The sequence below is a fragment of the Limnohabitans sp. genome (assembly GCF_034680285.1).
Lineage (GTDB): Bacteria > Pseudomonadota > Gammaproteobacteria > Burkholderiales > Burkholderiaceae_C > Limnohabitans_A.
Map to the genome: position 1 here is coordinate 1 of NZ_JAXITC010000007.1, position 56,133 is coordinate 56,133.

A 56,133-nucleotide genomic window follows, 5' to 3' on the forward strand; every position below is an offset into this window, starting at 1 on the left:
CATCAACCAAATCGGCGCATCCCTCACAGACCTGACCGCTCGTACCCACGAGTTACGGGGGTATCTTTGACTACGATGCCAAATCTGAACGGCTGAGAACCGTCAACGCATCGCTCGAAGATCCCTCGGTCTGGAACGACCCCAAAAAAGCCCAGGAACTGGGCAAAGAGAAAAAAGCCCTGGACGGCGTGGTGGTGACCATCACCAACCTGACCAGCGAGTTGGCCGACAACCTTGAACTCTTCGAGATGAGCAAGGAAGAAGGCGACGATGCCGGCTTGCAAACCATCGAAGCTGAAGCCGCCAAACTGGCCAAGCTGGTGGAAGACCTCGAATTCCGCCGCATGTTCCGCCACGAGGCCGACCCACTGAACTGCTTTGTCGACATTCAGGCCGGCGCAGGTGGCACCGAAGCTTGTGACTGGGCCAGCATGCTGCTGCGCCAGTACATCAAGTACGCCGAGCGCAAAGGCTTCAAGGCCACGGTGGAAGACGAAACCCCGGGCGACACCGCAGGCATCAAGGGCGCGACCATCAAGATCGAGGGCGAATACGCCTTTGGCCTGCTGCGCACCGAAACTGGCGTGCACCGTTTGGTGCGCAAGAGCCCGTTTGACTCGTCGGGCGGCCGCCACACCTCGTTCGCTTCGCTGTTTGTCTACCCCGAGATCGACGACTCGATCGAGATCAACATCAACCCGTCGGATGTGCGCACCGACACCTTCCGTGCCAGCGGCGCGGGCGGTCAGCACATCAACAAAACCGACTCGGCGGTGCGTCTGACGCACATCCCCACCGGCATCGTGGTCCAGTGCCAAGACGGCCGCAGCCAACACAGCAACCGCGATGTGGCATGGCAACGCCTGCGCTCGCGCCTGTATGACTTCGAGATGCGCAAGCGCTTGGAAGAGCAGCAAAAGCTCGAAGACACCAAGACCGATGTGGGTTGGGGTCACCAGATCCGCAGCTATGTGCTGGACAACAGCCGCATCAAGGATTTGCGCACCAACGTCGAAATCTCGGCCACCCAAAAGGTGCTCGATGGCGACCTCGATGCGTTCATCGAAGCCTCACTGAAACAAGGCCTCTGAGCTGCTCAGACCTCAACAAAAACGGAGTTAGTGATGCGTGAAGGACAACCCACCGCGATTCACCGGGAGGCTTATGCCGCCCCGGCGTTCTGGATCGACACGGTCGATCTGACCTTTGATCTGGACCCGACCAAAACCCGCGTGCTGAACAAGATGCGACTGCGCCGCAACCCCGATGTGGCGGCACAGCCGCTGCGTCTGGATGGCGAAGACCTCAATTTGGCCCGCGTTTTGGTCAACGGCGGTGGCACCTCATTCAAGATGGACGGCAACCAGCTGGTGCTGGAAAACCTGCCCGAAGGCACGGATGCCTTCGATCTGGAAATCTTCACCACCTGCAACCCCGAGAAGAATACTCAGCTGATGGGCCTGTACGTCAGCCAGGGCACCTTCTTCACGCAATGCGAGGCCGAGGGCTTCCGACGCATCACCTACTTCCTGGACCGCCCGGATGTGATGGCCAGCTACACCGTCACGTTGCGAGCCGACAAGGCCAAGTACCCTGTGCTGCTGAGCAACGGCAACCTGGTCGAGCAAGGCGCCTTGGACGACGGACGTCACTTTGCCAAGTGGGTCGATCCGCACAAAAAGCCCTGCTACCTTTTTGCCCTGGTAGCCGGTCAGCTGGTCGCTCGCGAGCAACGCATCGTCAGCCGCAGCGGCAAAGAGCACTTGCTGCAAGTGTTTGTGCGCCCCGGCGATCTGGACAAAACCGAACACGCGATGAACTCTCTGATGGCCAGCGTGGCCTGGGACGAAGCGCGCTTTGGCCTGCCGCTGGACCTGGAGCGCTTCATGATCGTCGCCACCAGCGACTTCAATATGGGCGCCATGGAAAACAAGGGCCTGAACATCTTCAACACGAAATTTGTCTTGGCTAACCCCAACACGGCCACCGACTTGGATTTCGGCAACATCGAATCGGTCGTCGGCCACGAATACTTCCACAACTGGACTGGCAACCGCATCACCTGCCGTGACTGGTTTCAACTCTCCCTCAAGGAAGGTCTCACGGTTTTCCGTGACCAAGAGTTCAGCCAGGACATGGCAGGTGTGGCCAGTGCCCGTGCCGTCAAACGCATCGAGGACGTTCGCGTGCTTCGCACCGTGCAGTTTGCCGAAGACGCAGGCCCGATGGCCCACCCGGTGCGGCCCGACAGCTATGTCGAGATCAACAACTTCTACACCGTCACCATCTACGAAAAAGGCTCTGAAGTCGTTCGCATGATGCAAACGCTGGTGGCAACGCCCAACGACCTGCAGGGTCGCGAAGGCTTTGCCAAAGGCATGAAGCTTTACTTTGAACGCCATGACGGTCAGGCGGTGACTTGCGACGACTTTGCGCAAGCAATCGCCGACGCCAACCCCGGCTCGGCCTTGGCGCACCACCTGCTCACCTTCAAGCACTGGTACAGCCAAGCCGGTACACCCCGACTGCAAGCGGCTGGCAGCTACAACGCCGCCGAGCGCAAGTACACCCTCACCCTCAGCCAAAGCTGTCCAGCCACCCCCGATCAAGACCGCAAAGCACCCTTCGTGGTACCGGTCTCTTTGGGGCTGCTCAGCCGCGATGGCGCAGCTCTGCCTTTGCAGCTCGACGGCAGCAGCGAAGCCGTGGCTCAGCACACCTTGGTGCTGACCGAAGCCAGCGCCAGTTACACCTTTGTTAACATCGACAGCGAACCTGTGCCTTCTCTGTTGCGCGGCTTCAGCGCCCCGGTGGTTCTCGAAGACGGCCTGAACGCCGACGACCTGCTGATCTTGCTGGCCCACGACAGCGACCCCTTCAACCAATGGGAAGCCGGTCAGCGTCTGATGCTGCAAAGCGCGTTGGATGCCATCCAGCAAAACAAGGACCTGACCGGGATTCCCGTGCTGTCCGACGCCCTGGTGGACGCCTTGCGCAATGTGTTGCGCCACCCCGAGTTGGATGCTGCTTTCAAGGACCTGGCGCTCACTCTGCCTTCGGAAAACTACATCGCCGACCAGCTGGATGTGGTGGACCCGCAGCGCGTGCATGCCCTGCGGGAAAACATGCGCCTGCAACTGGCTACGGCTTTGCAGACCGACTGGCAATGGGCATGGGACGCGCACAAGAACAACGGCGCTTACTCGCCCGACGCGAAGTCCAGCGGGCGCCGCGCCTTGGCTGGCTTAGCCATGGGCATGCTGTGTGTAGCGGCTGTGCACAGCGGTGACGCCGTGACACCCGGTCGGGTCTATCAACAATTCAAAGATGCGGGCAACATGACGGACCGCTTCAATGCGCTGTCGGCCTTGGTGGTCAGCGGCCATGCTTTGGCGCAAGACGCGTTGGCACTGTTCCACAAACAGTTTCAACAAGAAGCCTTGGTCATCGACAAATGGTTTGCTCTCCAAGCCAGTGCGCCCGACCGTGCAGGCGACGTGCTGCCGCGCGTGCGCCAGCTCATGCAACATGCCGACTTCAGCCTGCGCAACCCCAACCGCGCCCGCAGCCTGATCTTTAGCTATTGCAGCGCCAACCCAGCAGGTTTTCACCGTGCCGACGCGGCGGGCTACGTGTATTGGAGCGAGCAGGTGCTTGCGCTGGATGCCATCAACCCTCAAGTAGCGGCACGCCTGGCCCGCGCCATGGACCGCTGGAGCCGATTGGCCGAGCCCTACCGCAGTGCTGCCCGCGTGGCCATCGAGCGTGTGGCGGCCAAAGCCGACCTGTCCAACGATGTGCGCGAAGTGATCACCCGTGCCCTGAGTAGCACCTGAATCGAGGAATGAACATGAGCAGCAAAATTTCCCTCTCCCGCTACCTGGTCGAACAGCAACGCGACAAAGGCCATATCCCGGCCGATTTGCGCCTGTTGCTGGAAGTGGTAGCCCGGGCCTGCAAGAGCATCAGTCACGCCGTGAACAAAGGTGCTTTGGGTGGCGTGCTGGGCAGTGCAGACAGCGAGAACGTGCAGGGCGAAGTCCAGAAGAAACTCGACATCATCGCCAACGAAGTGCTGCTCGAAGCCAACGAATGGGGCGGGCATTTGGCGGCCATGGCCAGCGAAGAGATGGACAGCATCTATTTGGTGCCTAACCGCTACCCGCAAGGTGAATACCTGCTGATGTTTGACCCACTGGATGGGTCATCGAACATCGATGTGAACGTCAGCATTGGCACCATCTTCAGTGTGCTGAAAAAAGCGGACGACAGCCAGGGCGTGACCGAGCAAGACTTTTTGCAGCCCGGCAAAAACCAGGTGGCCGCAGGTTATTGCGTGTACGGACCCCAAACCACGTTGGTGCTCACTGTAGGCGATGGCGTGGCCATGTTCACACTCGACCGCGAACAAGGGTCCTTTGTACTGACGCAAGAGAACGTGCAGGTGCCTGTCGACACCAAAGAATTCGCGATCAACATGAGCAATATGCGCCACTGGGATGAACCCGTGCGCCGCTACATTGACGAATGCCTTCAAGGCAAGGAAGGTCCGCGCGGCAAAGACTTCAACATGCGCTGGATCGCCTCCATGGTGGCCGATGTGCACCGCATCCTGACCCGTGGCGGCGTGTTCATGTACCCCTGGGACAAGCGCGAGCCACACAAACCTGGAAAACTGCGCCTGTTGTACGAAGCCAACCCCATGAGCTGGCTGATCGAGCAAGCTGGGGGCGCTGCTACCAACGGCAAAACCCGCATACTCGACCTGCAACCAGGTCAATTGCACGAACGCGTGAGTGTCATCCTCGGCTCCAAAAACGAAGTCGATCGCGTGACCGCATACCATGCGAAAGATTAAGCGCAGGGATCTGCAGCTTGACTGAACCAGGTCACCCATCAAAAGGCCCCTGACACTCGCGTGTCAAGGGCCTTTTGACTTTCATGACCGCAAGGCTTGGGCTTGCGTGCTGAATCACTCTTCGCTGTCTGGCGGGAAGCCGTCGCCAGCAGGTACGGAAGCTGCAGCCACCGCAGGCTCAGAGACGACTGCACGAAGGGTTTCACGCAACATTTTCTTCTCAGGCAAACTCAAGGCACGCGCCAAGCGCTGACGCATGCGCAACAACAGCTGACGGTCCACCTCTTGCGGTATGCCCCGGCTCACTTGCAATGCGTCACGCAAGTCTTCGCGCAAATCCTCGGGCTCATCAGCCCACCAAGCGGTGATGACTTCGTGCATCGATTTGCGCAGTTCTTCCACATCTTCTACAGCCAAGCCCATGCCAGTGGGCAGCTTGCCCTGAAGCATGTCGGCCAGTGCCTGGGAGTTGACCATCACGCGACGGTCTCCCTGTGCCAACAAGCGGGCCCAACCCGGATCGGTGCGCACCATTTGTGGCATGTTGCGGGCGGACTCGTCGGCCAGCAAATGCACGCTCACGCCACTGAGTTGGGCTTCATCTATGGTGGCCAAGAAGCGCTCGTCATCGCTGGCGACCAGTACATGGTCACACGCGTGGTGTTCGGCAAGTTGTTTCAGGTCATGCCCAAGCGAGCGCAGCAATGAGGCGCCGCCGTCTGCATCGTGGGTTTGCACCAAACGAACAATCTGGTCGTCGATGATCAGCCCGTCCGAGCGGTCGCTGTACCAATAAATTCGGCGCAAATCCACATCCAAGCCGGCATGTGCCAGCGCTTGTGAGAGCAAGCTGAGCAATCCCTGGCGATTAACGGACTCGCCCGTGGTCCCCACGGCGCCTTGTTGGGCCATCCAAATCAAAAACCGCCCATCAATGAGCGCCATGCAGGTGCCGGAGCGGTGTTCGCCAAAACGGCGGTCGGAAGAGGTGTTATGCGAAAAATAGTCACGCTTCATGCTGTCAACCTAAATCAATAAAAAATAGCGCTGCTAAAAAATGCAGCAGCGGCCATTCTAAAGCGGGCATCCTCTGTGTCGGTTATAAATACCGACTGTGTCTTCTCCACCGTCTTTTGATCCCCGCAATGTTCCTGTTTGGCGCATCGACCACGATATGCCGGCAGTGCCGTCTGCTCACCTGTCGCCTGATGCTCTGCGAACGCGATTTGCAAAGCCCCCCATCTGGCAGCCTGAGGTCGAAAGGGAAACATCGTTCTCCAGCCGAGCGCCTGCGCAAGCAGCAGTCTTGGTTCCCATCGTGATGCGGGGTGCAGATTTTGCACAGTCCACCGTTTTGCTGACCCAGCGGGCCAACCACATGAGCACGCATTCTGGGCAAATTGCATTTCCTGGCGGCAAGGTGGACCCTGAAGACTCTAACCATCAAGCCACGGCGCTTCGCGAAGCACAAGAAGAGGTCGGGCTGGCCCCTCAGCATGTGCAAGTGATTGGGGAGTTACCGGTATATGTGACCGGCACCGCCTTTTGGGTGACACCCGTTATCGCGCTCGTATCGCCCGATTTTGAATTGACCCCCAATGCGGACGAAGTGCAGGATGTGTTTGAGGTGCCCCTGTCTTTTTTGATGAACCCGGCAAATCACCGTCGCCATCAATTTGACTGGCAGGGACAACAACGGCAATGGTTTTCCATGCCTTACCACGAGGCTCGCTTGAGTCCGAATGGGCAAAGCGAGGCGGTGGAGCGTTTCATTTGGGGAGCGACTGCCGCTATGCTTCGTAACTTCTACCGTTTTCTGGTGGTCAACCCAGTGCAATGAGGAAGCCATGAGTTTTTTTGCCATTCTGCTGGCCTTGGTGCTGGAGCAAGCCCGCCCTCTGAACCCCGTCAATGTGATTTACACCACCATGAACCGGTGGATCGCATGGGTTGCCCGCACATTTGACGCAGGTGTTCAGCACCAAGCCTGGATCACTTGGGGCATCACAGTGATCGGTCCCGCCCTTTTGACCATGCTGACCCACTGGAGCCTTGAGTGGGGATTGGGGTGGTTGTTTGCTGTGGTTTGGAATGTGGCGCTGCTGTATGTGACCTTGGGTTTTCGACAATTCAGCCACCATTTCACGGCCATTCGCGAAGCGCTCGAAAACGGTGATGAAACCAAGGCCCGTGAACTGCTGGCCGAATGGCAACAAGTGCAAGTCGGACAAATTCCTCGCAGCGAAATCGTGCGCCATGTCATTGAATACTCCATGATCGCTGCCCATCGGCATGTGTTTGGGGTCTTTTTTTGGTATGCGGCTTTGTCCATCGTGGGCTTGGGACCCGTGGGCGCCGTGGTGTATCGCCTCACTGAATTGGCGCAACGCCGCTGGCATGAGCCCGCAGCCGATGGCTCGCTGGCAAGCGAGGCGCTTCGTTCAGTGGCTTCGCGGGCCTGGCTGGCCCTGGACTGGCTGCCATCGCGGATGACCGCATTGGGTTTTGCCATTGTGGGCAGTTTTGAGGACGCCATGGATGGCTGGCGCAACCATGCTCAAAACTTTCCGGAAGACAACGATGGGGTCATCTTGGCTGCCACGGCAGGCGCGATCAACATCCGTTTAGGTGGCGCCCCGTTGCAAGCCCCCCTTCAAGACGAAGAAGCTGCGGCACCTTCGGGCGGCAGCAGCACGCCCGGCCGCATGCCAGAAGTGGCTCACTTTGCCCAAGTGGTTGGTTTGGTTTGGCGCACGGTCATCATGTGGCTGGTGCTGGTGGCTTTGCTGACCATGGCCAACCTGTTGGGTTGAAACCCTTTTTTACCAGCGCTGCTGACCCAGCTCTTCAAACAGTTGCGCGTAAATGCGGTGCCGCCGCACGCTGATGGTGCCGGGGTGCTGCTCGGTTTCAACTTGCGCCAGCACGGCGCAGCCAGGCTCATGCAAATGCGTGCAGTTGTAGAACTTGCAGCCGCCCAAGTGCTTGCGCAAATCTGGCATGCAATCGGCCAGGCGAGTGGGTTCAATGTGGTGCAGACCAAACTCCTGAAAACCGGGTGAATCAATCAAGGCAGTCCGTGCAACGCCCGTTTCAGTACCCTTTTGAGCCAGCCCATCGAGCGCGGGCACCCAATACCAGCGGGTGCTGGTGGTGGTGTGTTTGCCAGAGTTGAGCGCCAGCGATATCTCACCCGTTTCCACCTGTGCATCGGGCACCAAGCGATTGATCAGCGTGCTTTTGCCGCTGCCCGAAGGCCCTAGCACCAGCGTCGTCAGTCCTTGTAAGAGATCACACAGGGCCGCCACGCCGTCATCGGTCACCGGACTGCGAGGACTCAGGCTGATGGGCATGACGCTGTAGCCCATGGCGCGATATGGGGCCAGTCGCTCCCAGGCTTGGGCAAAGGGCTGGGCCAGATCGCTTTTATTGAGCGCAATGATGGGCGTGATGCGCTCGGCCTCGGCAGCCACCAAAGCCCGTGAGAGCTGGCTTTCCGAATACTCGGGGTCAGCCGCGATGAGGATCAGCACGCGGTCGAGATTGGCAGCAAAAGATTTGGTGCGGATTTCATCTTGCCGGTAAAACAGGTTGCGTCGGTTTTGCAATTTTTCGATGCTGCCCTCGTCGCCTGCGATTTGCCAGAGCACTTGGTCACCCACCACCACTTGGTTTTTTTTGCCTCGGGGGTGGCAAATCAGGCGTCGGCCTTCGGGAGTCTCGACCAGGCAGTGGCGGCCATAGGTGGCAACCACCAAGCCCGGCTCGAGATCCTGCGCTAGGGGCATGGCTGGGCGCGCTTTGGGTTTATTCATGCCGCATCATGCCTGTAACAAGGCGTCGGTCTGGGTCGCGGCCTCAAAGTCCAAGCGGCTGAGGCCACGCACATCGTGTGTGTTCCAGCGCACCACACAACGCTTGTAGGTCAGCACCAGTTCGGGGTGATGGTTGAGCTTTTCAGACAACCAGCCCACGCTGTTGACGAAGAGCAAAGCATGTGTGTGCTGCTCGAAGTCAAAGCTTTTTTCGATCGACACCTGTTCACCATCACCCGACAGTCCCCAGCCGGGAACCTGTGCCAAAGCCATGATCACCTCGGTGGGCTTGAGGGCCCTGACTTCTGGGGTGCTCATGCGGTTTTCATCCTCAGCAAACGCTCACTGGCCGGGGGGTGCGAATAATAAAACTTCACATACCAAGGGTCGGGCGTGAGGGTCGAGGCGTTGTCTTGGTACAGCTTGAGCAAGGCCGATGACAAGTCTGCGCCCGGGGTTTGCGACACGGCATAGGCATCGGCTTCAAACTCCTGCTGGCGCGAGCGCCATGAAGACAGGGGCGCAAAAAACAAAGTGAACACAGGCGTCACCAACATGAACAACACCAGCGCCAGTGCATCGTTGCTGCCGGACAAATTGGGCATCACGCCCAGGCCCGTGTAAAACCAGACTTGCTGGGCCAGCCAACCCAGCAGCGCCAGACCGGCCAGCGTCATGGCAAAGCTGGTTGCCATCATTTTGACGATGTGTTTGTGTTTGAAGTGACCCAGCTCATGGGCCAGCACCGCTTCCATTTCGGCCGGGCTCAGTTGCTTGAGCAAGGTGTCGAAAAACACCACCCGCTTGCTGGCCCCAAAGCCTGTGAAAAACGCATTGGAATGTGCCGATCGGCGACTGCCGTCCATGACAAAAAAACCTTTGGCGGTGAAGCCTGCGCGTTGCATCAGGCCCTGCACGCGGGCCTTGAGCGACTCGTCTTCCAGGGGCGTGAATTTGTTGAACAGCGGCATGATCACGTTGGGCGCAATGGCCATCAAAAAAAGCTGCCAGCCCACCAGCACGCCCCAAGCCCACAGCCACCACCATTGCCCGCCAGCTTGCATGAGCCACAGCACCACCCACAGCAGCGGCAGGCCCAGCACCAGACCCAGCGCCAAACCCTTGACCATATCGCCCAGCCACAAAGCGGCCGTGATTTTGTTGAAGCCAAAGCGCTGCTCCACGCCAAAGGTTTGCATGAGCGACAGGGGCAATCCGATCAGACCGCCGACGAGCATGAAACCCAGCACCAGCGCGATTTGCTGCCCCATGCCAGGGCCCATCCAGCCCAACAGCAATTGGTTGAGCGCATCCAGTCCACCCAGCAGCGTCCAGCCCATCAGCACCGCCGCATCGAGGGCGATGTCGATTTGTGACAAACGCGCTTTGGCCAGGGTGTAATCGGCCGCTTTTTGGTGGTCGGCCAAGGCCATGGTGTCGGCGTAAGCCTGTGGGACCGCATCGCGGTGGCGGGCCACATGCCGCACCTGGCGGGCGTTCAGCCAAAACTTGAGCGCCACATGGGCCAGCAAGGCCACCACCAGAGTCAGGGTCAAAGTCAGGGATGCATTCATGCCGACATTGTAGGAGCCGCACCCTGCGAGCCCTGGGGTGCGCCTCGATTCAAGCCCAGGGCCGAAGGGTTCATGGCATCGGCGACAATCACAACATGTCTGATGTGAACACCCCTACCCCCGACCCTGAAGCCACAGAGCTGCCCAAATCCGACCAGAACTTGGTCTGGATCGATTGCGAAATGACGGGCCTCGACCCCGAAAAAGAACGCTTGCTGGAGATCGCCGTGATCGTGACCGGCCCACACTTGACGCCGCGCATCGAAGGGCCCGTCCTGGTGATTCACCAAAGTGACGAACTGCTGAACCAAATGGACAACTGGAACAAGGGCACGCACGGCAAAAGTGGGCTGATCGACAAGGTCAAGGCCTCGACCACCAGCGAAGCCGATGCCGAAGAGCAGATACTGGCTTTCTTGAAAAAGTACGTGCCCAAAAGCGCATCCCCTCTGTGCGGCAACACGATCAGCCAGGACCGCCGCTTTCTGGTCAAGTTCATGCCCAAACTGGAATCGTTTTTTCATTACCGCAACTTGGACGTGAGCACGCTCAAGGAACTCTCGCGGCGATGGAAGCCCGATGTGTATGCCAGTTTCAAGAAACAGCAAAAGCACACCGCTTTCGCCGATGTGCACGAATCCATCGATGAACTGGCGCATTACCGCGAGCATTTCATCCGATTGTGATTTTTCAGGGAAAACCCTAGCGTTTTTTCTTTGGCCGTGCCATAATCGTGGGCTTGCTGCACTTCAGGTGTGGCAATTCATACATCTCCCTTCATGCCTTGACCCAACGATAGGGTCACTCACAGCGGCCAGGCTTCATGCCCAGCGCCACTCGCGAGCACCGTTTGATGGTTGATGTTTTTTCAACCTTGCGGTGCTAAGACCTTATGCAACAGTCTTCTGTTGGCGGTCGTTGTCCCGTGCGAGTTTTTTTACATACATGACCGACACTTTGAACACAGTGCAGGACGACTTGTCGCCTGCCGAAATCACATCCATCACCTCCGAGTCGACTGCTCAAGCAGCCCAGAAAAACTTGGCCACTGAGATCATGGTCGCCGCAGCGGCTGAAATCACCGCCGAAACGCCAGCAGAAATCGCGAGCGAAGAATCCGAAAAAGTCGAAGCCATCGCCGATGAGCCCAACGGGTTCGTTGAGCTGGGCTTGGCCCCTGAGCTGGTGCAAGCCGTGGCAGATCTGGGCTACACGCAGCCTACTGCGGTCCAATTGCGCGCCATCCCTCTGGCCTTGCCCACCGCGGGCGGCTCCAAAGACGGCAAGTCCAACGGTTACACCGACCTGATGGTCTCTAGCCAAACCGGCAGCGGCAAAACTGCTGCCTTCTTGTTGCCCGTGTTGCACACACTGATCCAGCAAATGGCTGAACAAGAAGCGGCTGAACGCGCCGAGTTCGATCAAGCCTGCGCCGACGCCGCTGCCAACGGCGAGCCAGCCCCCAAGCGCTCCAAGCGCAAAGACCCCACCAACCCCCGCAACTTCAAGGCCCCGACACCCGGTGCCCTGATCCTGTGCCCCACACGCGAGTTGGCCCAGCAAGTGGCTCAAGACGCCATCGAGTTGGTCAAGCACACCCGTGGCCTGCGCGTGGCCAACGTGGTCGGCGGCATCCCTTACCAGTTGCAAATTGCCAAGCTGCAAAACGCCAACTTGGTCGTGGCCACTCCTGGCCGTTTGCTTGACCTGCAGCGCTCCATGCAAATCAAGCTGGACAAGGTTCAGTTTTTGGTCGTGGACGAAGCCGACCGCATGCTCGACTTGGGCTTCTCGGACGACTTGGCCGACATCAACGACATGACCAGCCAGCGTCGCCAGACCATGATGTTCAGCGCCACCTTCGCGCCGCGCATTCAGCAACTGGCCATGCGCGTGATGCACGATGGCGGTTCTTCGGTCCAAAAAATCCAGATCGACAACCCACAAGAAAAGCACAACAACATCAAGCAGGTGCTGTTCTGGGCCGACAACGCTCAACACAAGCGGCAGATGCTTGACCACTGGTTGCGTGACGCCACGATCGACCAAGCTATCGTGTTCTCCAGCACCCAAATCGAGTGCGACGGCTTGGCTGCTGACCTGCAGCAAGACGGCTTCTCGGCTGTGGCACTGCACGGCGCTTTGAGCCAAGGCATGCGTAACCGCCGTTTGATGGCCCTGCGCAATGGCCAAGTACAAATTTTGGTCGCTACCGACGTCGCCGCTCGCGGCATCGACGTGCCCACCATCACCCACGTCTTCAACTTCGGTTTGCCGATGAAGGCCGAAGACTACACCCACCGCATTGGCCGCACAGGCCGCGCCGGCCGCGATGGCTTGGCCGTGACCTTTGCTGAAATGCGCGACCGCCGCAAGATCGGTGACATCGAGTCCTACACACGCCAGCCTTTCAAGGCCGAAGTGATTCCAGGCCTGGAGCCCAAAGCCCGCATGCCTGAAGCCCGCAAACCCATGGGCCGTGGTGGTGACCGCTTCGGTGGCGAGCGCAATTACGCCAACGCAGGCGGTGGTTTCCGTGGTGGTCGTCCCGCCCCTGGTGGACGCGACTTCGGTGGCAACCGAGACCGCGACAACGGTGGTGGTTTTGACAACCGCGCCCCACGTGGCAACTTCCGCGACGAGCAGCCCCGTTTTGAGCAGCGTAGCGAACCCCGCTTCGATGCCCGCAAAGAGGGTGGCCGTTTTGACGCACCTCGTGGTGAGCACCGCGGTGGTGACCGCTTTGAACAGCGCGGCGCACCAGCCCACCCATGGGACAAAGGCGACAGCCGCCCTGCCCCGCGTCAAGATGCACGCCAAGACGGTCCACGTCAAGGCGGCCGCTGGGAAGACCGTGGCGGAGACAACCGCAACGCAGCTCGTCCAGCCCCTCGTGGCGCTGCTGGCGACAAGTTCGCCCGTGGCCCCAAGCAGTTTGGCGCCAGCAACTTCAAGCCCCACGCCGCAGGCGAAGGCCCTGCAGGTAAGCGTGGCGGTACTCGCGTGCTGAAAATCACGCGCGGTTGATGAATTTCCTGGGTCAGTCCCAGGACTTCAACATCCCCAAAGGTCTTGCCCTCACCGGCAAGGCCTTTTTTTCATGGTTTGACGGATGGCCCACGCGTTGTGAATCGCCCATAAAAAAACCGCCCTGGGCGCAAACCCGGGCGGTTTTTTCGTATGGCCGAAAAGGCTTTACGCTTTGGCAGCAGGAGCTGCTTTGCGCTGTGGCAACTTTTCTTTGATACGTGCCGACTTGCCGCTGCGGTCACGCAGGTAGTACAGCTTGGCGCGGCGAACATCACCACGACGCTTGACTTCGATGCTGGCGATCACAGGGCTGTAGGTTTGGAAAGTACGTTCCACACCTTCGCCACTGGAGACCTTGCGCACAGTGAAGCCGCTGTTCAGGCCACGGTTACGCTTGGCGATCACAACACCTTCGTAGGCTTGGACGCGCTTACGCGCACCTTCCACCACGTTGACGCTGACGATCACGGTGTCGCCGGGGGCAAATTCAGGAATCACTTTACCCAAACGGGCAATTTCTTCCTGCTCAAGAGTTTGAATCAAATTCATTTTTTGAACTCCGTCCGATCATGCCTCGCTACACAAGGGGCGTTCTGTGTTGTAAGGGCCATGCATTCACATGACTGAACCAGATCGCGGCGGGTAGAGGATCGAAAAGCCTTTGATTATAGCTTTTTCGCAGACAGGGCCTAATGCTGTATCGGCAAGCTGTCCGTGGCCTGTTTCAAAAAGGCCTCGTCCTGGCGGTTGAGCCGACCGGCCTGGCGGGCTTGTTCGAGCAACTCAGGGCGGTGCAAAGCCGTCAAACGCAGACTTTGCTCACGCCGCCAACGCTCGATGTGCGCATGGTGGCCCGACATCAATTCGGGCGGTACCGCATGGCCTTGCCAAACTTCGGGGCGGGTGTAGTGCGGGCTGTCCAACAAACCATCGAGCGCCGGATTGAAGCTGTCGAGCTGGTGGCTGCCTTCGTCGTTCAAGACACCGGGCTGCAAACGGGCCACCGCGTCGAGCAAGGCCATGGCGGCGATTTCGCCGCCAGACAGCACAAAGTCGCCCAAGCTGATTTGCTGATCCACATACTGATCGATGAAGCGCTGATCTACGCCTTCATAGCGGCCACACAGCAGAACGGCGCCCGCACTGGCCGACCATTGGGCCACCGCGGTGTGGTTCAGGGCCTGGCCTATCGGCGAAAACAAGACCAAAGGTGCCGGTGTTTCTTCTTGCCGCTCGGTACGAATGGCCGTCAGGCATTTGAACAAGGGCTCGGCCAGCATGACCATGCCGGGGCCACCACCAAAAGACCGGTCGTCCACCCTGCGGTAATTGCCTTCGGCGTGGTCGCGCGGATTCCACAAACGCACATCGACCAAACCGCTTTCGTAGGCTCGGCGAGTGATGCCGCTGGTCAACAGCGGCGCAAACAACTCGGGAAACAGGGTGATGATGTCAAAGCGCATGGGGATGGCCCTCCACGGCCGGGGCGGCTCAGTAGTCTGGCTGCCAGTCGACCGTGATCCGCTTGGCGGGCAAGTCAACGCCGTCGACGAAGGCCGCCACAAACGGGATCATGCGCTCAACAGGTTTGCCGCCTTCAACTTCGGCTGCGGCTTCAATGACCAGCACGGTTTGTGGGCCGGTGGACATGAGGTCGCGCACCTGGCCCAAGTCCACACCTTCCCGGTTGACGACTTGCAAGTCGATCAGGTCGACCCAGTAATACTCGCCATCGGCAGCAGCCGGGAAGCTGGCGCGTGACACAAAAATTCTGCCGCCGCGCAGGGACTCAGACGCGTTGCGGTCGTCAATGCCTTGGGCACGCGCCACGACGGTATCGGAATGGTCTTTGACTTCGAGGATGTTGAGCAGCAAAGGCTCTCGCCAGGCCTGTTGTGCAGAAGCTGCAGCCTCTTGGCCGCGCTGGGGTTTCATGGGCCGATCGGGCGGCAACAAAAACCAGCTTTTGGCAGAAAAAAGCGCCTCGGGCGAGGCGCTGTGGGGCAAGACCTTGAACCAGCCTTTGATGCCCCAAGCATCGGCTATGCGTCCAATTTCGATGGCGTCAGCCGGCAGTGCGGCTTTTTCCAAAGGGGGACGCATGGCCAAGGCGAGCCGATCAGGCGGCGGCTTTGCCAGCTTGGCGGATCAGGCGTTCCACGGTAGGAGAAGCCTGGGCACCAACGCTCTTCCAGTAGGTCAGACGGTCTTGTGCAATGCGCAGACCTTCTTCGCCACCTTTGGCTGTGGGGTTGTAGAAACCGATGCGCTCGAGGAAGCGACCATCGCGACGCACGCGCTTGTCAGCGACGACGATGTTGAAGAAAGGACGTGCTTTAGAGCCGCCGCGGTTCAAACGAATAACAACCATGATTTATCCTTGGGTGGTTGGGTATCTTGGGAACAATTGCCCAGATGCCCGGTATCCTTCAGCGTTTGAGACACGCAACTGGCCACCCGGCCAGTGACACACTGAAAAGCCCACCATTATACAACGGGAGCTCTGCCTTGCCTCTGATTCGACCCAGCCGCGACGAAGATGTCGCCGCCATCACGGCCATTTACCACCACCACGTGCTCACAGGCACCGGCACTTTCGAGATCGAACCACCCACAGAGACTGACATGGCCAGTCGCCGGGCCGATGTGCTGTCCAAAGGACTGCCCTACCTGGTGGTGGAAGACGAGGGCCGTGTGATGGGTTTTGCCTATTGCAATTGGTTCAAACCACGACCCGCCTACCGATTTTCCGCCGAAGACTCCATTTACATGGCCCCCGATGTGCACCGCAAGGGCATGGGGCGAGCCCTGCTGACCGAATTGTGCGCCCAGGCAGAACGCGCAGGCGTGCGCAAATTCTTGGCGGTGATTGGTGATTCAGCCAACGCCGGCTCGATTGGTGTCCACACTTCAGTGGGGTTCAGCCATGTGGGCATCCTGAAGTCATGCGGATGGAAATTTGACCGCTGGCTGGATGTCGTGATGATGGAAAAGCCTTTAGGCGCTGGCGACAGCACCGCTCCGCAATAATCGGCAACATGAAAAATAAAACACTCGCGACCTGGTTGACTTTTTGGGGCGGCCCTTTGGGCTTGCACCGCTTTTATCTACACGGCTTCGCTGACATGCTGGGTTGGTTACTACCGATCCCCACGGCACTTGGCTTTTACGGCTTGGAACGTGTTCAGCAATTGGGGCAAGACGACCAGCTCAGCTGGATGCTGATCCCCTTGTTGGGCTTCACCATCGCAGGCTGCGCCCTGAATGCGATCGTGTATGGCCTGACGTCCATTGAAAAATGGAACGCCAAATTCAACCCGACCGCCGATGAACTGGCACCTGCTGGCAGAACCCAGTGGGGCACCATCATTGGCACCGCCACAGCCTTACTGCTGGGTACCACCGTCTTGATGGCCAGTTTGGTTTTCAGCTTCCAACGTTACTTTGAATACCAGATTGAAGAGGCTCGCCTGATCAGTCAATAAAAAAGCCACCCGATGTTTCCACGCGGATGGCTTGAATTGACCTGACAGCGCCCCAGGCCAACGCTGTCGGTTTGGACGTCAGTCAAAAATCTGAAAACTCACCCAATAGGCCAGCGCTGCGACAAAAGCGCTGGCAGGGATGGTCAATACCCATGCCCAGATGATGTTGCCAGCGACCCCCCAACGCACGGCGCTGGCACGCTGGGTCGAGCCCACGCCCACAATGGCACCTGTGATGGTGTGCGTGGTGGATACGGGTATGCCCAAAGTGGTGGCCAAAAACAAGGTCATGGCCCCACCCGTTTCGGCGCAAAAGCCCCCAACGGGTTTGAGTTTGGTGATTTTTTGCCCCATCGTTTTGACAATGCGCCAGCCGCCAAACATGGTGCCCAAGCCAATCGCCATGTAACAAGAGACGATGACCCAACCCGGAGGCGACGCATCAGCAGTGGTGGCATAACCCGTCGCAATCAACAGCAACCAGATGATGCCGATGGTTTTTTGTGCGTCGTTACCGCCATGGCCCAAGCTGTATGCGCCAGCAGATACAAGCTGCAAGCGACGGAACCATTTATCCACCTTGGAAGGCCTGGAACGTCGGAAAATATGGGCCACAGCCACCATCATCAAAGAGCCCAGCAGGAAGCCAAGCAAAGGTGAAACAAAAATGAAGGCCACCGTTTTCATGATGCCCGTGGACACCAAAGCACCGGCGCCCGCCTTGGCAATGACAGCGCCGACAATGCCGCCGATCAGGGCATGTGAAGAACTGCTGGGAATGCCGTAATACCAGGTGATGACATTCCAAGTGATGGCCCCCAACAAGGCACCAAACACCACATGGGTGTCCACAATGCCTGGCTGAACGATGCCCTTTCCCACCGTGGCAGCCACACTCAAATGGAAAATAAAGATAGCGATGAAGTTGAAAAAAGCGGCGAAGACCACCGCTTGAGCGGGCTTGAGCACCCCCGTGGAGACCACGGTCGCAATCGAGTTGGCCGCATCATGAAACCCATTCATGAAGTCAAAAATCAGCGCCAAGGCGACCAGCAAAATCACCACCCACAAGGCGGCTTGTACGGTTTCCATACGTCAGATTCCCGCGTTAGATCAGGAGTTCTCGAGGACGATGCCCTCGATCTGATTGGCCACGTCCTCACACTTGTCGGTGATGGTTTCCAGCAGTTCGTAAATGGCTTTGAGCTTGATGATCTCGCGAACATCGGGCTCGTCGCGGAACAGCTTGCTCATGGCGCTGCGCATCACGCGGTCAGCATCGGACTCCAGGCGGTCAATCTCTTCACAAGTCTTCAAGGCGGCTTCGGCTACAGAGGGCTCGCCAATTTTGGCCAGTAATTTCACCGCGTCCTGCACGCGCTCACAGCACTTAACCGACAAATCGGTCAAACGGGTAATTTCCTCCGTCATGTGCCGCACGTCATACAGCGCCATGGTTTCCGCTGAGTCCTGGATCAGATCGGCCACGTCGTCCATCAGGTTGATGAGAGCGTGGATTTGCTCACGGTCAATCGGGGTGATGAAGGTGGTGTGGATCAGGCGGTTCACTTCCTGGGTCACGCGGTCGGCGGCGTGCTCAGCGTTGTCCACATCGCGGTTGTATTTTTCACGCAGATGCACATCGTTGTAATTGGCCACCAAGTTGGAGAAGGCCCGTGCCGCTTCGACAATGCGGTCCGCGTGTTGGTTAAAGAGTTCGAAGAAGTTGCCTTCTTTGGGCAGCAATTTGCCAAACAGCATTGAAAAGCTCCTGATAACGGTACAAAGTCAAATGTGACAAAGGTGTGACAGCAATGAGTTTAACCGTACAAAAACCAGGAATTAAGGCCCGATGAATCAGGGGCTTCTGAAAATGAAATAGACCGCCCCGACCATGCACAAGGCGGCCCAAAGGTAATCCAGCTTGAAAGGCTCTTTGAGGTAAAAAATCGCAAAAGGCACAAAAACACTCAAAGTGATGACCTCTTGCATGATCTTGAGCTGAGCCACGCTGAATTGCGTGTAACCGATGCGATTGGCCGGCACCTGAAACATGTATTCGAACAAGGCAATGCCCCAACTCACCAAGGCCGCGGCATACCAAGGGGCTGTGGACATGTTGCGCAGATGGCCATACCAGGCAAAAGTCATGAACACGTTGCTGGCCAGCAACAGCAAAATGGTCTGCAGGGACACTGGCAAACTGATGAAAAAAGTCATGTGTTCGCCGCTCCATCGCGTTCTATAGGCTGACACACCACACGGGCAATGTCTTCAGACAACACACGCTGCGGCCACACATCGGCCAATGGGTAAAGCACAAAAGCCCTCTCACGCCACCGCGGGTGGGGCAGCGTCAGGCGGGTGCTGTGCATGCAGGCATCGCCGTAAAACAGCAGGTCCAGGTCTAGGCTGCGCGGCGCATTCACGTAGGGGCGCAAACGGCCCGCCCCGTGTTCGATGGCTTGCAAAGCGTCCAGCACATCGGGTGCGGTCAACCGCGTGTCGATGCGGGCTACCGCGTTGATGAAATCGGGCCCCTGAGCTTCGTGGGGCGCTGTGCGGTAAAGCGCGGAGCGGCCTGTGACTTCAATGCCGGGCCAACAGGCCAGTGCCTCAAAGGCCTGCAGCACCGCCACACGGGCATCGCCCAAATTGGCTCCTAAGGCCACATAGGCGGTGACTGGGTCTCTCAAGATCACCCCTCGCTTTCAGATCAGAGATTCAAGCGGCGATGCCGCCGTCGCCCGCCTGATCGCCTGAAGCTCCGGGCTTGCGGCGACGGCGGCGGCGTTTTTTGGCCGTACCATCCTCGCTGCCTTCTGCCTCCGCCGCAGGGCGGCTCTCGTCTTGCGCGTGCACGCCTTCGGGCCGGGGTGCTCGGCGCACGCGAGGCTTGGCCGCTTGTGAGGCCTGCTGCTCGGCCTTGGCCGCTTGCACCAGATCTTCGCGCTCTGCATCACTGGCCATGCTGAACTCTTGCCACCAGTCCGCCAAGCGAATATCCACCTCATCAATGTCAGCGCGCAAGCGCAAAAAGTCGAAGCCTGCCCGAAAGCGTGGCTGCTCAACCAAGCCAAACGGCGTGCTGCCCACACGCTTTTCAAAACGCGGCTGCATCATCCAGATTTCGCGCATGTCAGCGGCCAGCTTACCGCGACCAGACACATCCCCGATGCGGGCGTCAAACACCTCGTCGATCGCGTCCTGCAAAGCCGGGTGTGAAGGCTCTTTGCGGGCCAGGCGTTTGGCCCAGCCTTCGCGAACATCGGCCCACAGAACGCAAGCGAGCAAAAAGCTCGGCGCCACGGGCTTGCCCTCGCCCACGCGGCGGTCGGTATCGGCCAAGGCGACTTGCACAAAAGCGCTGTCGGCCCGCTCCACCACCACATCGAGCAAGGGGTAAATGCCAGTGGCCAGCCCCAGGTTTTTCAGCTGCGCAATCGAAGCCAGGGCGTGCCCGGTCTGAAGCAGCTTGAGCATCTCGTCAAACAAGCGGCTTTGCGGCACATCGGCCAGCAAAGTGGCCGACTGCGTCAGGGGTTTGGCGGTTTTGGCTTCCAGCTTGAAACCCAGCGGGCTGAGCTTGGCCGCAAAGCGCACGGCGCGGATGATGCGCACCGGGTCTTCGCGGTAACGCGCGACCGGGTCACCAATCATGCGTAAAACGCGCTTTTTCGAGTCCTGAATGCCGCCGTGGTAATCCACCACGATCTGCGACTCAGGGTCATAGTACATGGCGTTCACGGTGAAGTCGCGGCGCGTGGCGTCTTCGTCTTGCGGACCCCAGACGTTGTCGCGCAGCACACGGCCCGATGAATCTACGGCGTGTTGCATGCCTTCGAGTTGGCGCTTGCTGGTGCGCTCGTTGCCTTTGACCTGCTCCGCAGCCACGTTGTCCAGGTGTGCCCGGAAGGTGGAGACCTCGATCACCTCGTTGTCACGCCCCCGGCCGTACACCACGTGCACGATGCGAAAGCGCCGCCCGATGATGAAAGCACGGCGAAACAGGCCCTTGACCTGCTCGGGTGTGGCGTTGGTGGCCACATCAAAATCTTTGGGGCGCAGGCCCAACAGCAGGTCTCGCACCGCTCCGCCCACCACGTAAGCCTCGAATCCGGCCTGTTGCAGCGTGCGCGTGACGTGGATGGCACGTTCGTCCACCAGGTTCGGGTCGATGCCGTGCACAGACGCAGGCACCTCAGTGCGGCGGCCAAAGTTGGGTTTGCTGCTTTTGGGTGTTTTGCCCATCAGCTTGTCGATGAATTGTTTGATCATTCTTGAAAGAGGTCGAGGATGCGCCAGCCACGTTCAATGGCCAATTGACGCAATCGAGCGTCAGGGTTCGTTGCCACCGGATGGTGGGCTTTTTCCAAAAGCGGCAGGTCGTTCATGGAGTCCGAGTAGAACGTCATCTCCAGATCACCCCAGTCCAGGCCTTTTTGGCCCAACCAATGCGCAACCCGGGTGACTTTACCCTCCCGAAACGACGGGGTGCCCCGGATTTCGCCCGTGATCCAACCGCTTGAATCGCGCTCGAGGTCAACAGCGATCAACTCGCTGACACCAAAGGCCTGGGCAATCGGTCGGGTCACAAACTCATTGGTGGCCGTCACGATCATGACCGTATCGCCTGCATTCTGGTGCGATCGTACCAGTGCCAGCGCCTCGGGCGTGATGCGGGGACGGATCACTTCGTCCATGTATCGGGCATGCGCCTGGGCCGCCTCGGTCGCGCCGCGTTCGCGGGCTGCGCGGGTGGCAAAGCGCACATAGTCGTGAATGTCCAGTGTGCCCGCTTGGTAATGGGCGTAAAACTCGTCGTTGCGCTGGCTGAACACCGCCGGGTCGGTCCAACCCATTTCGGTGGTGAACACACCCCAGGTGTGGTCAGAGTCCAGCGGCAGCAAAGTGTGGTCCAGATCGAACAGGGCAAGTTTCATTCGTTCTCCAGCATCGCCCGCACCAAAGGAATGGTCAGGGCGCGTTGTGTTTGCAGTGCGTAGTGGTCCAGGTGGTCCAGCAGCTGCATCAGGCTGCCCAAATCACGCGAAAAGCGCTTGAGCATGTAAGACATGACTTCGTCGCTCAAAAACAGGCCCCGGGCATCGGCCTCTTGGCGCAGCACGGCGCGGCGCTCGGTCTCGCCCAGCACCTGCAGCGCGTCGATGTGGCCCCAGCCCAGGCGGCTGCGCAAATCATCGCGCAGCTTCAGGTCGGCCGGAGGCACAGCCCCGGCGGCCAAAACCCAGCGCGGCGAACCGCTGCGGGGCGTGAGCGCGTTGACAAACCAGTTGAAGGCGGTGTGCTGCTGCTCGGCGTTGTACAGGTGCACATCGTCCATCAGCACGGCGGCCCACTCGTCTTTGAACTCGGGCGGGTCCATGGTATGAGCATCCAACCAGCCGACTTGAGCACCTTGCTCATTGAGCGCATGGTGAACCGCGTGCAACAAATGGGTTTTGCCCGAACCGCTCTCACCCCACAAATAGCTGGGCACAGGAGACCGACTACTGGAGGATGTCCACAAACGCAGGTGGCTGAGCGCCGCCTCATTGGGACCTGCAAAGAAATTGCCGAGGGTGGGCGTCGATGCCAAGCCAATGTCCAAAGCCAGCTGCTTCATGCCTGATCAGGCCCTTGCTCAGCCATGCCTGAACCGCTTTTTTGATACAAATCGCTGTGCAGGTATTGGTGGCGCAGTCGACGCAAGGCCACCAGCAAAACCGCGCTGGCAGGCAGGGCAATCAAGACACCCACAAAGCCCAGAACTTGACCAAAGGCCATCAAGGCCAAAATGACGGCGAGCGGATGCAGGCCAATTCGCTCACCCACCAGTCTTGGCGTCAGCACAAAACTTTCAATCAATTGACCCAAACCGAACACCACGGCCACCATGACCAGTGCCTGTGCCGAAGCGAACTGCAACAAGCCTGCCAGCAGCGCCAGCACCAAACCCAAGCCAAAACCCAAGTAGGGCACAAACACCGCAAGACCTGTGAACACGCCTATGGGCAGTGCCAAATCGAGGCCAAACAGCTTGAGTCCGATCGAATAAAAAATCGCCAACGCCAGCATCACCAACATCTGTCCACGCAAATACTCGCCCAAAACCCGATCACAGTCATGCATGAAGCCATCAAAGCGCCCGCGCCAAGATGGCGGGACCAATTCGAGCACGCTGTTGACCATGCGCGTCCAGTCGTAAAGCATGTAAAAAAGTGCGACCGGCACCAATACCGCATAGCCAGCAACGGCCAAGGCCACACTGCCACCCAATTTCAGGGACGACATGAGTGGCGCCCACCAGTCTTCGCGGTTGGCACTCAGATAAGTCACCAATTGGGTTTTGAGGTCACGCAAATCCAAAGACACATTCAGCCCCATCTGGGTCAGCAAAGGATTGATGGCGTCACCCAATCGGTCCAACAACAAAGGCAATTGCTGCTGAAGCAAAGGCCATTCGCGCACCAAAATGGGAATCAAAAGCAACAAAATGCCCAGCAAGGCCATCAGGGCCAATGCTTCAATGAGCACCACCGCGATGGCCCGAGACAGTCGGCCTTGGGTCCAGCCTTCCAGCCTGAGCACCAATGGGTGAAGTACATAGGCCAATACAGCAGCAATGACAAAAGGCGCCAGCACAGGGGCCAGCAGCCAAAAAATCAGCGCAGCGACCAAGCCCACGCCCAGCCATGCGGCCATGCGGGTCATCAAAAATGGCAAAGGTGCTTGCAAGTGGGGCTCGTCTTTGGCGTAGTTGTATTTCAAGCGGTCAGGGTCAACCCTTAAAATAGACCCTGATTTTAGTCTGCCAGCCCGTTTATTGGCCTTTCATTCTCTATTTACATGCCCTAAGTCGGGCTAAAACCATGAGCCAAACTCCCCTTTCCTACAAAGACGCAGGCGTCGACATCGTTGCAGGTGATGCCCTGGTCGAGCGCATCAAACCATTGGCTAAGAAAACCATGCGCGAAGGCGTACTGGCCGGTATCGGCGGTTTTGGTGCCTTGTTTGAAGTGCCCATGCGATACAAAGAGCCTGTGCTGGTGAGTGGCACGGACGGCGTGGGCACCAAACTCAAGCTCGCATTTGAGTGGAATATGCACGACACCGTGGGCATCGACTTGGTGGCCATGAGCGTGAACGATGTGTTGGTGCAAGGGGCTGAGCCCCTTTTCTTCTTGGATTATTTCGCCTGCGGCAAGTTGGACGTGGACACCGCAGCGGCCGTGGTGGGAGGCATTGCCAAGGGCTGCGAGTTGTCAGGCTGCGCCCTGATCGGTGGTGAAACGGCAGAAATGCCTGGCATGTACCCAGCAGGTGAATACGATTTGGCGGGTTTTGCGGTCGGTGCGGTCGAAAAGTCGAAAATCCTCACGGGCCAGAATGTGAAAGCTGGCGACGTGGTGCTGGGCCTGGCCTCGAGCGGCGTGCACTCCAACGGTTTCAGCTTGGTGCGCAAATGCATCGAACGCGCAGGCAGCAACGCCCCAACGACCCTCGACGGCAAGCCTTTCAAGCAAGCCCTGATGGAGCCTACCCGCTTGTATGTGCTGAATGTGCTGGCCGCTTTGGCCAAACACCCGAACACGGAAAAAGCCTCTGGCATCAAGGCCCTCGCCCACATCACAGGCGGTGGCTTGCTCGAAAACATTCCCCGCGTACTGCCCGATGGCCTGGCGGCTCACCTGCAAAAAGGCAGCTGGCCTCAGACTGAACTGTTTGCATGGCTGCAAAAAACAGCAAGCATCGACGACATCGAGATGAACCGCACTTTCAACAACGGCATCGGCATGGTGGTGGTGGTGGATGCAGCCAATGCCGAAAATTGCGCGGCTACATTGCGCGCTTCGGGTGAGCAGGTCTACACAATTGGCCGCATTGCAGCCCAAGGTGATGGGGCCCAGGTAGTGGTGGCTTAAGGGGCCCTTCAGGGCCTCGAAGCCAGGCCCCTAACCAGCGCGACACACGGGGTCTTGGCGAGCCCAGTGGTCGGTCTGCGCTCAAAGAGCGGCGAGTTCTGACACTCTATTTTTCAGCGCCACGGTGTCTGGCGCGGCAGGCTCGGCTTCCAGATAAACACGCAAATCCTGCAAAGCTTGATGCACATGCCCTAATTCGGCATGCACCAAACCCCGGTCTCGCCTCTCTGTCCAGACCTCGGGCAACAAAACCACCAGACGGTCGAGCACTTGCAGCATGCGTGGCCAATCCTCCTGTGATCGGAAGATTTCTTTCAAATTGCGCAGCATGCGGGCCAGCACATCGCGGGCCGGGCAAGCTTGTAAATACAAGCCCAGAGGCGTTTCACCTTCGTCCAAGTCGGCTGATGCCACCTGGTCCACAGGATCACGAAATGGACTCAATCTTTCTGACAAATTGTCCAGACCCAAAGACTCGCCCGTCAGCGGATCGAGCACGACCAACCCATCCTTCAGGGTCACTTTGACCAAGAAGTGACCTGGGAACGAAATACCCTGCGCTTGCAACCCCAAGGACTGGGCCAATTCCAGCCAAAGCACAGCCAGAGAGATCGGTATGCCCCGGCGTGTTCGAAGAACCTCATTCAAATAACTGTTTTCAGGCGCGTAGTAATCATTGGCGTTGGCTCCAAAACCCAAATCTTGGTAAAAGACCTGGGTCAAAATGGCCAATTGGGTCAAGTCATCGGCATCTTCAGGCAACCGTGCCTGGACCCGCCGCAACAAACGTGCCACATCGTCCAGCACATGTTGCACATCCAAACTTGGCTCTTCGTCTTGTGCCAAACTGGCCGCTGCCTCCAACAGCGGGAAATGTTCGTCGCTTTGCACCAAACTGGCAAAGTAATCGAGCGGGGTGGGCGATGACAAATTCAACAACATGTCTATTCCAGAGGCCTGTCAGCGTTTGAGAAAGGCTTTGAGCCGCAAACCTGTGGCCCACAAAACGCCAAAGTAAAGCAAGGCCGAACAGAGCAAAACGACCAACATCCAGCCGATGCGCATCCAAGCCTCTTGGCGCATGGCCACCCATGGCAAATGGTTCGCCGCAAACCACAGTAAGCCTGTCAACAAGGTCGTTGCCAGCAGCACCTGCAAACCAAACCGCCACCAGCCGGGCTGTGGCTTGTAGCTCCCCCGGCGAAGCAGGCCGACCAGCAGCCACAAGGCATTGACCAAAGCGCCCAAGCCAATGGACAGTGCCAGCCCAGCATGTGCCAAATACGGGACCAAAAGTACGTTCAAAACTTGGGTGAGCACCAGCACCGCCACCGCAATGCGCACCGGGGTGCGAATGTCCTGACTGGCGTAGTACCCAGGTGCCAGTACCTTGATGGCCACCAGGCCAATCAAGCCCACGCCGTAGCCGGTCAGGGCCAAGGTGGTTTGCTGAACATCACGGTCGGTGAACGCGCCGTAGTGGTAAAGCACAGATACCAGCGGCTGCGAAAACACCAGCAAAGCCGCCGCACACGGCAAAGCCAGCAGCAGCACCAGACGCAAGCCCCAGTCGAGCATGGCCGCGTAACGCTCGCTGTCGCCCGTGGCTTTGGCTGCGGCCAGTTGCGGCATCAACACCACGCCAAGCGCCACGCCCAAAATAGCGGTCGGGAACTCCATCAACCGGTCGGCATAGGTCAACCAGCTGACGCTGCCGGGCGCCAGGTGCGAGGCAATCTGCGTGTTGATGAGCAAGGAAATTTGGGCCACGCCTACGCCCAGCAGGGCCGGGCCCATCAGGCGCAGGATATTCAAGGTGGCGGGGTTGGTCCAGGCCTTTTTGACGGCGCGGGGCCGAATGCCCAACCGTGGCAACAAACCCAGCCGGGCCAAGGCTGGAATTTGCACCGCCAATTGCAAAACGCCACCCACCATCACCCCCACGGGCAGGGCATAGATGGGCTCCACGCCCTGCTTGGCCAACCAGGGCGATAACAGCCAGGCTGCGGCGATCACGCTGACATTCAACAGAACGGGCGTGGCCGCAGGCACTGCAAAACGTTTCCAAGTGTTCAAAATGCCGGCAGACAAAGCCACCATGGACATGAAGGCAATGTAGGGGAACATCCAGCGCGTCATGTTCACGGCCGCGCCGTAGCCCCGGGCGTCTTGCTGCAAGCCGCTGGCCAAAGCCCAAACCAGCCAAGGCGAAACCAGCACCCCCAAAACAGACAGGGCCAGCACGGACCAAGCCAGTGCCGTGGCCACACTGTCGATCACTTCCTTTGTGGCTTCTTCGCCATATTGGGCACGGTTGGCGGCCAAAACCGGCACAAATGCTTGGCTGAAGGCCCCTTCAGCGAACAATCGACGAAACAAGTTGGGGATTCGAAACGCCACATTGAAGGCATCGGTCAATGCACTGGCACCGAACAAAGAGGCCATCAGCAACTCGCGCACCAAACCCGTCACCCGGGAGGCCAGGGTGAAAATCGACACAACAGAGGCAGAACGTAGAAGACTCACAGTGGGCGAGTGTAGCGGCCACTTTGTTCGCTCAAAAGCGCCTGCTTAGGCACGGTCTTGCCAGTCTTACATAAGTGGGGGTCTTTGGAGGGGTAGAAAAGGGGCGTCGGCTCTGCTAGAATGCTGGGTTCGCTGGACATCATCCTCAGACACTGAAAGAATTTTTATATGGCATCCGCTAAACCAAAAAAGAAAAACCCCCGTCTTGCTTCAGGCCGTAAACGCGTCCGCCAAGACATCAAAATCAATGCTGCGAACTCTTCGCTGCGCTCCAAATACCGCACTGCTGTGAAAAACGTTGAAAAAGCCGTTGCAGCTGGCGACAAGGCCAAAGCCACTGAGTTGTTTGCCAAAATGCAAACCGTGGTGGACATCATTGCCGACAAAGGCATCTTCCACAAAAACAAAGCTGCTCGTGACAAGAGCCGCCTGAGCGCCAAAGTCAAGACTTTGGCCCTCGCCGCAGCCTGATCCGCTCCAACAGATCAACAGCCCGGCGAGGCTCTGTCCTCGCTGCCGTTTGAAACGGGTGCGCTGTCCGCGAATACTGAACCGCCCAGGAGCAAACCTTGGCGGTTTTTTCATGGGTGCTCGCAATCCGCTGGGTGTAGGGCATTGGCGGGTTCCTCATGACTCGCTTCGCTCGTAGAAATCCTCACCCACCAATGCCCTACACCCAGCTCAGCAAGCTGGAAATAAAAAAACCGCCCATGGGCGGTTGCTTCTGCGAACTTATTTTTTGGGCGGCAGATCGGGCAACAAACAGGCTTCGGCCACTTGCAATCCATTGTCGCGCGCAAAATTCATCACAAAGTCCCAAGCCATGACGTCGTGATCGCGCAAATCATGGTGCACGACCACACATTTGACGTTGCCCATGGTGGTGGGAAGGCACCAAGGGGAATAACTCAAGTGGCTTCCAGGAACGGCACCGCCAGGACGAAATTGGCTCATCACGCCTGCCAAGCGTTCCGCCCAGTCGCTGGGCCTGAATGTCTTTCCGTCCTCGGTGATGCCCTGGATGAAGACTTCTTTGGCAGTGTTGGAGACCATCGGATAGAAGGGGTGAAGTGGACACCAAAAGCACCGGGATCGCCGCTGCTTTCGTTAGGTACCTATTGTATCTTATATAAGACTTAGGGCTTGTGACAGATGCCATCCAACAGCCACACAATGCCTCTAAAATATTCTTCTAACGGCCCTCCACCATTGGGCCGATTTTTATTTCAGGAGTTCACGCATGTCCGCTCACATTGAAGCTGCCTCACCGCACACCATGAACACCTATGGCCGACTGCCCATCGCACTCAGCCATGGTCAGGGCTGCCGAGTCTGGGACGTCAATGGCAAGCCATACCTGGACGCGCTGGCCGGTATTGCGGTGAACACCCTGGGCCACAACCACCCCGATCTGGTGCCCGCCCTGCAAGACCAGCTGGGCAAGATGATCCACAGCTGCAACTACTTCCATGTGCCCAACGCAGAAGTGCTGGCGGCCAAGTTGGTGGAGCTGTCGGGCATGACGAACGTGTTTTTCTGCTGCACAGGCCTCGAAGCCAACGAGGCAGCCATTAAGCTCGCACGTAAATACGGCCACGACAAGGGCATCGACAAACCCGAGATCGTGGTTTACGAGAAAGCCTTTCACGGCCGCAGCATTGCCACGCTGAGTGCCACAGCCAACGAGAAGCTGAAAAAAGGCTTTGGCCCCATGCTCGAAGGTTTTGTGCGGGTGCCAGTCAACGACATCGAGGCCCTGAAAAAAGCCACCGAAGGCAACCCCAATGTGGTGGCGGTGTTCATGGAAACCATCCAGGGCGAAGGCGGCATCAACCCGATGCGCATCGAATACCTGCAGCAAGTGCGTGCTTTGTGCGACCAAAAAGACTGGCTGATGATGATCGACGAGGTGCAGTGCGGCATGGGCCGCACCGGCAAATGGTTCGCTCACCAGTGGGCCGGCATTGTGCCTGACGTGATGCCGCTGGCCAAAGGCTTGGGCTCGGGCGTGCCGATTGGCGCGGTGGTGGCTGGCCCCAAGGCCGCCAACATCTTCCAACCCGGCAACCACGGCACCACTTTTGGTGGCAATCCGCTGGCCATGCGCGCGGGTGTTGAAACCATCCGTATCATGGAAAAAGACGGCCTCATGGCCAACGCTGCAAAAGTGGGCGCACATTTGCACGGTGCGCTGGATAAGGCACTGACGGGCATCGCAGGCGTCAAAGAAGTACGCGGCCAGGGCCTGATGCTGGGCATTGAACTCGAGCGCCCCTGCGGCGCCATTTGGACACGGGCCGCCGAAGCCGGTTTGCTTCTGAGCGTCACGGCCGACAGCGTCATTCGCTTGGTGCCCCCGCTTATCATGACCGAAGCCGAAGCCGACGAAGTGGTGGCGATTTTGGTGCCCCTGATCAAGACCTTTTTGGCGGAGCCCGCATGAGCCTGACCCCACCTGTGCCCGTGCGGCACTACCTGCAGTTCACCGACCTCACGGCCGACGAATACGCGCATGTGTTTGCACGCGCCGCCGAGATCAAGCGCAAGTTCAAAGCCTACGAGAAATACCACCCGTTGGCCGACCGCACGCTGGCCATGATCTTTGAAAAAGCAAGCACCCGCACCCGCGTGAGCTTTGAGGCGGGCATGTACCAGCTGGGCGGCTCGGTGGTGCACCTGACCACGGGCGACAGCCAGCTCGGCCGCTCAGAACCCATCGAAGACAGCGCCCGCGTCATCAGCCGCATGACCGATCTGGTCATGATCCGCACTTACGGACAAGACAAAATCGAGCGCTTTGCGTCGCACTCGCGTGTGCCCGTCATCAACGGCCTGACCAACGAGTTCCACCCCTGTCAAATCCTGGCCGACATCTTCACCTACATCGAGCACCGGGGCTCCATTCAGGGCAAGACTGTGGCTTGGGTAGGTGACGGCAACAACATGGCCAACACTTGGCTGCAAGCGGCCGAGTTACTGGGCTTCACGGTGCACCTGAGCACGCCCAGCGGTTACGAAGTTGACCAGGCCGTGGCCGGTTTGCGCAGTGCCGAAAGCTACAAAATCTTCAAAGATCCCGAGGACGCCTGCCGAGGCGCCGACCTGGTCACCACCGATGTGTGGACCAGCATGGGCTACGAAGCTGAAAACGAGGCCCGCAAAAAAGCCTTTGCCGACTGGTGTGTAGACGAAGCCATGATGCAAGTGGCCAAGCCCGATGCCTTGTTCATGCACTGCCTACCCGCCCACCGCGGCGAAGAGGTCAGCGCCGAAGTCATCGACGGTCCGCAGTCGGTGGTCTGGGACGAAGCCGAAAACCGCATGCATGTGCAAAAAGCCCTCATGGAATTTTTGTTGTTGGGTCGTGTGAACGCCTGAGTATGTCCAACTGCACCACCTGCGGCGCTTGCTGCGTGAGCTTCCGGGTGGATTTTTCCGTGTACGAATACGAAGAAGGCGGCGGCGATGTGCCCGCAGGCTTGGCCTCGCCGATTACCGAGCACACCTGCCGCATGCGCGGCACAGACCACAGCCCGCCGCGCTGCGCAGCGCTTTATGGAAAAACGGGCGAAAAAGCCATTTGTGGCATCTACGAATGGCGCCCCTCCCCCTGCCGGGAATTTGAAGAAGGCAGCCCCGCCTGCGAACAAGCCCGCCGCCGTCACGGCTTGCCTGCACTGAACCCCTGAAGTCTTTTTTCTAGTTGTTGGAAATAACCGACACCACAGTTTTTATGCGGTGCTACCTTCGCACACCATGAAAAAACTTTGGGACAAACTCTGGGATATTTCCCCACCCGTCGATACGCAAAGCCCGGTCTTTCCGGGCGACACGCCCTACACCCAGCAATGGGCCGCCACGCTGTCGGACACATGCCCGGTCAACGTGAGCGCCATCACCCTGTCACCGCATGTGGGGGCGCATACCGATGCCCCACTGCATTACAACCCGCAAGGTGCGGCTGTGGGCGCTTTGGACCTGCTGCCCTTTCTGGGGCATTGCCGCGTCATCCATGCCATCAATGTCGGCCCCTTGATCACCATGAACCACCTGCAGCATGCACTGCACAACCTGCCAGAACGCGTTCTGGTGCGCACTTACTGCCACATGCCACTGGACCGCTTCGACACCCAACTCACAGCCTTTGACCCTGCCTGCGTGCAGCACCTGGCCGACTTGGGCGTGCGGCTGATCGGCACCGACAGCGCCAGCATCGACCCGGCCGACAGCAAAGCTTTGCCCAGCCACCAAACCATTCGCCAGCGCGGCTTGCGCGTGCTGGAAAACCTGCTGCTCGACGAGGTGCCCGAAGGCGATTACGAGCTGATCGCCCTGCCCCTGAAACTCATGAGCGCCGACGCCAGCCCCGTGCGGGCAGTCTTGCGCGAACTTTGAACACCACTTGAAGACACCCCCATGATGAACCTCACCCCCACCCTGCATGACTGCGAACTGCTGGACGCGCAAGACCCGCTGCGCCCCCTGAGTGAGCAATTCGATTTGCCACCCGGCGTGATTTACCTGGATGGCAACTCGCTGGGTGTGCTGCCCAAAACCGCCCCAGCCCGCGTGGCCCATGCCGTCACACACGAATGGGGAACGGACCTCATCAAAAGTTGGAACACCGCAGGCTGGTTCACCCTGCCCCAGCGCGTGGGCGACAAAATCGCCCGCGTCATCGGTGCCCAGCCGGGCGAAGTGATCGCCGCCGACAGCACCTCGATCAACCTGTTCAAAGTGCTGGCCGCAGCGCTGCACATCGCCAAGGCAGACCACCCCCACAAAACCAAAATCGTCAGCGAGCGCAGCAACTTCCCAACCGACCTGTACATCGCAGAAGCCTTGTGCAAAGAACGCGGCTACACCCTTCAATTGATAGAAGCCGACGAAATCCCGACTGCGCTGCAAGCCGATGTGGCGGTGCTCATGCTCACCCATGTGAACTACCGCACAGGCGCCATGCACAACATGCAGGCCGTCACTGCACAGGCCCACGCCCAATGCATCCTCACCGTGTGGGACTTGGCGCACAGCGCAGGCGCGGTGCCCGTTGACCTGAACGGCTCGGGGGCCGACTTTGCGGTGGGTTGCGGCTACAAATACTTGAACGGCGGCCCCGGCGCACCGGCTTTTGTGTGGGTGCGCCCAGAGCATACCGACCGCTTTTGGCAACCACTGGCCGGTTGGTGGGGGCATGCCGCTCCGTTTGCCTTCACACCAGACTACCTACCCGCCAAGGGCATCACCCGCTACCAATGCGGTACCCAACCCATCTTGAGCCTCACGGCACTCGACTGCGGCCTGGATGCCTTTTTGGCCGCAGAGGCGCTGGGCGGCATGGCCGCGCTGCGCCAAAAGTCTCTGGCGCTCACGGGCCTGTTCATGCAGTTGGTGCGCACGCGATTGCACGGCTACGGCTTTGGCATCGCCACACCGACTGAGGAAGCCCTGCGCGGCTCGCAAGTGAGCCTGACCCGCGCCGAAGGCGCTTACGCCATCGTGCAGGCCTTGATCGCACGCGGCGTCATTGGCGACTTCCGCGCGGGCGATGGCGGCCTGCACGCCGACATCTTGCGCTTTGGCTTCACACCGCTGTATGTTGGCTATGCCGACGTGTGGCAGGCCGCTGAGCACTTGTGCCAGGTCATGCAAAGCGGCGAGTGGCAAGACGCCCGCTTTGGGCAGAAGAATGCCGTGACATGAAAGGCCTGTCATGAGTTCCTGCCCTTTCTCCTCAGCCTCCACCTCCAACACGGCCAGCGCCGCAGCGGGCGATGCTACAGGCGAGCGTATCGTGCACGAAGAAAAAGCCCAGCTCGACTTTGACGGCCGCATGAGCTATGGAGACTACCTACAGCTCGACGCCATCCTGAGTGCGCAAAAGCCGCTGTCGCCCGACCATAACGAGATGCTGTTCATCGTGCAGCACCAGACCAGCGAGCTGTGGATGAAGCTGATGCTGCACGAGCTGCAAGCGGCCATGGCGGGCATTGCGCATGACCAATTGCCCGACGCCTTCAAAAAGCTCGCCCGCGTCAGCCGCATCATGGAGCAGCTGGTGCACGCCTGGGACGTGCTGGCCACCATGACGCCGCCAGAGTACAGCGCCATTCGCCCCTACTTGGCGCAGTCGAGCGGTTTTCAAAGCTGGCAATACCGCTGCATCGAGTTTTCGATGGGCAACAAGAATGCCGCCATGCTGCAGCCCCACGCGCATCGCCTCGACCTCTCGGCCATCGTGCAGGCGGCCTACGAAGCGCCATCGCTGTACGACCAATGCCTGCGGTTATTGCAACGCCGCGGCCTCGATGTTCCGGACACCCACACCCAACGCGATTGGCGACAGCCCTACCCGGCCAGCGAGGCGGTCGAAAACGCCTGGCTCGAGGTCTACCGCAACCCGCAGCAACACTGGGACCTTTACCAGCTGGGCGAAGAGCTGACCGACTTAGAAGACGCGTTTCGTTTGTGGCGCTTTAGACACGTCACCACGGTGGAGCGTGTCATCGGCTTCAAGCGCGGCACGGGTGGCACGGGCGGCGTGAGCTACCTTCGCAAGATGCTGGACACCGTGCTCTTCCCAGAGATTTGGACGCTGCGCACACAATTGTGAACGCGAGAGCGCAGCGAGGGTGACCTCCCACATGGGACATTGATGTCTGTGGGAGCCACGCCCTCGGGGCAATGGGCTGTGGTCTGCACGGCTTTTCGCGACAGCGGCGTCGCTCCTACAGGGACAAATTAATCTTGCACGCCAACCTCTTGCGCAAGACCGTTAACATCTCGCACCAGCTACATTACCGGGAGACTCCGTGCAACTGAACATCAACGGCCAAAGCCACACCTCGACCGCCGATCCGAGCATGCCATTGCTCTGGTTACTGCGTGACGAATTGAATCTCACGGGCACCAAGTTCGGTTGCGGTGTGGCCGCATGCGGGGCCTGCACGGTGCATGTGGACGGTCAGCCCGTGCGCTCGTGCGTGATGCCCGTGTCTGCTGTTGCATCTCAAAAAATCAAAACCATCGAGTACTTGGGCACGGCAGAAAAGCCTCACCCACTCCAAGCGGCCTGGATCGCCGAGCAAGTGCCCCAATGCGGTTACTGCCAAAGCGGCATGCTGATGGCTGCTGCCGCCTTGTTGGATAAAACACCCAACCCCAGCGATGCCGAGATTGACGCCGCCATGACCAACCTGTGCCGCTGCGGCACTTACCAGCGCGTGCGCGCCGCCATCCACCGCGCTGCGGCCCAAATGAAGAAAGGCGGTGCCGCATGAAACGCCGCACCTGGTTACTCAGCGCGCTCGGCGCGACCGGCGCATTGGTCGTCGGCTGGGGCGTGATGCCCGCCCGCTCACGTTTGGGTTCACCCGAACTCATGCTCCAAACCCAAGGCGATGTCGCCCTGAACGGCTGGATCAAGATCGCCGCCGACGGCGCTGTGGTGCTGGCCATGCCACGCAGCGAAATGGGCCAAGGCGTGCACACCGCGCTCGCCATGCTGGTGGCCGAAGAACTCGATGTGCCTTTGAGCCGCGTGCGTTTGGAGCAGGCCGGGGCCGACAGCATTTACGGCAACGTGGCCATGCTGGTGGCCAGCCTACCGTTTCACCCGCTGGACAGCGAAGGCGAGCACAAACCCACCAAGATCAAGATGGGCGAATGGCTGGTGGGCAAAGTCGCCCGCGAACTGGGCCTCAACGCCACCGGCGGCTCGTCTTCGATCGCCGACCTGTGGGACCCTTTGCGCATGGCCGCTGCCACGGCGCGCGCGAGTTTGATACAAGCCGCTGCGGCCGCATGGAAAGTGCCCGCCACCGAAATCACTGTCGCACAGGGCGTGATGCAACACGCCTCAGGCCAGTCCGCGCACTACGGCCAGATGGTGGCCGCTACATCGGGCAGCACGCCCTCGGGCATCCAAACCAAATCGCGCGAAAAGTGGCAGCTCATTGGCCAACCCGCACCGCGCACCGACATCCCGTCCAAAGTCACAGGGCAAGCCACTTTTGGCTTGGACGTGCGTCTGCCCGGCATGCTGTTTGCCGCCATGCGCATGAGCCCGGTCCTGGGAGGCACGGCCGCGTCCATGAACACCCAAGCCGCCTTGGCCATCGCTGGTGTGGAAAACGTCGTGCCAATCGATGCTTGGGGGGGAGGCACCGGTGGCGTGGCCGTCGTTGGCAAAAGCTCCTGGCATGCCCGCCAGGGCGCCCAAGCTGTGCAAGTTCAGTGGCAAAACCCGAACACCGCTCTGGCAGATACCGCGCGCATCCAAGCCGATCTGCTCAAGGCCCTGAACACCGAAAGCGGTTTCACCTTTCACGAACAAGGCGTGCCCACCCAAGCCGAAAAAGCCGCCGCAACCCGCATCGATGCGCTCTACCAAGCTCCCTATCTGGCCCACGCCACCATGGAGCCGATGAATTGCACTGCGCAAGTCAAAAATGGCAAGGTCGAGATCTGGGCGCCCACACAAGTGCCTCAAATGGCACGCGACATGGCCGCCAAAGTGGCCAAGGTGGACAAAGACCAAGTCACCGTTCACGTCACCCAACTGGGCGGTGGTTTCGGTCGTCGGCTGGAAGTGGACTTTGTCGGCCAAGCCGTGCAAGTGGCCATGGCCTGCGAAGGCAAACCGGTGCAACTGAGCTGGTCACGCGAGGAAGACATGACGCACGACTTTTACCGCCCCATGCACCTGGCCAAGTTCCAAGCTTCGCTGGACGACAAAGGCGAAGTCACCAGCCTGCGCATCAAGTCGGCCGGCGACGCCATCACCCCACGCTGGATGGGGCGTGCTGCGCCCCACCTGTCCGGGCCCATCGACATGCCCGACAAAACCGCCTCCGAAGGACTGTTCGATTTGCCCTATGGCTTTGCCAGCCAGCACATGAGCCATGTGGCCACCCAATCCGGCGTGCCCGTTGGCTTTTGGCGCTCGGTGGGCCATTCGCACAACGCCTTCTTCTCGGAAAGCTTCATCGACGAACTGGCCGCCGCCACCCAGCAAGACCCCTTGGCCTTCCGCCTGAACTGGCTCAAAGACGCACCACGCTACGCCGCCGTGCTGAAACTGGCCGCCGACAAAGCGGCTTGGGGCACGCCCCTGCCCGCAGGCCGTGCGCGGGGCATCGCCTTGCACGAATCGTTTGGCTCCATCGTGGCGCAAGTGGCCGAGGTCTCGCTCGAGCAAGGTCAGATCCGCGCGCACCGCGTCGTCTGCGCCATCGACTGCGGCACCGTGGTCAACCCAGGCACCGTGGCCCAGCAAATGGAAAGCAGCGTCATCTATGGCTTGAGCGCCGCACTCTTCGGCAAGATCGACATCGTGGGCGGCGTGGTGCAGCAAGGCAACTTCCCCAGCTACCCCATGGTCTCGCTCAGCCAGGCCCCGCAAGTGGAAACCCACATCGTGCCCAGCACCCGTCACCCCGCTGGCGTGGGCGAACCGGCTGTGCCGCCAATCGCCCCCGCAGTGGGCAACGCGCTGTTTGCCCTCACGGGCAAGCGACAACGGGCTTTGCCACTGGTGGTTTAAGGCATAAAAACCTGGCCTGCGGTGTTGCTGAGCCCGAAAAATGGCTAGGTGTGATCTTCAGACGGACGGGCCTTGGCCATAAAGCCAAGGCACATCCATCAACCGCTCGCCCATCAGCCGCAGCGAGAGGTTGCGTCCCAGCGCCACAGGGCCTTGGGCATGGAAGATCCGGCCATTGCGGATGGCTCGGGTTTGAACGCGGGCATTGCGAGCCCAACGTTGCTCGGCATAGCCCTGCAGCTGCTCAGGGACCGATAAGCCACCCAAGCTCAAGCGCTGCGCCAAGACCTGTGCATCTTCAATGGCCATGCCCGCGCCCTGGGCCAGATAAGGCCGCATAGGATGGGCCGCATCACCCAGCAAAGCCACACGGCCTTGGGCCATTTCACTGGCTTGACTCAAGGGCAGCCGGTCGTGCAGCGCCCACTGCCGCCAAGCGGGCACCGATGCCAAACGCTCGTGTAAATCACGGCCTACCGCACCCATGGCGTGCATCAACGCCTGGGTTTCTCCGGCCTGGTCCCATTCTCGATCTTGGTCTGGCTTGGCGCCATGGACAATGGCCACCAGGTTGAGCCACTGCCCGCTGCGCACCGGGTAATGCACCACATGCAATCGAGGCCCCATCCAAACGGTGACTTGGTCACTGCGCAAGTGTTCGGGCAAATCTGCCTGTGCCACCAGCGACCTGTACGCCAGATGACCCGTAAAGCGAGCAGGCATGTCGCCCACGAGTTGCTGTCGCACCGTGCTCCATACACCGTCGGCCCCAATCAGGGCACTGGTCTGCAAGGTCAGGCCTTCCAAGGTGTTCACCAGTAAATCTGTTTCGTTGGCCTCCCAGCCACGCACGGTCTGCCCGAGCAGCATGTCCACCCCAAGGCCCAGTGCTGCCTTGTGCAGCAAGCCCTGCAAATCGGCCCTGTGGATGGTGGCGTAAGGCGCACCATAAAGCAGCTGCGCCCGCTCTCCCAAAGGCAAGGTGCCGAGCACCTGCCCCGTTTGGGCGTCACGCGCTTGCAATTGCTTGGGGTAAGCCGCTACCTGCGCCAGCGCAGAACCCAACCCCCATGCCTGCAAAATGCGCGTCACATTCGGCCCGATTTGAATGCCCGCGCCCACTTCGCTGAGCTGCGCTGCGCGCTCCATCAAGCGCACAGATACCCCACGCTGCCTACAAGCCACAGCGGCTGCCAATCCACCTATGCCGCCGCCAGCAATCAACACTTGTTGGTGATCTTCTCGAGTCATGCGCCCATTGTGCCCTCGACCATCGACCTATCAGGAGACGGCGTTGGTTGAAATAGGAGGGCCCGTCAAAACGGCACCTGAGGGTGCCGTTGGATTCAAGATGGTTGGAGCTGTCAGCGGACTCAGGCCACCGGCTTGAACTGGTAGCCCTCACCCGATGGCTCGATCGTGCCAAAGGCTGGAAATGGAAAGTGGAAGCCACCGGCCACCATTTTCTCTTTCACCAACATGTCAAACACACGGCGGCGCGTTTGACGTGCCATCTCGGGGTTCATGTCAAACAAAACAGCCCAGTCGGGGGCCCGCGCAAACAAAGACGGCACGTTGGTGATGTCGGCGACATAAGCGAACGACTGTCCTTGCGATTGCATTTTGAACAAAGTGTGCCCAGGCGTATGGCCAAAGGCTGCGATCGAGGTCACGCCAGGGGCCACGTCGGTACCCGGCTCGAATTTGACCAATTGGTCACCCGACAAGTTGCCCAGGGCACGGCGGACGCCGGCAAAAGCACCTTGCATGCCCTGAGGCGCAGCCGCCATGCGTGCGTCATCCATCCAGAAAGCGTGCTCGACAGAAGGCACATGAACACGGGCATTGGGGTAGACCAATGAGCCGTTTTTGTAACGCAAACCGTTGATGTGGTCACCATGGTAATGGCTCAAAACCACGTTGTTGATGTCTTCGGGCTTAAAGCCAGCAGCTGCCAAGTTGCTCAGCAACTTGCCTGTGGTGGGTGGCCCGTTGTCGGCAAATCCTGTGTCAAACAAATAGCGCTGATTGCCATTGACCAACAAAAATGGGGTGTAAGGCACATCGATGTAATCGGTGGGCAAATTTTGCGAGGCCAGCAAAGCCTTCACATTTTCCAAAGGGACTTTGGGCACAAACTCTTCGCCCAAGGGTCTGCGCACAGCACCATCATTGAGGGCAATGATTTCCATGCTGCCCAACTTCATCCGGCGAAAACCCACGCTGGGGAGTGAAGGTGGACCAAAATTGGGCGCTGACTGCGACCAAACTGAAGAGAAAACCAAGGCCGAGGTGCCTGCCAAGCCGGCCCCCATGAAAGAACGACGTGAAAACATCCGATGACTCCGTGTTGATAGTGGTCCAACAGCATAACCAGCTGTTTTGATTCAACGAATACGGCCCCAATAACCACGGTCCTCAAAGGGTTGAGTCAGCCGTGGAGATTCAAACTCACCGTCCGTTCAGTGGGTAGGCGGGGTCGTTGTAACCTGGGGTTGAAGGGTGTCCCGGGGACACCAACGCATTGACCAAGGCTTCGTCCTCGGGCGTGATGTCGACATCCATTGCAGCTGCGTAGTCTTGCCACTGCGCCAGCGTCCGTGGCCCTGCGATGACTGCGCTGACATGCCGATTGGCCAGAACCCAAGCCGTGGCGAAGTGAGCCAATGAAACGCCTTTTTTCTCACAGTGCTGGCGCAAGGTTTGTGCAATTTGCAGAGACTCTTGGCGGAACTCGGTTTCGAGGATGCGTTTGTCGGCTCGCGCAGCCCGGCTGCCCTCTGCGGGCGCTTGCCCGGGGACATATTTCCCGGTGAGTACGCCTCGTGCAATCGGGCTGTAGGAGACCACGCCCATTCCGTAATGCCCGCAAGCCTCCAAAATTTCCACCTCAGGCATGCGGTTGAGCAAGTTGTAATAAGGCTGGCAAACCACAGGGCCGGGCATGTTCATCTGCCGGGCCATGTTGACCATCTCGGCGATGCGCCACCCCCGGAAATTAGAGACGCCCCAATAACGGATCTTGCCGTCACGCAGCAAGGCGTCGATGGCGCGCAATGGCTCTTCCAAACTCATGCCGTTGAAATCGCGGTGCAGGTAATAAATGTCCAGGTGGTCGGTGGCCAGTCTGCGCAGGCTGTCTTCACAGGCCCGAAGCATCCAGCTGCGCGAATAGCCTTGGTTGTTGGGCAACTCCGACATCGCGTTACCGACCTTGCTGGCCAAGACCCAGCGCTGGCGCTGCCCTTTGAGCACTTGGCCCACGATTTCTTCGGACTGTCCAAGCGAGTAAACGTCGGCGGTGTCGATGAAGTTGCAGCCCTTGTCTTGTGCATCCGCCACGATGCGGCCGGCATCTTCGAGCGAAGTTTGATCGCCAAACATCATGGTGCCCAAGCACAAACGAGAAACTTTTAAGGGGCTGCGGCCCAAAGTGGCTTGATTCACAGGAAACTTTCTAAGCAAAGTGGCGTTACATCAAGACTAGGTCATTTGCCAAAACCTTGCTGTCACCTGCGCGGAAGAACAGACCATTTCCAACGCCATCGCACCATCACCGAAATCCCTGCAAAAAGCTCGGACCACCGTCTTGTAAAGGACCCAAGGGGTTTTTCCGTATCTCCAATTCTTGGATGGCAGGTTGACCACCCCATGTCCGGTGCACGACCACGCCATTGACCATCAAAATGGTGGCGTTAAAGCGCCAGCCACTGGTTTCGGTCGTGCGCTTGAGGTTGACGAAATCCATGAAAAAGCTGCCCGTGCGCGTCCGGGTAATGCGTGAGGCTTTGATCTCCCACCCCCGGCAAGCATCACCCGCCTTCAAGCAATCTTGGATGCCTTTGTCCAGATCATCCCGATTTTGCAGGTTACCGTTGATGACACGTTTGGCGATGTCTGAATGCGTCAGGATCAGGGTATTGGGCTGCTGGATCGGATCAATGCCCAGCGGGGCCAAAGTGGTCAAATCGCTTTGGTAGGGCACCAAAGACTCAATGGTCAATCGTGCCTCGTTAAAGCTTTTGAATTGAGCAGCGTTGGTGGTGGATGTCGGGAGCAAGGACGCACACCCCTGCAAGAAGACCCAGGCTCCCGAGATAAATACAAAAGACAAACAACGTTTCGATGACATGGCGGTGTGATGCGTGTGCTGCCATTGAGCGCTTCAACATAGGCCAAGGTCTGTGACTTGACGCACAAAACCGCCATGAAAAAAGCCCCGCCAGCTTTCACCGACGGGGCTTTCTGCTCACTGCAGCTTAGATCAGGCGGTCACGCCTTTGGCTGTTTCCACGTACTCTTCAATTTGGTTGAAGTTCAGGTACTTGTAGATGGCTGCGCCATCTTTGTTGACCACGCCCATGGCTTGGTGGTATTCGGCCACGGTGGGGAACTTGCCCATCTTCGATGTGATGGCGGCCAACTCGGCAGAAGCCAAGTACACGTTGGTGTTCTTACCCAAACGGTTGGGGAAGTTACGTGTCGAGGTTGACACCACGGTCGCGCCTTCGCGCACTTGGGCTTGGTTGCCCATGCACAAGGAGCAGCCAGGCATTTCAGTGCGGGCACCGGCTGTACCAAAGGCTGCGTAATGGCCTTCTTTGATGAGCTCGCTCTCATCCATCTTGGTTGGAGGTGCCACCCACAACTTGACAGGAATGTCACGCTGACCACCCAACAAGGTCGCCGCAGCACGGAAGTGACCGATGTTGGTCATGCAAGACCCAATGAAGGCTTCATCGATGTGTGTGCCTGACACTTCAGACAAGAACTTGGCATCATCGGGGTCATTCGGGCAGCAAACGATCGGCTCTTTGATGTCGGCCAAATCGATCTCGATGACGTGTGCATACTCGGCGTCTTTGTCGGCTTCCAAAAGACTAGGCGCAGCCAACCATTCTTCGACCTTGGCAATGCGACGCGCCAATGTGCGGGCGTCGGCGTAGCCGTCGGCAATCATGTTCTTCATCAGAACGATGTTGGACTTGAGGTATTCCTCGACTGGCTCTTTGTTGAGTTTGATCGAGCAACCTGCGGCCGAACGCTCGGCGGAGGCGTCAGACAATTCAAACGCTTGCTCGACCTTCAGGTTGGGCAGGCCTTCGATTTCCAAGATACGGCCAGAGAATTCGTTGATCTTGCCGGCCTTGGCCACGGTCAACAAACCTTGTTTGATCGCGTACAAAGGAATGGCATGCACCAAGTCGCGCAATGTCACGCCAGGTTGCATTTCGCCTTTGAAGCGAACCAAGATGGACTCGGGCATGTCCAAAGGCATCACGCCTGTCGCAGCGCCGAAAGCCACCAAGCCAGAACCGGCTGGGAAAGAAATACCGATGGGGAAGCGGGTGTGCGAGTCACCACCTGTACCGACGGTGTCAGGCAACAGCAAACGGTTGAGCCAGCTGTGGATCACGCCGTCACCTGGGCGCAAGGATACGCCACCACGGTTGCTCATGAAGGCTGGCAATTCGCGGTGTGTTTTCACGTCAACAGACTTGGGGTAAGCCGCTGTGTGGCAGAACGATTGCATGACCATGTCAGCAGAGAAGCCGAGGCATGCCAAGTCTTTCAACTCGTCGCGTGTCATGGGGCCTGTGGTGTCTTGTGAACCCACGGTGGTCATCTTGGGTTCGCAGTAAGTGCCGGGGCGAACGCCTTGACCTTCTGGCAAACCAACTGCACGACCGACCATCTTTTGGGCCAGCGTGAAGCCAGCTTTGGTGGTGATAGGTGCTGTGGGCAAACGGAACACGGTTGATGCTGGCAGGCCCAAGAACTCGCGAGCCTTGGCGGTCAAGCTGCGACCGATGATCAGGTTGATACGGCCACCAGCGCGCACTTCGTCAAACAGCACATCGCTCTTGAGTTGGAAGGTGGTGATGGTTTCGCCGTTCTTGACGATCTTGCCGTCGTAGGGCAAAACGTCAACCACGTCACCCATTTCGAGTTGGGTCACGTCGACTTCGATCGGCAAAGCGCCTGAGTCTTCTTGGGTGTTGAAGAAGATGGGGGCAATTTTGCCGCCCAAAGTCACGCCACCGAAACGCTTGTTTGGCACGAAAGGAATGTCTTCACCAAAGCCCCAGATGATGCTGTTGGTGGCGGACTTGCGTGAAGAGCCTGTGCCGACCACGTCACCGACGTAAGAGACCAAATGGCCTTTTTTCTTCAGCTCTTCAATCATGGCCATAGGGCCGCGCTTGCCGTCTTCTTCTGGCTTGAACGCTGCGCCTTCGCGGGTGTTTTTCAACATCGCCAAATAGTGCAACGGGATGTCTGGACGGCTCCAAGCGTCCGGCGCTGGAGACAAGTCGTCGGTGTTGGTCTCGCCAGGCACCTTGAACACGGTAATGGTGATTTTTTTCTCGACTTCAGGACGTGTGGTGAACCACTCGGCATCAGCCCAGCTTTGCATAACTTCTTTGGCCTTGGCATTGCCAGTCTTGGCTTTTTCAGCGACGTCATTGAAGAAGTCAAACATCAACAATGTTTTCTTCAATGCGTCAGCGGCCACAGCAGCCACTTCAGCGTCGTCGAGCAACTCGATCAGGGGGTGCACGTTGTAGCCGCCCACCATGGTGCCCAGCAACTCAGTGGCTTTGGACTTAGGGATCAAGCCTACTTTGACTTCGCCGTGAGCCACAGCGGCCAAGAAAGAGGCTTTGACTTTGGCCGCATCGTCCACGCCTGGTGGGACGCGGTGGGTCAACAAGTCCATCAACGCTGAGTCTTCGCCTGCGGGTGGGTTCTTGATCAGCTCGATCAATTCAGCCGTTTGCTTGGCATCCAAAGGCAGTGGGGGGATTCCCAAAGCTGCGCGTTCGGCAACGTGGTCACGGTAGGCTTTCAACATGGTTTTTTCTCCTGTCAGTCAAGGTTTCAAGATTTATCGCCCCATGCCTGTCGTATCGATCAGGCTGGGCGGAGGGTTGGATTTCATATCTGTGGCGTAAGCCATTTGTTCGGCATTCGCACATTCATCGGCCAGACGACGGCCCTTGTTCTGGTCCATCAACATCGATTTGTTGGCCAATTGCAACCAAACTGCACCCGCTTTGCGGTCTTCCAAGCGGATCGCCCCTGTGCTGGTTGCGACAGGGTGCATCCGGTAGCGAAAACCCTTGCCATGCAAATAGAAATAGCCGGGTTGCGAAGCATCGGCCTCCAATCGCACAGTGGTGCCGAGTTCACAAGGCAATTGTCCTTTGTGCACGCGTTCTGCAATGGCCAGTTCATCGGGGCCCATCAAGGTATCGGGCTCCGCCTGGGGTGGACTTTTTTTAGTCTTGGCCTTGACGTTCTTAATTGGTGCAGGCTTGTTCTTTGACTCTGTACTCGCCGGGGTTTTGGTGTTCGATTGCGACCAGGCCAACCCCGTTGTCATCCACAACAAAATCGCAGTGCAAAGGACTTGCAAGAAAAGGTGTTTGGGTATCCCTTGGCCCATTGAACGCAAAGGTTTCGTCATGGTGCAAGCCTGTTAGGAGAGGCGACAGACGCAAAAAATGACTGCACCTCTTGCGGCAAGCGACAACCGGTTTGGTGGGCGCGTTCGATCAATTGCCAAAAAAAACGGTAACTGGCTCTGTCATGCAACTGTCCGCCATGGCTGATGGGCGCCCATTGGGCCGCGTGCGCAGCCAAAACGATCTCGCTGGCCTGCTCAATCTGAGCCTCACTGGGTGCCATCGCCTCGAGAATCGGGCGAATCTGGTCGGGGTGAATGCTCCACATGCGCGTGTAGCCCAGCTCGCGTGCGGCTTTTTGGGCCGCCATGCGAATGGCATCGGCGTTTTTGAACTCGGTGACCACGCAATGCGAAGGCACCTTGCCATGGGCATGGCATGCACTGGCGATTTCCATCTTGGCGCGCAACACCAAGGGGTGTGTGAACTGACCTTGAACGCCCATGCCGTCGGCGGGGATCGCCCCGCCATGGGCCGACACAAAGTCCATCAGGCCAAAACTGATGGACTGCACACGCGGGTGGGCTGCAATGTCAAAGGCGCGGTGCACGGCAGCGGGTGACTCGATCAGCACATGCAAAGGCAGATCGTGCGCACCGGCCTGAATCAAAGCCTGCTCGGCCAGCTGCACATCGGCGGCCGACTCGACCTTGGGCACCATGATGTGCGTCAAGCGTTGGGCTGCCTGGCCGGCAATGGTGGCCATGTCAGCCTGAAAACTGAGGTGATGCACAGGGTGTACACGCACCGCCACACGTGCATCGGGCGCCGCGCCCAGCGCCAGCTCGGTGACCAGCGCGGCATGCTCAGCTTCGCCGCCCACGCGGGCACCGTCTTCGCAATCAAGCGTCACATCAAAGACGCAGGTTCCAAACTCCTGCGTCATTTCAGCTTGCAGCTGCAAGCTTTTGCGCATCCTCGCATCGACACCGCTGTAATGGTCGCAAACCGGCAGCTGAACGCTAGCGGCTTGCGCACCCAACAGGACGTCGCGAGGATGGCTCACTTGAATTTCTCAGCCTGAATCAGATCAGGTGAGCCACGCCAGCTTGCTCGTCGGTCAGTTCTTTGAGCGTCTTGTCGATGCAGCCTTGGCTGAAGGCATCGATTTCCAGACCTTCAACGACTTTGTACTCACCGTTTTCGCAGGTGACTGGAAAGCCAAACATGACGTCCTTCGGAATGCCATACCAACCTTGCGATGGGATGCCCATGGTGACCCACTTGCCATTGGTGCCCAGGGCCCAATCGCGCATGTGATCGATGGCCGCATTGGCAGCCGAAGCTGCCGAGGACAGGCCACGGGCTTCGATGATGGCGGCGCCGCGCTTGCCAACTGTAGGCAAGAACACATTGGCGTTCCATTCCTGGTCGTTGATCATGGCCTTGACCGACTCGCCCTTGATGGTGGCGAAGCGGTAGTCGGCGTACATGGTGGGCGAGTGGTTGCCCCACACGCACAATTTCTCGATGTCGGCCACGGCTTTGCCAGTTTTGGCTGCGATTTGAGAAGCGGCGCGGTTGTGGTCGAGGCGCAACATGGCAGTGAAGTTGCCGGGTTTCAGGTCCGGAGCAGCCTTCATGGCAATGTAGGCATTGGTGTTGGCGGGGTTACCCACGACCAGCACTTTGACGTCACGCGAAGCCACAGCGTTCAGGGCCTTGCCCTGGGCTGTGAAGATGGCGCCGTTGATGGCCAGCAATTCAGCGCGCTCCATGCCAGGGCCGCGTGGACGCGAACCGACCAGCAAAGCGTAGTCCACATCCTTGAAAGCGGTCATGGGGTCGCCATGGGCTTCCATACCCACCAGCAATGGGAATGCACAATCTTCCAATTCCATCATCACGCCCTTGAGCGCTTTTTGTGGGCCTTCGACGGGCACTTCGAGCAATTGCAGGATGACGGGCTGGTCTTTGCCCAGCATTTCGCCAGAAGCGATACGGAACAACAATGCGTAACCAATTTGACCTGCTGCGCCGGTAACGGCAACTCGGACGGGCTTTTTGCTCATGGTGGATAACTCCAGAAGGTTGAAAAGAAGGGTTGCAGTCCACAACAGAAAGAGCTGCCAGGTCTGTCCGTTAACACGGACCCACGCTTGCCGCTCAAAATTCGGCGGAAAACATGCGCAAACAGCTGTTAAGTGTACCCGCGAAAACCCTCACTGGTCAATTTGTCTTATGTCTTATATAAGATATGATGCGGCATCTGACGCCCCACTGACCCATGCGTCATTTTCCACCCATGAACAACAACTCCCCATTGGCCGACTCCAGCTCAACAGTAGCCTCTGCTGGCGTGCCAACGCCAGCGTTCAGTCCGCTGTATCAGCAGATTAAAGGGCTGATTTTGCAAAATCTGCAATCGGGCGAATGGAAACCCGGAGAGTCCATACCCAGCGAGATGGAACTGGCCGCCCGTTATCGGGTCAGCCAAGGTACGGTCAGAAAAGCCATTGATGAATTGGCCAGCGATCACTTGCTGGTGCGCAGGCAGGGGAAAGGCACCTTTGTGGCCACGCATGCGGAAGACCATGTGCAGTACCGTTTCTTGAAACTGATGCCCGACCGTGGAGACTTGGACTCAGAAGGACCTGCGCAACGGGAAATTGTGGACTGCAAACGCTCCCGCGCCACCGCCGACATCGCCAGGGCCTTGGCGCTTCGCACTGGAGACGCCGTACTCCAAGTGCGCCGCGTGCTTTCTTTTGGCAACACTCCCACCATTTTGGAAGACTTGTGGTTGCCTGCAGCCCCCTTCAAAGGCCTGACCGCTGAGCGACTGGCCGATTACCATGGCCCCATGTATGCCCTGTTTGAAACCGAGTTCGGGGTGCGCATGGTCCGTGCGGATGAAAAAATCCGTGCCGTTGTACCCGACGCGACGCAAAGCCAACTTTTAAAAGTAAGCCCCAGCACCCCTTTGCTCAGCGTTGAGCGTGTTGCTTACACCTACAACGACACGCCCATGGAGCTGCGCCGAGGCTTTTACAGCACAGAAAATCATCACTACCGAAATGCTCTGAGCTAAGAGCGTTCGACCCTCGAAAAATCACCTTGTCACGTTCGTGTGCAATCCTCATGTCAGTTTGCTGCGTTGCAATAGAATCAAACTGATTTGACTCCTGCAACTCAAAAGCGTTAATCCAGAAAGTACCCACATGACCGAACTCGCGCGCAAGCGGCCTGAATTCCGCAACATCAACGCCTTGAAAGATTTGCCCAGTTACCGTCTTCCAGCGGCAGGCATCGTGTCTATTCTTCACCGAATCAGCGGTTTCCTGATGTTTTTGCTGATGCCACTCATCATTTGGATGTTTGACAGCTCCATCACCTCTGAAATTTCTTTTGCCAAATTGTCAGCAGCTTTCAACATCGGCCTTGGTTTTGTGCCGGGTTGGTTCATCAAGCTGATCGCCCTGGCCTTGATCTGGGCTTACCTGCACCACTTCATTGCAGGTCTGCGTCACTTGTACATGGACATGTTCCATGCCGTCACCAAAGAGTTCGGCAAGTCGTCAGCCATTGTCACCCTGGTCCTGAGCATTGGATTGACAGCCGTGCTGGGCGCCAAGCTGTTCGGTTTGTACTGATCTTTGCCATAACAACAAAAGGAAACTGATCTATGTCCGTGAACTTCGGCTCCAAACGCATCGTGACCGGCGCTGGCTACGGCTTTCGTGACTGGCTCGCACAACGCGTCACCGGCACTTTGATGGCCCTCTTCACCGTGCTCTTGTTGGCTCAGGTGATCTTCACCACGGGGCCCATCGGTTATGAAGAATGGGCAGGTATTTTTGCCTCCCAGTGGATGAAGGTGTTGACTTTCTGCGTGATCCTTTCTCTGCTGTACCACGTCTGGGTGGGCATGCGTGACATCTGGATGGACTACGTCAAACCTTTGGCTGTGCGCCTGGCTTTGCACGTTTTCACCCTTGTCTGGCTGATCGGCTGTGCTGGCTGGTCCGTTCAGGCACTGTGGCGCCTTTGAGCCGCCCATCACCGCTTGTCATTGCGCTGAATCCATACCAACCAAGATAAACCATGAGCTATACCAAAGACAAAATCACCACCCGCAAGTTTGACGTCGTGATCGTCGGCGCCGGTGGTTCGGGCATGCGTGCCTCGCTGCAATTGGCCCGCGCGGGTCTCAATGTCGCCGTCCTGTCCAAAGTGTTCCCTACCCGTTCACACACCGTCGCGGCCCAAGGCGGCATCGGTGCCTCCCTCGGCAATATGTCCGACGACAACTGGCATTACCACTTCTACGACACCATCAAGGGCTCCGACTGGCTCGGCGACCAGGATGCCATCGAATTCATGTGCCGCGAAGCACCCAAGGTCGTGTATGACCTGGAGCACATGGGCATGCCGTTTGACCGCAACCCCGACGGAACGATTTACCAGCGACCCTTTGGCGGCCACACCGCCAACTACGGTGAAAAGCCAGTGCAACGCGCTTGCGCGGCTGCTGACCGTACTGGCCACGCCATGCTGCACACGCTTTACCAGCAAAACGTCGCGGCCAAAACCAGCTTCTTTGTGGAGTGGATGGCGCTGGACTTGATCCGTGATGCCGAAGGCGACGTGGTCGGCGTGACTGCGCTCGAGATGGAAACCGGTGACCTGCACGTCTTGCACGCCAAAACCGTGCTGATGGCGACGGGTGGTGCTGGTCGCATTTATGCGGCTTCCACCAACGCCTTCATCAACACGGGTGACGGCTTGGGCATGGCAGCGCGTGCTGGCATTCCTTTGGAAGACATGGAGTTCTGGCAATTCCACCCCACCGGCGTGGCCGGTGCAGGCGTCTTGTTGACCGAAGGCTGCCGCGGCGAAGGTGCGATCTTGCTCAACAGCAATGGCGAACGCTTCATGGAACGCTACGCGCCCACCTTGAAAGATTTGGCACCGCGTGACTTCGTGTCACGCTGCATGGACCAGGAAATCAAGGAAGGACGCGGCTGCGGTCCTAACAAAGATTACGTGATGCTCAAGTTGGACCACTTGGGTGCAGAGACCATCCACAAACGCCTGCCCTCGGTGTACGAAATCGGCGTCAACTTCGCCAACGTCGACATCACCAAAGAGCCCATCCCTGTTGTGCCCACCATCCATTACCAAATGGGCGGCATCCCAACCAACATCAACGGCCAGGTCGTGACCCAGAGCGCCACGGACAACAACGCTGTGGTCAACGGCTTGTATGCCGTGGGCGAATGCTCTTGCGTTTCGGTGCACGGCGCCAACCGCTTGGGCACCAACTCGCTGCTCGACTTGTTGGTGTTTGGCCGCGCAGCTGGCAACCACATCGTCGACTTCGCATCCAAAACCAAGTCTCACAAAGACTTGCCCGCCGATGCCACAGACCGCACGCTGGAGCGTCTGAATAAACTCGAAGGCCGTGGCGGTGAGTACGCGCAAGACGTGGCCAACGACATGCGCGCCACCATGCAGTTGCACGCTGGAGTGTTCCGCACTCAAGTCGCCATGGACGAAGGCGTCCAAAAGATCGCTGCGATTCGCGAGCGCGTGAATGCCATCGGCCTGAAGGACACCTCCAAGGTGTTCAACACCGCCCGCATCGAGGCCTTGGAAGTGGAAAACCTGATCGAAGCCGCGCAAGCCACCATGGTGTCTGCTGCTGCCCGTCGTGAGTGCCGTGGCGCCCACACCGTAAGCGACTATGAGCGCCCCGTGGATGATGCCGTCGCGCCATTGGGCCGTGACGACGCCAATTGGATGAAACACACCCTCTGGCACAGCGAGTCGAACAGCCTGACCTACAAGCCCGTCAAGCTCAAGCCCTTGACTGTGGACTCCGTCCCCCCCAAGGTTCGCACCTTCTAAGTATTGCCAAGACCGCTCACCTCAGGTGGCGATCGACCCACCGAACACATCAGGAGTTCTTTCATGACCCTACGCACATTCCAGATCTACCGCTACGATCCTGACAAGGATGCCAAGCCTTACATGCAAACCATCCAGGTTGAACTGGACGGTAACGAGCGCATGTTGCTCGATGCCCTGATGAAACTCAAGGCCGTAGACCCCACCATTTCTTTCCGCCGCTCTTGCCGTGAAGGCGTCTGCGGCTCGGATGCGATGAACATCAATGGCAAAAACGGTCTGGCATGTCTCACCAACATGAACACCTTGCCCGGCACCATTGTTTTGAAACCGCTGCCCGGCCTGCCCGTGATCCGCGACGTGATCGTGGACATGACCCAGTTCTTCAAGCAATACCACTCGATCAAGCCCTACCTCATCAACAGCACCATCCCACCGGAAACCGAGCGCCTGCAAAGCCCGGAAGAGCGTGACGAGCTGAACGGTTTGTACGAGTGCATTTTGTGCGCCAGCTGCTCGACCAGCTGCCCCAGCTTCTGGTGGAACCCCGACAAGTTCGTGGGCCCAGCCGGTTTGCTGCAGGCCTACCGCTTCATCGCGGACAGCCGCGATGAAGCCACCGCGGAGCGTTTGGACAACTTGGAAGATCCCTACCGTTTGTTCCGTTGCCACACCATCATGAACTGCGTCGATGTCTGCCCCAAGGGTCTGAACCCCACCAAGGCCATCGGCAAGATCAAAGAAATGATGGTCCGCCGCGCCGTCTAATGACCGTTACACCCATTCTGGAAGACGCGTCACTGGTTGGCGCTGACCGCCAAGCGCTTTTGAGCGAGCGGTCACTCAGCAAGCTGCGCTGGCGCAGCCGCCGGGGTCTGCTCGAAAATGATTTGTTCATCGAGCGCTTTTTCAACCAACATGCGAGCAGTTTGTCGGTTGGCCAAGCCCGGGGTATGTATGTGTTGATGGACCTGTCTGACAACGATCTCATGGACTTGCTGTTGCGCCGCAAGGAGCTGCAGCCTGAGATCAGCACCGAAGAGGTGCGTGAAGTCCTGGACATGTTGAGAGCGTGAACCGAACAGGTTCAACCCCCTGAATTTTTGAGGAAACCCACCATGAAACTCGCCGATAACAAAGCCACCCTGTCGTTCTCCAATGGCAGTCCCAGTATCGAGATGCCTGTTTACTCCGGCAACATCGGTCCTGACGTGATCGACATTCGCAAGCTCTACGGCCAAAGTGGCATGTTCACTTACGACCCTGGCTTCCTCTCCACGGCATCGTGCCAATCGGCCATTACCTACATCGATGGTGACAAGGGCGAGCTGTTGTACCGTGGCTACCCCATCGAGCAACTGGCCAACAAGGCTGACTATCTGGACACCTGCTACCTGCTCTTGAACGGCGAACTGCCTGTGGGCCAGCAAAGCAAGGACTTCCACAAGCTGGTGAACCAGCACACCATGGTCAACGAGCAGATGCAGTTTTTCCTGCGTGGCTTTCGCCGTGATGCGCACCCCATGGCTGTGTTGACGGGCCTGATTGGCGCTTTGTCAGCCTTCTATCATGACAGCACCGACATCAACAACCCTGAGCACCGCCACATTGCAGCGATCCGCCTGATCGCCAAAATGCCCACCTTGGTGTCCATGGCCTACAAGTACGGCGTTGGCCAGCCCTACATGTACCCTCAGAACAACCTGAGCTATGCAGGTAACTTCTTGCGCATGATGTTTGGTACACCGTGCGAAGAATATGTGGTGAACCCTGTGCTCGAGCGCGCCATGGACCGCATCTTTACCCTGCACGCAGACCACGAGCAAAACGCTTCCACATCCACAGTGCGTCTGTGCGGCTCGTCCGGCACCAACCCGTTTGCAGCCATCGCTGCAGGCGTGGCTTGCCTGTGGGGCCCTGCCCACGGTGGTGCCAACGAGGCTTGCCTGAACATGCTGGAAGACATCCAAAAAATGGGTGGCATCTCCAAAGTGGGCGAGTTCATGGAAAAGGTCAAAGACAAAAACTCCGGCGTCAAGCTCATGGGCTTCGGTCACCGTGTTTACAAAAACTACGACCCCCGCGCCAAGTTGATGCAAGAGACTTGCGACGAAGTGCTGAAAGAACTGGGCCTGGAAAACGACCCCCTGTTCAAGCTGGCCAAGGCCCTGGAAAAGATCGCTCTGGAAGACGACTACTTCGTCAGCCGCAAGCTCTACCCCAACGTGGACTTCTACTCCGGCATCGTGCAACGTGCCATCGGTATCCCAGTGAACCTGTTCACCGGTGTGTTCGCCTTGGCCCGCACTGTGGGCTGGATCGCTCAATTGAACGAAATGATCAGCGACCCCGAGTACAAAATCGGCCGCCCACGTCAACTGTTCACCGGCTCCCCTCGCCGCGACGTGCAGCGTTGATCGGTTTTCAACCGAATCCCGAAAGCCCGCCTTGTGCGGGCTTTTTCATGAGAAAAACCAGCACTTGAGCGGTTGGGGCCCGGGGCTGTCAAGCCGATTTGCTGGCGCGAAGCGACTGATGAGGCCTGGCAGCACCGGGCCCCGGCCGCTCAAGTCACCGCAGCGACCAAAACGCCATGGCAGAAGGCCCACCGAAGGCCGCCTATCCGCATAAAATGGCAGGCTGCACAGCAAGGAAACCCATGGCACGCACGCTCTACGACAAGATCTGGGACGAACACGTCGTCCACACCGAAGAAGACGGCACTTCCGTCCTGTACATCGACCGCCACTTGGTACACGAAGTCACCAGCCCCCAGGCCTTTGAAGGCCTGCGTCAAGCCGGCCGCAAAGTCTGGCGCGTCAGCTCCATCGTCGCCACCGCAGACCACAACACCCCGACCACCGGTTGGGAACTGGGCTACGACGGCATCACCGACCCGATCAGCAAAGAACAAATCACCACGCTCGATGCGAACATGAAGGAATCGGGCTCTGCGGCCTTCTTCCCCTTCCTGTCCAAGCGCCAAGGTATCGTGCACGTCATTGGCCCTGAAAACGGCGCCACCCTGCCCGGCATGACCGTGGTCTGCGGCGACTCGCACACCTCCACGCACGGCGCATTCGGCGCACTGGCCCACGGCATCGGCACTTCCGAAGTCGAACACGTCATGGCCACGCAAACCCTCTTGGCCAAAAAAGCCAAGAACATGCTCATCAAGGTCGAAGGCACGCTGGCCAAAGGCCTCACCGGCAAAGACATCGTGCTGGCCATCATCGGCAAGATCGGTACCGCTGGCGGCACCGGCTACACCATTGAATTTGCAGGCTCAGCCATCCGGGCACTCAGCATGGAAGGCCGCATGACGGTCTGCAACATGGCCATCGAAGGCGGCGCACGCGCTGGTCTGGTGGCGGTGGACGAAAAAACCATCGAGTACGTCAAAGGCCGTTTGCTCTCGCCCACGGGCGTCGAGTGGGACCACGCCTTGGCCTACTGGAAGACCCTGCAGTCCGACCCCGGCGCGCACTTTGACGCTGTGGTCGAACTGGACGCCAGCACCATCGTGCCCCAAGTCACCTGGGGCACCTCGCCCGAGATGGTGCTGGGCATTGACGGCCACACGCCTGACCCCGACAAAGAAAAAGACGACGTCAAGCGCGACGCCATTGAGCGCGCACTGACGTACATGGGCCTGCAGCCCGGCAAAGCACTGTCCGACATCACCATCGACAAAGTGTTCATTGGTTCGTGCACCAACAGCCGCATCGAAGACATGCGCGAAGCCGCAGCCGTCGTCAAAAAGCTCGGCCAAAAAGTTGCGAAGAACGTCAAGCTGGCCATGGTCGTGCCTGGTTCGGGCTTGGTCAAAGAACAAGCCGAGCGTGAAGGCCTGCACGAAATTTTCAAGGCCGCAGGCTTTGAGTGGCGCGAACCCGGTTGCTCCATGTGCTTGGCCATGAACGCCGACCGCCTGGAACCCGGCGAGCGTTGCGCATCGACGTCCAACCGCAACTTCGAAGGCCGTCAGGGCGCGGGTGGCCGCACCCACTTGGTCAGCCCCGCCATGGCCGCCGCTGCGGCCGTGCACGGCCACTTTGTTGACATTCGCAAATTCGCCTGAAGCGTTCGAGGAATCACAACATGCAAAAATTCACCCTCCTCAAAGGCCTGGTGGCTCCGATGGACCGCGCCAACGTGGACACCGACGCCATCATCCCCAAGCAGTTCCTCAAGTCGATCCGCAAAACCGGCTTTGGCCCCAACCTGTTCGACGAATGGCGCTACCTGGACGTAGGCTTTCCCGGCCAAGACCCAGCCAGCCGCAAGCCCAACCCGGACTTTGTCCTCAACCAGCCCCGCTACCAAGGCGCCAGCATCTTGCTGGCCCGCAAAAACTTCGGCTGCGGGTCTTCGCGCGAACACGCACCTTGGGCCATTGACCAATACGGCTTTCGCTGCGTGATCGCGCCCAGCTTTGCCGACATCTTCTTCAACAACTGCTTCAAAAACGGCCTGCTGCCCATCGTGCTGCCCGAAGCCGTGGTGGCCCAACTGTTCGACGAAGTCGCGGCCTTCCCCGGCTACGAGCTCACCGTCGATCTGGAGCGCCAGGTTGTGGTGCGCCCCCAAGGCGAAGAAATCCCGTTCGAGGTGCAGGCCTTCCGCAAGTACTGCTTGCTCAACGGTCTGGACGACATTGGCCTGACCCTGCGCCACGCTGAAAAAATCAAGGCCTTTGAAGCACAGCGCCTGGCCACCAAGCCTTGGCTAGCGCACACCGCAGTCAACGCCTGAGCCCACCCAATACACTGGAACCCCCCATGAAAATCGCAGTCCTCCCCGGTGATGGCATCGGCACCGAAATCGTCGCCGAAGCCGTCAAAGTCCTGAACACCCTCGACCTGAAGTTCGAGATGGAAACCGCCTTGGTCGGTGGCGCCGCTTACGACGCCTTTGGCCACCCCCTGCCCGAAGCCACACTCAAGCTGGCGATGCAGTCTGACGCCGTGCTGTTTGGTGCGGTGGGTGACTGGAAATACGACAAACTTGACCGCCCCCTGCGCCCCGAGCAAGCGATTTTGGGCTTGCGCAAAAACATGGGCCTGTTCGCCAACTTCCGCCCTGCCATTTGCTACGAGCAGCTGGTCGGTGCGTCCAGCCTGAAGCCCGAGCTGATTTCCGGTCTGGACATCCTGATCATCCGCGAGCTAACCGGTGACATCTACTTTGGCCAGCCACGCGGCCGCCGCATCGCGACCGATGGCCACTTTCCGGGTGCCGAAGAAGCCTTCGACACCATGCGCTACAGCAAGCCCGAGATCGAGCGCATCGCGCATGTCGCCTTCCAGGCCGCCCGCAAGCGCAAGGCCGCTGGCACCGAAGGCCGCGTGACCAGCGTGGACAAAGCCAACGTGCTCGAGACCTTCCAGTTCTGGAAAGACGTGGTCACCGAAGTCGGCAAAGAGTACCCCGACATCGCGCTGGACCACATGTACGTGGACAACGCTGCCATGCAACTGGTCAAGGAACCCAAGCGCTTTGACGTCGTGGTCACCGGCAACATGTTCGGTGACATCCTGAGCGACGAAGCCTCCATGCTCACGGGTTCAATCGGCATGCTGCCTTCGGCCAGCCTGAACACCAAAAACCAAGGCCTGTACGAGCCCAGCCACGGCAGCGCCCCCGACATCGCGGGCAAAGGCGTCGCCAACCCCTTGGCCACCATCCTGAGCGCCGCCATGATGCTGCGCTTCAGCCTGAACCAGCCCGAAGCCGCCCAGCGCATCGAAGCGGCTGTGCAAAAAGTGCTGGCCCAAGGCCTGCGCACGGGCGACATCTGGAGTGAAGGCACCACCAAGGTGGGCACCGCGCAAATGGGTGATGCGGTGGTCAAAGCCCTCGGCTGATCACACCTCCAGAAACAAAGCCCGGCACCTGTGAAGGTGGCCGGGCTTTTTTTCGCGCAAAAATCTGGCGGGCAGCGGGTCAGTCTTGGCCCATGCGCACCAACTGTCCGGGGCGAGCCTCGGTGATCTTGCCTTCGCGCTGCACCTGCTCGCCCGCCACCCAGGTGGCGACGTACCCCTCGGCCTTTTG

General features: G+C 58.8%; 57 protein-coding genes (1 of these 57 only partly in view). 29 read left to right on the forward strand and 28 right to left on the reverse strand.

Features of this window, described 5'->3' with window-relative positions; translation table 11 throughout:
• The first annotated feature begins 1 nt into the window (after position 1).
• The 3 genes from prfB to SWE17_RS07285 all read left to right on the forward strand — a co-directional run bounded on the left by prfB (position 2) and on the right by SWE17_RS07285 (position 4,858).
• A protein-coding gene (gene prfB, locus SWE17_RS07275) for a peptide chain release factor 2 (RefSeq protein ID WP_322992444.1) occupies positions 2-1,091 on the forward strand; the annotation gives its coding sequence in 2 pieces (ribosomal slippage) (positions 2-67 and positions 69-1,091; 1,089 coding nt in all).
• Positions 1,092-1,124: 33 nt separating this feature from the next.
• Positions 1,125-3,836, forward strand: a complete 2,712-nt coding sequence (gene pepN, locus SWE17_RS07280) for an aminopeptidase N (RefSeq protein WP_322992445.1) — start codon at positions 1,125-1,127, stop codon at positions 3,834-3,836.
• Between the two features lie 14 nt (positions 3,837-3,850).
• Positions 3,851-4,858 (forward strand): class 1 fructose-bisphosphatase, encoded by a 1,008-nt coding sequence (locus SWE17_RS07285; RefSeq protein ID WP_322992446.1) that lies wholly within the window; start codon positions 3,851-3,853, stop codon positions 4,856-4,858.
• Positions 4,859-4,972: 114 nt separating this feature from the next.
• On the opposite strand, the gene SWE17_RS07290 is transcribed toward SWE17_RS07285, so the two are convergent.
• Positions 4,973-5,875 carry a hypothetical protein gene (locus tag SWE17_RS07290; protein ID WP_322992447.1) on the reverse strand — a complete coding sequence of 301 codons (903 nt, stop codon included), beginning with the start codon at positions 5,873-5,875 and terminating at the stop codon, positions 4,973-4,975.
• 157 nt (positions 5,876-6,032) lie between these two features.
• Between SWE17_RS07290 and SWE17_RS07295 the strand changes: the two genes are divergently transcribed.
• Positions 6,033-6,698 carry a CoA pyrophosphatase gene (locus tag SWE17_RS07295; protein WP_416234991.1) on the forward strand — a complete coding sequence of 222 codons (666 nt, stop codon included), beginning with the start codon at positions 6,033-6,035 and terminating at the stop codon, positions 6,696-6,698.
• Positions 6,699-6,705: 7 nt separating this feature from the next.
• The gene (locus SWE17_RS07300; protein ID WP_322992449.1) at positions 6,706-7,671 is read left to right on the forward strand and encodes a CobD/CbiB family protein; all 966 of its coding nucleotides are present in this window, start codon (positions 6,706-6,708) and stop codon (positions 7,669-7,671) included.
• A 9-nt stretch (positions 7,672-7,680) separates the two neighbouring features.
• Here SWE17_RS07300 and rsgA read toward each other — a convergent pair whose 3' ends face one another.
• From rsgA to SWE17_RS07315, 3 genes are read right to left on the reverse strand one after another with little or no spacing between them, the layout of a single operon-like run.
• On the reverse strand, positions 7,681-8,673 hold the full coding sequence (rsgA, locus tag SWE17_RS07305) for a ribosome small subunit-dependent GTPase A (protein WP_322992450.1): 993 nt from the start codon (positions 8,671-8,673) through the stop codon (positions 7,681-7,683).
• A 6-nt stretch (positions 8,674-8,679) separates the two neighbouring features.
• Positions 8,680-8,991, reverse strand: coding sequence for a 4a-hydroxytetrahydrobiopterin dehydratase (locus tag SWE17_RS07310; RefSeq protein WP_322992451.1), 312 nt, complete (start codon positions 8,989-8,991; stop codon positions 8,680-8,682).
• Positions 8,988-10,247, reverse strand: a complete 1,260-nt coding sequence (locus SWE17_RS07315; protein WP_322992452.1) for a M48 family metallopeptidase — start codon at positions 10,245-10,247, stop codon at positions 8,988-8,990. Before SWE17_RS07315 ends, SWE17_RS07310 begins: the two co-directional genes overlap by 4 nt.
• 95 nt (positions 10,248-10,342) lie before the next feature.
• On the opposite strand from SWE17_RS07315, the gene orn reads away from it, so the two are divergent.
• Positions 10,343-10,933, forward strand: coding sequence for an oligoribonuclease (gene orn / locus SWE17_RS07320; protein WP_322992453.1), 591 nt, complete (start codon positions 10,343-10,345; stop codon positions 10,931-10,933).
• Between the two features lie 259 nt (positions 10,934-11,192).
• Positions 11,193-13,274 (forward strand): DEAD/DEAH box helicase, encoded by a 2,082-nt coding sequence (locus SWE17_RS07325; protein WP_322992454.1) that lies wholly within the window; start codon positions 11,193-11,195, stop codon positions 13,272-13,274.
• Positions 13,275-13,442: 168 nt separating this feature from the next.
• Here SWE17_RS07325 and rplS read toward each other — a convergent pair whose 3' ends face one another.
• The 4 genes from rplS to rpsP form a co-directional block, all read right to left on the reverse strand.
• Positions 13,443-13,826: a 50S ribosomal protein L19 gene (gene rplS, locus SWE17_RS07330; protein WP_062405559.1), complete on the reverse strand. Its 384-nt coding sequence runs from the start codon at positions 13,824-13,826 to the stop codon at positions 13,443-13,445.
• A gap of 140 nt (positions 13,827-13,966) precedes the next feature.
• Positions 13,967-14,740, reverse strand: a complete 774-nt coding sequence (trmD, locus tag SWE17_RS07335; protein WP_322992455.1) for a tRNA (guanosine(37)-N1)-methyltransferase TrmD — start codon at positions 14,738-14,740, stop codon at positions 13,967-13,969.
• A 28-nt stretch (positions 14,741-14,768) separates the two neighbouring features.
• On the reverse strand, positions 14,769-15,380 hold the full coding sequence (gene rimM / locus SWE17_RS07340) for a ribosome maturation factor RimM (RefSeq protein WP_322992575.1): 612 nt from the start codon (positions 15,378-15,380) through the stop codon (positions 14,769-14,771).
• Between the two features lie 16 nt (positions 15,381-15,396).
• On the reverse strand, positions 15,397-15,648 hold the full coding sequence (gene rpsP, locus SWE17_RS07345; RefSeq protein WP_019430383.1) for a 30S ribosomal protein S16: 252 nt from the start codon (positions 15,646-15,648) through the stop codon (positions 15,397-15,399).
• Between the two features lie 137 nt (positions 15,649-15,785).
• Here rpsP and SWE17_RS07350 point away from each other — a divergent pair, with 137 nt between their 5' ends.
• Both SWE17_RS07350 and SWE17_RS07355 read left to right on the forward strand, forming a co-directional pair.
• Positions 15,786-16,307 (forward strand): GNAT family N-acetyltransferase, encoded by a 522-nt coding sequence (locus SWE17_RS07350; protein ID WP_322992456.1) that lies wholly within the window; start codon positions 15,786-15,788, stop codon positions 16,305-16,307.
• 8 nt (positions 16,308-16,315) lie between these two features.
• Complete coding sequence (locus tag SWE17_RS07355; RefSeq protein ID WP_322992457.1) at positions 16,316-16,762, forward strand: hypothetical protein; 447 nt, start codon at positions 16,316-16,318, stop codon at positions 16,760-16,762.
• A 78-nt stretch (positions 16,763-16,840) separates the two neighbouring features.
• On the opposite strand, the gene SWE17_RS07360 is transcribed toward SWE17_RS07355, so the two are convergent.
• The 8 genes from SWE17_RS07360 to SWE17_RS07395 all read right to left on the reverse strand — a co-directional run bounded on the left by SWE17_RS07360 (position 16,841) and on the right by SWE17_RS07395 (position 23,533).
• Positions 16,841-17,854: an inorganic phosphate transporter gene (locus SWE17_RS07360; protein WP_322992458.1), complete on the reverse strand. Its 1,014-nt coding sequence runs from the start codon at positions 17,852-17,854 to the stop codon at positions 16,841-16,843.
• Between the two features lie 21 nt (positions 17,855-17,875).
• Positions 17,876-18,523 carry a DUF47 domain-containing protein gene (locus SWE17_RS07365; protein WP_100119936.1) on the reverse strand — a complete coding sequence of 216 codons (648 nt, stop codon included), beginning with the start codon at positions 18,521-18,523 and terminating at the stop codon, positions 17,876-17,878.
• A gap of 96 nt (positions 18,524-18,619) precedes the next feature.
• Positions 18,620-18,982: a DMT family protein gene (locus SWE17_RS07370; RefSeq protein ID WP_322992459.1), complete on the reverse strand. Its 363-nt coding sequence runs from the start codon at positions 18,980-18,982 to the stop codon at positions 18,620-18,622.
• Positions 18,979-19,458, reverse strand: coding sequence for a 2-amino-4-hydroxy-6-hydroxymethyldihydropteridine diphosphokinase (gene folK / locus SWE17_RS07375; RefSeq protein ID WP_322992460.1), 480 nt, complete (start codon positions 19,456-19,458; stop codon positions 18,979-18,981). The genes SWE17_RS07370 and folK overlap by 4 nt, the downstream gene beginning before the upstream one ends.
• 28 nt (positions 19,459-19,486) lie before the next feature.
• Positions 19,487-21,040 (reverse strand): polynucleotide adenylyltransferase PcnB, encoded by a 1,554-nt coding sequence (pcnB, locus tag SWE17_RS07380; RefSeq protein ID WP_322992461.1) that lies wholly within the window; start codon positions 21,038-21,040, stop codon positions 19,487-19,489.
• On the reverse strand, positions 21,037-21,705 hold the full coding sequence (locus tag SWE17_RS07385; protein WP_322992462.1) for an HAD family hydrolase: 669 nt from the start codon (positions 21,703-21,705) through the stop codon (positions 21,037-21,039). The genes pcnB and SWE17_RS07385 overlap by 4 nt, the downstream gene beginning before the upstream one ends.
• The gene (gene hda / locus SWE17_RS07390; RefSeq protein WP_322992463.1) at positions 21,702-22,388 is read right to left on the reverse strand and encodes a DnaA regulatory inactivator Hda; all 687 of its coding nucleotides are present in this window, start codon (positions 22,386-22,388) and stop codon (positions 21,702-21,704) included. The genes SWE17_RS07385 and hda overlap by 4 nt, the downstream gene beginning before the upstream one ends.
• The gene (locus SWE17_RS07395) at positions 22,385-23,533 is read right to left on the reverse strand and encodes an AI-2E family transporter (RefSeq protein ID WP_416234988.1); all 1,149 of its coding nucleotides are present in this window, start codon (positions 23,531-23,533) and stop codon (positions 22,385-22,387) included. The genes hda and SWE17_RS07395 overlap by 4 nt, the downstream gene beginning before the upstream one ends.
• Before the next feature lie 101 nt (positions 23,534-23,634).
• On the opposite strand from SWE17_RS07395, the gene purM reads away from it, so the two are divergent.
• A complete protein-coding gene (gene purM / locus SWE17_RS07400) occupies positions 23,635-24,687 on the forward strand; it encodes a phosphoribosylformylglycinamidine cyclo-ligase (RefSeq protein WP_322992464.1) in 1,053 nt (350 codons plus the stop codon).
• Between the two features lie 81 nt (positions 24,688-24,768).
• Here purM and SWE17_RS07405 read toward each other — a convergent pair whose 3' ends face one another.
• Together SWE17_RS07405 and murJ are read right to left on the reverse strand one after the other, a co-directional pair.
• Positions 24,769-25,629 carry a SirB1 family protein gene (locus SWE17_RS07405; RefSeq protein WP_322992465.1) on the reverse strand — a complete coding sequence of 287 codons (861 nt, stop codon included), beginning with the start codon at positions 25,627-25,629 and terminating at the stop codon, positions 24,769-24,771.
• Between the two features lie 18 nt (positions 25,630-25,647).
• Positions 25,648-27,213, reverse strand: coding sequence for a murein biosynthesis integral membrane protein MurJ (gene murJ / locus SWE17_RS07410; protein WP_322992466.1), 1,566 nt, complete (start codon positions 27,211-27,213; stop codon positions 25,648-25,650).
• A gap of 168 nt (positions 27,214-27,381) precedes the next feature.
• On the opposite strand from murJ, the gene rpsT reads away from it, so the two are divergent.
• Positions 27,382-27,684, forward strand: a complete 303-nt coding sequence (rpsT, locus tag SWE17_RS07415; RefSeq protein WP_100119927.1) for a 30S ribosomal protein S20 — start codon at positions 27,382-27,384, stop codon at positions 27,682-27,684.
• A gap of 261 nt (positions 27,685-27,945) precedes the next feature.
• On the opposite strand, the gene SWE17_RS07420 is transcribed toward rpsT, so the two are convergent.
• Positions 27,946-28,266, reverse strand: coding sequence for a DUF3579 domain-containing protein (locus SWE17_RS07420; RefSeq protein ID WP_322992467.1), 321 nt, complete (start codon positions 28,264-28,266; stop codon positions 27,946-27,948).
• Between the two features lie 187 nt (positions 28,267-28,453).
• Between SWE17_RS07420 and SWE17_RS07425 the strand changes: the two genes are divergently transcribed.
• The 8 genes from SWE17_RS07425 to SWE17_RS07460 all read left to right on the forward strand — a co-directional run bounded on the left by SWE17_RS07425 (position 28,454) and on the right by SWE17_RS07460 (position 36,757).
• On the forward strand, positions 28,454-29,656 hold the full coding sequence (locus SWE17_RS07425) for an aspartate aminotransferase family protein (protein WP_322992468.1): 1,203 nt from the start codon (positions 28,454-28,456) through the stop codon (positions 29,654-29,656).
• On the forward strand, positions 29,653-30,591 hold the full coding sequence (gene argF, locus SWE17_RS07430; protein WP_322992469.1) for an ornithine carbamoyltransferase: 939 nt from the start codon (positions 29,653-29,655) through the stop codon (positions 30,589-30,591). The genes SWE17_RS07425 and argF overlap by 4 nt, the downstream gene beginning before the upstream one ends.
• Before the next feature lie 2 nt (positions 30,592-30,593).
• Positions 30,594-30,902 (forward strand): YkgJ family cysteine cluster protein, encoded by a 309-nt coding sequence (locus tag SWE17_RS07435; protein ID WP_295501446.1) that lies wholly within the window; start codon positions 30,594-30,596, stop codon positions 30,900-30,902.
• A 67-nt stretch (positions 30,903-30,969) separates the two neighbouring features.
• Positions 30,970-31,608: an arylformamidase gene (gene kynB / locus SWE17_RS07440; RefSeq protein WP_322992470.1), complete on the forward strand. Its 639-nt coding sequence runs from the start codon at positions 30,970-30,972 to the stop codon at positions 31,606-31,608.
• 21 nt (positions 31,609-31,629) lie between these two features.
• On the forward strand, positions 31,630-32,916 hold the full coding sequence (kynU, locus tag SWE17_RS07445) for a kynureninase (RefSeq protein WP_322992471.1): 1,287 nt from the start codon (positions 31,630-31,632) through the stop codon (positions 32,914-32,916).
• A 10-nt stretch (positions 32,917-32,926) separates the two neighbouring features.
• Positions 32,927-33,826, forward strand: a complete 900-nt coding sequence (kynA, locus tag SWE17_RS07450; RefSeq protein ID WP_322992472.1) for a tryptophan 2,3-dioxygenase — start codon at positions 32,927-32,929, stop codon at positions 33,824-33,826.
• 199 nt (positions 33,827-34,025) lie between these two features.
• Positions 34,026-34,493 carry a (2Fe-2S)-binding protein gene (locus tag SWE17_RS07455; protein ID WP_322992473.1) on the forward strand — a complete coding sequence of 156 codons (468 nt, stop codon included), beginning with the start codon at positions 34,026-34,028 and terminating at the stop codon, positions 34,491-34,493.
• Positions 34,490-36,757 (forward strand): xanthine dehydrogenase family protein molybdopterin-binding subunit, encoded by a 2,268-nt coding sequence (locus SWE17_RS07460; protein WP_322992474.1) that lies wholly within the window; start codon positions 34,490-34,492, stop codon positions 36,755-36,757. Before SWE17_RS07455 ends, SWE17_RS07460 begins: the two co-directional genes overlap by 4 nt.
• Positions 36,758-36,814: 57 nt before the next feature.
• On the opposite strand, the gene SWE17_RS07465 is transcribed toward SWE17_RS07460, so the two are convergent.
• The 8 genes from SWE17_RS07465 to SWE17_RS07500 form a co-directional block, all read right to left on the reverse strand.
• Positions 36,815-38,008, reverse strand: a complete 1,194-nt coding sequence (locus tag SWE17_RS07465; protein WP_322992475.1) for an FAD-dependent monooxygenase — start codon at positions 38,006-38,008, stop codon at positions 36,815-36,817.
• A 122-nt stretch (positions 38,009-38,130) separates the two neighbouring features.
• Positions 38,131-39,093, reverse strand: coding sequence for an MBL fold metallo-hydrolase (locus tag SWE17_RS07470; protein WP_322992476.1), 963 nt, complete (start codon positions 39,091-39,093; stop codon positions 38,131-38,133).
• 115 nt (positions 39,094-39,208) lie between these two features.
• Complete coding sequence (locus tag SWE17_RS07475; protein WP_322992477.1) at positions 39,209-40,204, reverse strand: aldo/keto reductase; 996 nt, start codon at positions 40,202-40,204, stop codon at positions 39,209-39,211.
• A gap of 106 nt (positions 40,205-40,310) precedes the next feature.
• Positions 40,311-40,889, reverse strand: a complete 579-nt coding sequence (locus SWE17_RS07480) for a hypothetical protein (RefSeq protein WP_322992478.1) — start codon at positions 40,887-40,889, stop codon at positions 40,311-40,313.
• 132 nt (positions 40,890-41,021) lie between these two features.
• Positions 41,022-43,613: a bifunctional aconitate hydratase 2/2-methylisocitrate dehydratase gene (acnB, locus tag SWE17_RS07485; RefSeq protein ID WP_322992479.1), complete on the reverse strand. Its 2,592-nt coding sequence runs from the start codon at positions 43,611-43,613 to the stop codon at positions 41,022-41,024.
• A 33-nt stretch (positions 43,614-43,646) separates the two neighbouring features.
• Entirely contained in the window at positions 43,647-44,228 is a 582-nt protein-coding gene (locus SWE17_RS07490) for a hypothetical protein (protein ID WP_322992480.1), read from the reverse strand.
• Positions 44,225-45,142 (reverse strand): HpcH/HpaI aldolase/citrate lyase family protein, encoded by a 918-nt coding sequence (locus SWE17_RS07495; protein ID WP_416234992.1) that lies wholly within the window; start codon positions 45,140-45,142, stop codon positions 44,225-44,227. The genes SWE17_RS07490 and SWE17_RS07495 overlap by 4 nt, the downstream gene beginning before the upstream one ends.
• A gap of 109 nt (positions 45,143-45,251) precedes the next feature.
• Positions 45,252-46,238 (reverse strand): malate dehydrogenase, encoded by a 987-nt coding sequence (locus SWE17_RS07500; RefSeq protein ID WP_322992482.1) that lies wholly within the window; start codon positions 46,236-46,238, stop codon positions 45,252-45,254.
• Positions 46,239-46,471: 233 nt separating this feature from the next.
• Between SWE17_RS07500 and SWE17_RS07505 the strand changes: the two genes are divergently transcribed.
• From SWE17_RS07505 to leuB, 10 genes are all read left to right on the forward strand, one after another.
• Positions 46,472-47,257 (forward strand): GntR family transcriptional regulator, encoded by a 786-nt coding sequence (locus tag SWE17_RS07505; protein WP_322992483.1) that lies wholly within the window; start codon positions 46,472-46,474, stop codon positions 47,255-47,257.
• A gap of 130 nt (positions 47,258-47,387) precedes the next feature.
• On the forward strand, positions 47,388-47,819 hold the full coding sequence (sdhC, locus tag SWE17_RS07510) for a succinate dehydrogenase, cytochrome b556 subunit (RefSeq protein ID WP_322992484.1): 432 nt from the start codon (positions 47,388-47,390) through the stop codon (positions 47,817-47,819).
• Between the two features lie 32 nt (positions 47,820-47,851).
• Entirely contained in the window at positions 47,852-48,217 is a 366-nt protein-coding gene (sdhD, locus tag SWE17_RS07515; RefSeq protein WP_322992485.1) for a succinate dehydrogenase, hydrophobic membrane anchor protein, read from the forward strand.
• 53 nt (positions 48,218-48,270) lie between these two features.
• Positions 48,271-50,076, forward strand: a complete 1,806-nt coding sequence (sdhA, locus tag SWE17_RS07520) for a succinate dehydrogenase flavoprotein subunit (RefSeq protein ID WP_322992486.1) — start codon at positions 48,271-48,273, stop codon at positions 50,074-50,076.
• 63 nt (positions 50,077-50,139) lie between these two features.
• Positions 50,140-50,844, forward strand: a complete 705-nt coding sequence (locus SWE17_RS07525) for a succinate dehydrogenase iron-sulfur subunit (RefSeq protein ID WP_089954868.1) — start codon at positions 50,140-50,142, stop codon at positions 50,842-50,844.
• The gene (locus SWE17_RS07530) at positions 50,844-51,152 is read left to right on the forward strand and encodes a succinate dehydrogenase assembly factor 2 (RefSeq protein ID WP_322992487.1); all 309 of its coding nucleotides are present in this window, start codon (positions 50,844-50,846) and stop codon (positions 51,150-51,152) included. The genes SWE17_RS07525 and SWE17_RS07530 overlap by 1 nt, the downstream gene beginning before the upstream one ends.
• Positions 51,153-51,194: 42 nt before the next feature.
• Positions 51,195-52,493 carry a citrate synthase gene (gene gltA, locus SWE17_RS07535; protein WP_322992488.1) on the forward strand — a complete coding sequence of 433 codons (1,299 nt, stop codon included), beginning with the start codon at positions 51,195-51,197 and terminating at the stop codon, positions 52,491-52,493.
• Between the two features lie 242 nt (positions 52,494-52,735).
• Positions 52,736-54,157: a 3-isopropylmalate dehydratase large subunit gene (gene leuC, locus SWE17_RS07540; RefSeq protein WP_322992489.1), complete on the forward strand. Its 1,422-nt coding sequence runs from the start codon at positions 52,736-52,738 to the stop codon at positions 54,155-54,157.
• A gap of 20 nt (positions 54,158-54,177) precedes the next feature.
• The gene (gene leuD / locus SWE17_RS07545; protein WP_322992490.1) at positions 54,178-54,831 is read left to right on the forward strand and encodes a 3-isopropylmalate dehydratase small subunit; all 654 of its coding nucleotides are present in this window, start codon (positions 54,178-54,180) and stop codon (positions 54,829-54,831) included.
• A gap of 26 nt (positions 54,832-54,857) precedes the next feature.
• Positions 54,858-55,943 carry a 3-isopropylmalate dehydrogenase gene (gene leuB, locus SWE17_RS07550; RefSeq protein ID WP_322992491.1) on the forward strand — a complete coding sequence of 362 codons (1,086 nt, stop codon included), beginning with the start codon at positions 54,858-54,860 and terminating at the stop codon, positions 55,941-55,943.
• Positions 55,944-56,022: 79 nt separating this feature from the next.
• Here the strand turns inward: leuB and SWE17_RS07555 are convergent, their stop codons facing one another.
• Positions 56,023-56,133: the 3' portion of an N-acyl-D-amino-acid deacylase family protein gene (locus SWE17_RS07555; RefSeq protein WP_322992492.1), read on the reverse strand. Its footprint extends 1,644 nt past the window's final position; the window shows 111 of its 1,755 coding nt (coding positions 1,645-1,755); its start codon lies beyond the right edge, outside the window — the gene reads right to left on this strand; it ends in the stop codon at positions 56,023-56,025.

Excerpts from the sequence above, each read along its gene's own strand:
- rsgA (WP_322992450.1), bottom strand. The coding sequence starts at position 8,673 with ATGAATAAACCCAAAGCGCGCCCAGCCATGCCCCTAGCGCAGGATCTC.
- SWE17_RS07460 (WP_322992474.1), top strand. The coding sequence starts at position 34,490 with ATGAAACGCCGCACCTGGTTACTCAGCGCGCTCGGCGCGACCGGCGCA.
- kynB (WP_322992470.1), top strand. The coding sequence starts at position 30,970 with ATGAAAAAACTTTGGGACAAACTCTGGGATATTTCCCCACCCGTCGAT.
- hda (WP_322992463.1), bottom strand. The coding sequence starts at position 22,388 with ATGAAGCAGCTGGCTTTGGACATTGGCTTGGCATCGACGCCCACCCTC.
- SWE17_RS07310 (WP_322992451.1), bottom strand. The coding sequence starts at position 8,991 with ATGAGCACCCCAGAAGTCAGGGCCCTCAAGCCCACCGAGGTGATCATG.
- SWE17_RS07435 (WP_295501446.1), top strand. The coding sequence starts at position 30,594 with ATGTCCAACTGCACCACCTGCGGCGCTTGCTGCGTGAGCTTCCGGGTG.
- SWE17_RS07425 (WP_322992468.1), top strand. The coding sequence starts at position 28,454 with ATGTCCGCTCACATTGAAGCTGCCTCACCGCACACCATGAACACCTAT.
- kynU (WP_322992471.1), top strand. The coding sequence starts at position 31,630 with ATGATGAACCTCACCCCCACCCTGCATGACTGCGAACTGCTGGACGCG.
- SWE17_RS07315 (WP_322992452.1), bottom strand. The coding sequence starts at position 10,247 with ATGAATGCATCCCTGACTTTGACCCTGACTCTGGTGGTGGCCTTGCTG.
- rplS (WP_062405559.1), bottom strand. The coding sequence starts at position 13,826 with ATGAATTTGATTCAAACTCTTGAGCAGGAAGAAATTGCCCGTTTGGGT.
- rpsT (WP_100119927.1), top strand. The coding sequence starts at position 27,382 with ATGGCATCCGCTAAACCAAAAAAGAAAAACCCCCGTCTTGCTTCAGGC.
- SWE17_RS07470 (WP_322992476.1), bottom strand. The coding sequence starts at position 39,093 with ATGTTTTCACGTCGTTCTTTCATGGGGGCCGGCTTGGCAGGCACCTCG.
- leuB (WP_322992491.1), top strand. The coding sequence starts at position 54,858 with ATGAAAATCGCAGTCCTCCCCGGTGATGGCATCGGCACCGAAATCGTC.
- gltA (WP_322992488.1), top strand. The coding sequence starts at position 51,195 with ATGAAACTCGCCGATAACAAAGCCACCCTGTCGTTCTCCAATGGCAGT.
- SWE17_RS07525 (WP_089954868.1), top strand. The coding sequence starts at position 50,140 with ATGACCCTACGCACATTCCAGATCTACCGCTACGATCCTGACAAGGAT.
- leuD (WP_322992490.1), top strand. The coding sequence starts at position 54,178 with ATGCAAAAATTCACCCTCCTCAAAGGCCTGGTGGCTCCGATGGACCGC.
- SWE17_RS07500 (WP_322992482.1), bottom strand. The coding sequence starts at position 46,238 with ATGAGCAAAAAGCCCGTCCGAGTTGCCGTTACCGGCGCAGCAGGTCAA.
- sdhC (WP_322992484.1), top strand. The coding sequence starts at position 47,388 with ATGACCGAACTCGCGCGCAAGCGGCCTGAATTCCGCAACATCAACGCC.
- kynA (WP_322992472.1), top strand. The coding sequence starts at position 32,927 with ATGAGTTCCTGCCCTTTCTCCTCAGCCTCCACCTCCAACACGGCCAGC.
- pepN (WP_322992445.1), top strand. The coding sequence starts at position 1,125 with ATGCGTGAAGGACAACCCACCGCGATTCACCGGGAGGCTTATGCCGCC.
- purM (WP_322992464.1), top strand. The coding sequence starts at position 23,635 with ATGAGCCAAACTCCCCTTTCCTACAAAGACGCAGGCGTCGACATCGTT.
- leuC (WP_322992489.1), top strand. The coding sequence starts at position 52,736 with ATGGCACGCACGCTCTACGACAAGATCTGGGACGAACACGTCGTCCAC.
- sdhD (WP_322992485.1), top strand. The coding sequence starts at position 47,852 with ATGTCCGTGAACTTCGGCTCCAAACGCATCGTGACCGGCGCTGGCTAC.
- SWE17_RS07290 (WP_322992447.1), bottom strand. The coding sequence starts at position 5,875 with ATGAAGCGTGACTATTTTTCGCATAACACCTCTTCCGACCGCCGTTTT.
- SWE17_RS07370 (WP_322992459.1), bottom strand. The coding sequence starts at position 18,982 with ATGACTTTTTTCATCAGTTTGCCAGTGTCCCTGCAGACCATTTTGCTG.
- SWE17_RS07285 (WP_322992446.1), top strand. The coding sequence starts at position 3,851 with ATGAGCAGCAAAATTTCCCTCTCCCGCTACCTGGTCGAACAGCAACGC.
- SWE17_RS07355 (WP_322992457.1), top strand. The coding sequence starts at position 16,316 with ATGAAAAATAAAACACTCGCGACCTGGTTGACTTTTTGGGGCGGCCCT.
- SWE17_RS07530 (WP_322992487.1), top strand. The coding sequence starts at position 50,844 with ATGACCGTTACACCCATTCTGGAAGACGCGTCACTGGTTGGCGCTGAC.
- sdhA (WP_322992486.1), top strand. The coding sequence starts at position 48,271 with ATGAGCTATACCAAAGACAAAATCACCACCCGCAAGTTTGACGTCGTG.
- SWE17_RS07385 (WP_322992462.1), bottom strand. The coding sequence starts at position 21,705 with ATGAAACTTGCCCTGTTCGATCTGGACCACACTTTGCTGCCGCTGGAC.
- pcnB (WP_322992461.1), bottom strand. The coding sequence starts at position 21,040 with ATGATCAAACAATTCATCGACAAGCTGATGGGCAAAACACCCAAAAGC.
- SWE17_RS07465 (WP_322992475.1), bottom strand. The coding sequence starts at position 38,008 with ATGACTCGAGAAGATCACCAACAAGTGTTGATTGCTGGCGGCGGCATA.
- SWE17_RS07490 (WP_322992480.1), bottom strand. The coding sequence starts at position 44,228 with ATGACGAAACCTTTGCGTTCAATGGGCCAAGGGATACCCAAACACCTT.
- SWE17_RS07365 (WP_100119936.1), bottom strand. The coding sequence starts at position 18,523 with ATGCTGTTTGGCAAATTGCTGCCCAAAGAAGGCAACTTCTTCGAACTC.
- rpsP (WP_019430383.1), bottom strand. The coding sequence starts at position 15,648 with ATGGTTGTTATTCGTTTGAACCGCGGCGGCTCTAAAGCACGTCCTTTC.
- SWE17_RS07505 (WP_322992483.1), top strand. The coding sequence starts at position 46,472 with ATGAACAACAACTCCCCATTGGCCGACTCCAGCTCAACAGTAGCCTCT.
- SWE17_RS07295 (WP_416234991.1), top strand. The coding sequence starts at position 6,033 with ATGCCGGCAGTGCCGTCTGCTCACCTGTCGCCTGATGCTCTGCGAACG.
- SWE17_RS07405 (WP_322992465.1), bottom strand. The coding sequence starts at position 25,629 with ATGTTGTTGAATTTGTCATCGCCCACCCCGCTCGATTACTTTGCCAGT.
- acnB (WP_322992479.1), bottom strand. The coding sequence starts at position 43,613 with ATGTTGAAAGCCTACCGTGACCACGTTGCCGAACGCGCAGCTTTGGGA.
- SWE17_RS07300 (WP_322992449.1), top strand. The coding sequence starts at position 6,706 with ATGAGTTTTTTTGCCATTCTGCTGGCCTTGGTGCTGGAGCAAGCCCGC.
- SWE17_RS07420 (WP_322992467.1), bottom strand. The coding sequence starts at position 28,266 with ATGGTCTCCAACACTGCCAAAGAAGTCTTCATCCAGGGCATCACCGAG.
- rimM (WP_322992575.1), bottom strand. The coding sequence starts at position 15,380 with ATGCGTCCCCCTTTGGAAAAAGCCGCACTGCCGGCTGACGCCATCGAA.
- argF (WP_322992469.1), top strand. The coding sequence starts at position 29,653 with ATGAGCCTGACCCCACCTGTGCCCGTGCGGCACTACCTGCAGTTCACC.
- trmD (WP_322992455.1), bottom strand. The coding sequence starts at position 14,740 with ATGCGCTTTGACATCATCACCCTGTTTCCCGAGTTGTTTGCGCCGCTG.
- SWE17_RS07325 (WP_322992454.1), top strand. The coding sequence starts at position 11,193 with ATGACCGACACTTTGAACACAGTGCAGGACGACTTGTCGCCTGCCGAA.
- SWE17_RS07360 (WP_322992458.1), bottom strand. The coding sequence starts at position 17,854 with ATGGAAACCGTACAAGCCGCCTTGTGGGTGGTGATTTTGCTGGTCGCC.
- orn (WP_322992453.1), top strand. The coding sequence starts at position 10,343 with ATGTCTGATGTGAACACCCCTACCCCCGACCCTGAAGCCACAGAGCTG.
- SWE17_RS07480 (WP_322992478.1), bottom strand. The coding sequence starts at position 40,889 with ATGTCATCGAAACGTTGTTTGTCTTTTGTATTTATCTCGGGAGCCTGG.
- SWE17_RS07495 (WP_416234992.1), bottom strand. The coding sequence starts at position 45,142 with ATGCGCAAAAGCTTGCAGCTGCAAGCTGAAATGACGCAGGAGTTTGGA.